This is a genomic window from Pseudomonas sp. D4002, from assembly GCF_013385665.1.
Taxonomy (GTDB): Bacteria; Pseudomonadota; Gammaproteobacteria; order Pseudomonadales; family Pseudomonadaceae; genus Aquipseudomonas.
The window spans coordinates 1-57,190 of the sequence record NZ_JACAPN010000001.1 but is presented as its reverse complement, the minus strand read 5'-3'; the positions used below and the strand labels follow the sequence as shown (position 1 = coordinate 57,190).

At 61.5% G+C, this 57,190-nt stretch carries 53 protein-coding genes (1 of these 53 cut by a window edge); 31 read left to right on the top strand and 22 right to left on the bottom strand.

The features are described 5' to 3' along the window. Positions 1-918, bottom strand: the start of a protein-coding gene (locus tag HX824_RS00265) for an ATP-dependent DNA helicase RecQ (RefSeq protein ID WP_177053991.1). The gene continues 1,020 nt to the left of window position 1, outside the view; only the first 918 of its 1,938 coding nucleotides appear in the window; it begins with the start codon at positions 916-918; its stop codon lies beyond the left edge, outside the window. A gap of 209 nt (positions 919-1,127) precedes the next feature. Between HX824_RS00265 and HX824_RS00260 the strand changes: the two genes are divergently transcribed. The 5 genes from HX824_RS00260 to HX824_RS00240 all read left to right on the top strand — a co-directional run bounded on the left by HX824_RS00260 (position 1,128) and on the right by HX824_RS00240 (position 4,175). Then, positions 1,128-1,298, top strand: a complete 171-nt coding sequence (locus HX824_RS00260) for a YhfG family protein (RefSeq protein ID WP_003213201.1) — start codon at positions 1,128-1,130, stop codon at positions 1,296-1,298. After that, complete coding sequence (locus HX824_RS00255) at positions 1,298-1,891, top strand: putative adenosine monophosphate-protein transferase Fic (protein WP_003213199.1); 594 nt, start codon at positions 1,298-1,300, stop codon at positions 1,889-1,891. Before HX824_RS00260 ends, HX824_RS00255 begins: the two co-directional genes overlap by 1 nt. A gap of 442 nt (positions 1,892-2,333) precedes the next feature. Then, the gene (locus HX824_RS00250) at positions 2,334-2,663 is read left to right on the top strand and encodes a hypothetical protein (protein ID WP_177053990.1); all 330 of its coding nucleotides are present in this window, start codon (positions 2,334-2,336) and stop codon (positions 2,661-2,663) included. A gap of 168 nt (positions 2,664-2,831) precedes the next feature. Further along, complete coding sequence (locus HX824_RS00245) at positions 2,832-3,209, top strand: DUF1493 family protein (protein ID WP_177053989.1); 378 nt, start codon at positions 2,832-2,834, stop codon at positions 3,207-3,209. A 114-nt stretch (positions 3,210-3,323) separates the two neighbouring features. Next, positions 3,324-4,175 (top strand): DMT family transporter, encoded by an 852-nt coding sequence (locus tag HX824_RS00240; protein ID WP_177054020.1) that lies wholly within the window; start codon positions 3,324-3,326, stop codon positions 4,173-4,175. Positions 4,176-4,232: 57 nt separating this feature from the next. Here HX824_RS00240 and HX824_RS00235 read toward each other — a convergent pair whose 3' ends face one another. Together HX824_RS00235 and hslO are read right to left on the bottom strand one after the other, a co-directional pair. Beyond that, positions 4,233-5,774: a phosphoenolpyruvate carboxykinase gene (locus HX824_RS00235; RefSeq protein ID WP_003213191.1), complete on the bottom strand. Its 1,542-nt coding sequence runs from the start codon at positions 5,772-5,774 to the stop codon at positions 4,233-4,235. A gap of 179 nt (positions 5,775-5,953) precedes the next feature. Next, complete coding sequence (gene hslO, locus HX824_RS00230; RefSeq protein WP_102367891.1) at positions 5,954-6,856, bottom strand: Hsp33 family molecular chaperone HslO; 903 nt, start codon at positions 6,854-6,856, stop codon at positions 5,954-5,956. Between the two features lie 125 nt (positions 6,857-6,981). Between hslO and HX824_RS00225 the strand changes: the two genes are divergently transcribed. Next, positions 6,982-7,782 carry a phosphatase PAP2 family protein gene (locus tag HX824_RS00225; protein WP_177053988.1) on the top strand — a complete coding sequence of 267 codons (801 nt, stop codon included), beginning with the start codon at positions 6,982-6,984 and terminating at the stop codon, positions 7,780-7,782. Between the two features lie 42 nt (positions 7,783-7,824). Here HX824_RS00225 and HX824_RS00220 read toward each other — a convergent pair whose 3' ends face one another. Further along, positions 7,825-8,232 carry an RNA-binding S4 domain-containing protein gene (locus HX824_RS00220; RefSeq protein WP_003213184.1) on the bottom strand — a complete coding sequence of 136 codons (408 nt, stop codon included), beginning with the start codon at positions 8,230-8,232 and terminating at the stop codon, positions 7,825-7,827. Between the two features lie 116 nt (positions 8,233-8,348). Here HX824_RS00220 and HX824_RS00215 point away from each other — a divergent pair, with 116 nt between their 5' ends. Genes HX824_RS00215 through rimK form a run of 3 tightly spaced genes read left to right on the top strand, consistent with a single transcriptional unit; the run spans position 8,349 to position 10,529 of the window. Next, positions 8,349-9,128, top strand: coding sequence for an EAL domain-containing protein (locus HX824_RS00215; RefSeq protein WP_003213183.1), 780 nt, complete (start codon positions 8,349-8,351; stop codon positions 9,126-9,128). 34 nt (positions 9,129-9,162) lie between these two features. After that, entirely contained in the window at positions 9,163-9,627 is a 465-nt protein-coding gene (locus HX824_RS00210) for an ATP-dependent zinc protease (protein ID WP_371132397.1), read from the top strand. Beyond that, positions 9,624-10,529 carry a 30S ribosomal protein S6--L-glutamate ligase gene (gene rimK / locus HX824_RS00205; protein WP_003213178.1) on the top strand — a complete coding sequence of 302 codons (906 nt, stop codon included), beginning with the start codon at positions 9,624-9,626 and terminating at the stop codon, positions 10,527-10,529. The genes HX824_RS00210 and rimK overlap by 4 nt, the downstream gene beginning before the upstream one ends. 124 nt (positions 10,530-10,653) lie before the next feature. Here rimK and HX824_RS00200 read toward each other — a convergent pair whose 3' ends face one another. Together HX824_RS00200 and ompR are read right to left on the bottom strand one after the other, a co-directional pair. Next, entirely contained in the window at positions 10,654-11,967 is a 1,314-nt protein-coding gene (locus HX824_RS00200) for an ATP-binding protein (RefSeq protein ID WP_003213176.1), read from the bottom strand. A gap of 116 nt (positions 11,968-12,083) precedes the next feature. Next, positions 12,084-12,824, bottom strand: coding sequence for a two-component system response regulator OmpR (ompR, locus tag HX824_RS00195; protein ID WP_003213175.1), 741 nt, complete (start codon positions 12,822-12,824; stop codon positions 12,084-12,086). A 357-nt stretch (positions 12,825-13,181) separates the two neighbouring features. Between ompR and HX824_RS00190 the strand changes: the two genes are divergently transcribed. The 7 genes from HX824_RS00190 to tauD all read left to right on the top strand — a co-directional run bounded on the left by HX824_RS00190 (position 13,182) and on the right by tauD (position 21,400). Then, entirely contained in the window at positions 13,182-15,506 is a 2,325-nt protein-coding gene (locus HX824_RS00190) for a Tex family protein (RefSeq protein ID WP_177053987.1), read from the top strand. Continuing rightward, positions 15,506-15,889, top strand: a complete 384-nt coding sequence (locus tag HX824_RS00185) for a PaaI family thioesterase (RefSeq protein WP_003213170.1) — start codon at positions 15,506-15,508, stop codon at positions 15,887-15,889. The genes HX824_RS00190 and HX824_RS00185 overlap by 1 nt, the downstream gene beginning before the upstream one ends. A gap of 214 nt (positions 15,890-16,103) precedes the next feature. Next, positions 16,104-17,687 carry a glutamate--cysteine ligase gene (gshA, locus tag HX824_RS00180; protein ID WP_008435798.1) on the top strand — a complete coding sequence of 528 codons (1,584 nt, stop codon included), beginning with the start codon at positions 16,104-16,106 and terminating at the stop codon, positions 17,685-17,687. 246 nt (positions 17,688-17,933) lie between these two features. After that, positions 17,934-18,911 (top strand): taurine ABC transporter substrate-binding protein, encoded by a 978-nt coding sequence (gene tauA / locus HX824_RS00175; RefSeq protein WP_003213167.1) that lies wholly within the window; start codon positions 17,934-17,936, stop codon positions 18,909-18,911. An 18-nt stretch (positions 18,912-18,929) separates the two neighbouring features. Further along, on the top strand, positions 18,930-19,709 hold the full coding sequence (gene tauB, locus HX824_RS00170) for a taurine ABC transporter ATP-binding subunit (RefSeq protein WP_023659332.1): 780 nt from the start codon (positions 18,930-18,932) through the stop codon (positions 19,707-19,709). Further along, on the top strand, positions 19,706-20,542 hold the full coding sequence (gene tauC, locus HX824_RS00165) for a taurine ABC transporter permease TauC (protein ID WP_003213163.1): 837 nt from the start codon (positions 19,706-19,708) through the stop codon (positions 20,540-20,542). Before tauB ends, tauC begins: the two co-directional genes overlap by 4 nt. A 21-nt stretch (positions 20,543-20,563) precedes the next feature. Further along, complete coding sequence (gene tauD, locus HX824_RS00160; RefSeq protein WP_003213162.1) at positions 20,564-21,400, top strand: taurine dioxygenase; 837 nt, start codon at positions 20,564-20,566, stop codon at positions 21,398-21,400. 147 nt (positions 21,401-21,547) lie between these two features. Here the strand turns inward: tauD and mgrA are convergent, their stop codons facing one another. From mgrA to HX824_RS00145, 3 genes are all read right to left on the bottom strand, one after another. Further along, the gene (gene mgrA / locus HX824_RS00155) at positions 21,548-22,585 is read right to left on the bottom strand and encodes an L-glyceraldehyde 3-phosphate reductase (RefSeq protein ID WP_177053986.1); all 1,038 of its coding nucleotides are present in this window, start codon (positions 22,583-22,585) and stop codon (positions 21,548-21,550) included. 109 nt (positions 22,586-22,694) lie between these two features. Next, the gene (locus HX824_RS00150; protein WP_080673292.1) at positions 22,695-24,023 is read right to left on the bottom strand and encodes an OprD family outer membrane porin; all 1,329 of its coding nucleotides are present in this window, start codon (positions 24,021-24,023) and stop codon (positions 22,695-22,697) included. Between the two features lie 161 nt (positions 24,024-24,184). After that, positions 24,185-25,075 carry a LysR family transcriptional regulator gene (locus tag HX824_RS00145; protein WP_087692729.1) on the bottom strand — a complete coding sequence of 297 codons (891 nt, stop codon included), beginning with the start codon at positions 25,073-25,075 and terminating at the stop codon, positions 24,185-24,187. Between the two features lie 119 nt (positions 25,076-25,194). Between HX824_RS00145 and HX824_RS00140 the strand changes: the two genes are divergently transcribed. Together HX824_RS00140 and HX824_RS00135 are read left to right on the top strand one after the other, a co-directional pair. Next, on the top strand, positions 25,195-25,926 hold the full coding sequence (locus HX824_RS00140; RefSeq protein ID WP_003211871.1) for an SDR family oxidoreductase: 732 nt from the start codon (positions 25,195-25,197) through the stop codon (positions 25,924-25,926). A 177-nt stretch (positions 25,927-26,103) separates the two neighbouring features. Continuing rightward, a complete protein-coding gene (locus tag HX824_RS00135) occupies positions 26,104-26,352 on the top strand; it encodes a hypothetical protein (protein WP_003211868.1) in 249 nt (82 codons plus the stop codon). Between the two features lie 3 nt (positions 26,353-26,355). Here HX824_RS00135 and betT read toward each other — a convergent pair whose 3' ends face one another. Beyond that, positions 26,356-28,317 (bottom strand): choline transporter BetT, encoded by a 1,962-nt coding sequence (gene betT / locus HX824_RS00130; protein WP_003211865.1) that lies wholly within the window; start codon positions 28,315-28,317, stop codon positions 26,356-26,358. 449 nt (positions 28,318-28,766) lie between these two features. Further along, a complete protein-coding gene (gene epsC, locus HX824_RS00125; RefSeq protein WP_003211862.1) occupies positions 28,767-29,693 on the bottom strand; it encodes a serine O-acetyltransferase EpsC in 927 nt (308 codons plus the stop codon). 166 nt (positions 29,694-29,859) lie between these two features. On the opposite strand from epsC, the gene HX824_RS00120 reads away from it, so the two are divergent. The 12 genes from HX824_RS00120 (at position 29,860) to HX824_RS00065 (ending at position 41,787) form a co-directional block, all read left to right on the top strand. Then, on the top strand, positions 29,860-30,852 hold the full coding sequence (locus tag HX824_RS00120; RefSeq protein ID WP_008435811.1) for a D-cysteine desulfhydrase: 993 nt from the start codon (positions 29,860-29,862) through the stop codon (positions 30,850-30,852). Between the two features lie 231 nt (positions 30,853-31,083). Beyond that, positions 31,084-31,878: a cystine ABC transporter substrate-binding protein gene (gene tcyJ / locus HX824_RS00115; RefSeq protein ID WP_003211859.1), complete on the top strand. Its 795-nt coding sequence runs from the start codon at positions 31,084-31,086 to the stop codon at positions 31,876-31,878. Further along, positions 31,878-32,543, top strand: coding sequence for a cystine ABC transporter permease (gene tcyL, locus HX824_RS00110; RefSeq protein WP_003211857.1), 666 nt, complete (start codon positions 31,878-31,880; stop codon positions 32,541-32,543). Before tcyJ ends, tcyL begins: the two co-directional genes overlap by 1 nt. A gap of 3 nt (positions 32,544-32,546) precedes the next feature. Further along, complete coding sequence (gene tcyN, locus HX824_RS00105; RefSeq protein WP_134325540.1) at positions 32,547-33,293, top strand: L-cystine ABC transporter ATP-binding protein TcyN; 747 nt, start codon at positions 32,547-32,549, stop codon at positions 33,291-33,293. 337 nt (positions 33,294-33,630) lie between these two features. Beyond that, on the top strand, positions 33,631-34,416 hold the full coding sequence (locus HX824_RS00100; RefSeq protein WP_003211852.1) for a hypothetical protein: 786 nt from the start codon (positions 33,631-33,633) through the stop codon (positions 34,414-34,416). A gap of 184 nt (positions 34,417-34,600) precedes the next feature. Further along, the gene (locus tag HX824_RS00095) at positions 34,601-35,842 is read left to right on the top strand and encodes an SfnB family sulfur acquisition oxidoreductase (RefSeq protein ID WP_008435817.1); all 1,242 of its coding nucleotides are present in this window, start codon (positions 34,601-34,603) and stop codon (positions 35,840-35,842) included. 25 nt (positions 35,843-35,867) lie between these two features. Beyond that, positions 35,868-37,061: an SfnB family sulfur acquisition oxidoreductase gene (locus tag HX824_RS00090; protein WP_177053985.1), complete on the top strand. Its 1,194-nt coding sequence runs from the start codon at positions 35,868-35,870 to the stop codon at positions 37,059-37,061. Further along, positions 37,061-38,413 (top strand): LLM class flavin-dependent oxidoreductase, encoded by a 1,353-nt coding sequence (locus HX824_RS00085; RefSeq protein WP_177053984.1) that lies wholly within the window; start codon positions 37,061-37,063, stop codon positions 38,411-38,413. Before HX824_RS00090 ends, HX824_RS00085 begins: the two co-directional genes overlap by 1 nt. A 143-nt stretch (positions 38,414-38,556) precedes the next feature. Beyond that, complete coding sequence (locus tag HX824_RS00080) at positions 38,557-39,372, top strand: MetQ/NlpA family ABC transporter substrate-binding protein (RefSeq protein ID WP_003211844.1); 816 nt, start codon at positions 38,557-38,559, stop codon at positions 39,370-39,372. Next, a complete protein-coding gene (locus HX824_RS00075) occupies positions 39,369-40,487 on the top strand; it encodes a methionine ABC transporter ATP-binding protein (protein ID WP_003211842.1) in 1,119 nt (372 codons plus the stop codon). The genes HX824_RS00080 and HX824_RS00075 overlap by 4 nt, the downstream gene beginning before the upstream one ends. After that, complete coding sequence (locus HX824_RS00070; protein ID WP_003211840.1) at positions 40,477-41,121, top strand: methionine ABC transporter permease; 645 nt, start codon at positions 40,477-40,479, stop codon at positions 41,119-41,121. The genes HX824_RS00075 and HX824_RS00070 overlap by 11 nt, the downstream gene beginning before the upstream one ends. Before the next feature lie 39 nt (positions 41,122-41,160). Then, the gene (locus HX824_RS00065) at positions 41,161-41,787 is read left to right on the top strand and encodes a bifunctional 2-polyprenyl-6-hydroxyphenol methylase/3-demethylubiquinol 3-O-methyltransferase UbiG (RefSeq protein WP_008435824.1); all 627 of its coding nucleotides are present in this window, start codon (positions 41,161-41,163) and stop codon (positions 41,785-41,787) included. 94 nt (positions 41,788-41,881) lie between these two features. Here the strand turns inward: HX824_RS00065 and HX824_RS00060 are convergent, their stop codons facing one another. The 4 genes from HX824_RS00060 to HX824_RS00045 form a co-directional block, all read right to left on the bottom strand. Then, positions 41,882-44,065 (bottom strand): glycoside hydrolase, encoded by a 2,184-nt coding sequence (locus HX824_RS00060; protein ID WP_177053983.1) that lies wholly within the window; start codon positions 44,063-44,065, stop codon positions 41,882-41,884. Between the two features lie 120 nt (positions 44,066-44,185). Continuing rightward, on the bottom strand, positions 44,186-47,239 hold the full coding sequence (locus tag HX824_RS00055) for an efflux RND transporter permease subunit (protein ID WP_003211834.1): 3,054 nt from the start codon (positions 47,237-47,239) through the stop codon (positions 44,186-44,188). Next, positions 47,236-48,306 (bottom strand): efflux RND transporter periplasmic adaptor subunit, encoded by a 1,071-nt coding sequence (locus HX824_RS00050; protein WP_177053982.1) that lies wholly within the window; start codon positions 48,304-48,306, stop codon positions 47,236-47,238. Before HX824_RS00050 ends, HX824_RS00055 begins: the two co-directional genes overlap by 4 nt. Then, entirely contained in the window at positions 48,303-49,406 is a 1,104-nt protein-coding gene (locus HX824_RS00045; protein WP_003211832.1) for an efflux RND transporter periplasmic adaptor subunit, read from the bottom strand. The genes HX824_RS00050 and HX824_RS00045 overlap by 4 nt, the downstream gene beginning before the upstream one ends. A gap of 165 nt (positions 49,407-49,571) precedes the next feature. On the opposite strand from HX824_RS00045, the gene HX824_RS00040 reads away from it, so the two are divergent. Next, a complete protein-coding gene (locus HX824_RS00040) occupies positions 49,572-50,732 on the top strand; it encodes an AAA family ATPase (protein WP_102606019.1) in 1,161 nt (386 codons plus the stop codon). 134 nt (positions 50,733-50,866) lie between these two features. Here the strand turns inward: HX824_RS00040 and HX824_RS00035 are convergent, their stop codons facing one another. The 7 genes from HX824_RS00035 to HX824_RS00005 all read right to left on the bottom strand — a co-directional run bounded on the left by HX824_RS00035 (position 50,867) and on the right by HX824_RS00005 (position 56,942). Then, positions 50,867-51,742 (bottom strand): transporter substrate-binding domain-containing protein, encoded by an 876-nt coding sequence (locus HX824_RS00035; protein ID WP_008435828.1) that lies wholly within the window; start codon positions 51,740-51,742, stop codon positions 50,867-50,869. Next, positions 51,739-52,515, bottom strand: coding sequence for an amino acid ABC transporter ATP-binding protein (locus HX824_RS00030; protein ID WP_003211829.1), 777 nt, complete (start codon positions 52,513-52,515; stop codon positions 51,739-51,741). Before HX824_RS00030 ends, HX824_RS00035 begins: the two co-directional genes overlap by 4 nt. Then, positions 52,512-53,171, bottom strand: a complete 660-nt coding sequence (locus HX824_RS00025; RefSeq protein WP_177053981.1) for an amino acid ABC transporter permease — start codon at positions 53,169-53,171, stop codon at positions 52,512-52,514. Before HX824_RS00025 ends, HX824_RS00030 begins: the two co-directional genes overlap by 4 nt. Further along, positions 53,152-53,817: an amino acid ABC transporter permease gene (locus tag HX824_RS00020; protein WP_003211825.1), complete on the bottom strand. Its 666-nt coding sequence runs from the start codon at positions 53,815-53,817 to the stop codon at positions 53,152-53,154. Before HX824_RS00020 ends, HX824_RS00025 begins: the two co-directional genes overlap by 20 nt. A gap of 559 nt (positions 53,818-54,376) precedes the next feature. Then, positions 54,377-55,159, bottom strand: coding sequence for a MetQ/NlpA family ABC transporter substrate-binding protein (locus tag HX824_RS00015; protein ID WP_003211822.1), 783 nt, complete (start codon positions 55,157-55,159; stop codon positions 54,377-54,379). Positions 55,160-55,391: 232 nt separating this feature from the next. After that, a complete protein-coding gene (locus tag HX824_RS00010; RefSeq protein WP_003211821.1) occupies positions 55,392-56,312 on the bottom strand; it encodes a sigma 54-interacting transcriptional regulator in 921 nt (306 codons plus the stop codon). A 48-nt stretch (positions 56,313-56,360) separates the two neighbouring features. Next, entirely contained in the window at positions 56,361-56,942 is a 582-nt protein-coding gene (locus HX824_RS00005; protein ID WP_003211820.1) for an alpha/beta hydrolase, read from the bottom strand. Positions 56,943-57,190 lie beyond the last annotated feature (248 nt).

The window sequence follows — 57,190 nt, the reverse complement described above, 5'->3', positions numbered from 1 at the left end:
GGATTTGGGCAGGTCGAAGTGCACCACGTTGCGGATATCGCTTTTGTCGATGCCCATGCCGAAGGCAATGGTGGCGACGATGCAGTTGGACTGCCCGCCCATGAATCGCTTCTGAATGGCTTCCCGCTTATCGTGAGCCAGGCCCGCGTGATAAGCCTCGGCCTGGATTCCATTGCGATTCAAATGCTCGGCAATCTGCTCCGCGGTTTTTTGCAGCGTGACGTAGACGATGCTTGGCTGATTGGCTCGCTCCTGCATCCACGTCACCAGCCGTCGTCGCTTGTCCTGGCCACTGACGGGCTCAACCAGCAGGTTGAGGTTGGAGCGGTAGAAGCCGGTGGTGATCACATCGTCAGGTGCAATGGCGAACTTGGCCTGCATGTCGGCGATCACCTTGGGCGTCGCCGTGGCGGTCAGCAGCAGCGCCTGGGGGATGCGGAACTGGCGTTGGTAATCCGGCAGCTTCAGGTAGTCCGGGCGAAAGTTATGGCCCCATTCGGAAATGCAGTGAGCCTCATCCACCACCAGCAGCGAGATCGGCACGCTTTGCAGGAAGTTGCGAAAGCGCTCGTTCTTCAAGCGCTCCACGGAAACCATCAGGATCTTCAGCTCGCCCGAACGCGCCCGGGCCATGACGTCATTGGCATCATCGCGGCTCTGGGCCGAGTCGATGCTGCCCGCCGAGATACCGTGGCGCTGCAGGAAACCCAACTGGTCCTGCATCAGCGCCAGCAACGGCGACACCACCAGCGTCAGGTGCGGCAGCAACACGGCGGAAAGTTGATAACACAGGGACTTGCCGGAACCGGTGGGAAAAATCGCCGCCGCCGAACGGCCGGCCAGCACGGCACTGACCACCGCCTCCTGACCCAAACGAAACTGTGGATAACCAAAGACCTGTTGGAGGGTGTTGTGCATAAGCTGTCACTCCATTGACCGCTGAACGAGCCCAAAACATAGACCAGCGCATTCAGCGAATCGAGAAAGGTCGCAAGGAAAAAAGAGTCTGGATGATACACAGCCTGGGAAGTGGAGTAGGCACCCGTAAGAATCGTTCCAACCTTACGCGGGACGCATCTCGAAACTCATTGCGCTACAATCAACCTTCGCACCGAGAGGACGCTGTCATGGCCGAACTGACGTTTGAGCAAAAGCAGGATCACTACGACAAGATCCGTCGTTCCAACTACCTGGCCAGCCTGCGCCTGGAAGGGTTCGACACCCAGCCCGCCGACGTCGACAAACCCCTGCCGACCCGCGAAGCCGTCCTCGCCAAGTACCGCAACACCCCACGCTGATGCTCGACAAATATGGCGTGGGCCAGGACCCGTACTGCTACCCCGGTAGCAGCGTCCTGCGTAACCGCCTCGATTTGTTCGACGAAGAACGCCTGCACCAGGCCGAGCGGGAACTGTCTGAAATCGCTGTCGGCAGCCTTCCGCTGTATCCCCCGCCCTACGACCTGGAACGCCTGCAACACATCCACCGCACCCTGTTCGCAGACATTTACGAATGGGCCGGGGAACTGCGTACGGTCAACATCCAGAAAGGCGACACGCTGTTCTGCACACCGGAGCGCATCCCGCCTGAGGCGAGCAAGATCATCCAGCACATGGCGCAGGCGAACTGGTTTGTCGGGGTGACGCAGGCGGAGTTGGTGACGCAAATTGCCGAGGCCTATGGCGACCTCAACGTGATCCACCCGTTTCGCGAAGGGAATGGCCGGGCGCAGCGGATTCTGTTCGAGCAGATCATCGTGAATGCCGGGTTTTCGGTGAATTGGTGGCTGGTGAAGAATGCGGCGTGGATACCGGCGAACATCGATGCGGTGGCGTGTGATTATCGGGGGTTGGAGGCGATTTTCGAGCGGTGTATCAGCACCCCGCGCTAGCCCCGATCGTTCCCTACGCTCCGCGTGGGAATGCCGCCAGGGACGCTCCGCGTCCCGTCATCCGCGCACGACCCAAGCCATGAACACTGGTGACGCGGAGCGTCACGGGATGCATTCCCACGCGGAGCGTGGGAACGATCAGTATCCGTTAAAGCTGGTAACGATCTGTTTATTGCTCTCGCCCCACACTCCCGCCAAGGTTCGCCCCGTCGTTGCAAATTCAGCGACCGGGTTTGGTCACTCGAAAACAGCACACATAAGTGCCATCACTTGTCTGGCGGACGTCTATCGTCCTCTCAGCGCAATGTTATGGCGGCTGTGTGTGGGACGTCCTCGGACGTGCCGGATTGCTGTTTCCGGTTGGCCAACCTGCGCACAGTCCGCCACCCATCGTTTGGCCACGGTGACGACGGTTACTTAACAGCAAACCGAGTACCTTCAAATGCAAACACCTGAAGCGAAAAACCGCTACCTTCCACTTGGCACCAACTTCACCGATACCCACCCCCTGCTCATCGACACCGAAGCCGCCGCCGAAGATATCCAGTCCGCAGCCCACCAACGCATCCGCGCCGCAGCCGATCTCCTGGAAACCTTCTCCTGCCTGACCTTCGAACAGGCCGACCTCAAAGATATTTCGCATATCACCAACGCCCTGTATCTGCTCGTCCAGGACGGTTGCGATCTACTGGAAGTCGCCCAAACCGGCATGATGCGACTCACCACCACCGACGCCGTAAAGCGAACACCACCTGAGCAGCCACACAGCTAAAAATGTGGGAGCTGGCTTGCCTGCGATAGCGGAGTGTCAGACAACACCTTTACCACTGAAACACCGCCATCGCGGGCAAGCCCGGCTCCCACATTTGACCTGTTTCGTTTGAAGGATCACGGTTCGATCGATAAAGTCAGTCGCCCTGCCCACTCACGCGTAACCACCATGAACCTGGCCCCCAACTTTCCTGAAGACTTTGCCATGCAACAGCTCTTGCAACTGCTGCATGAAGAAATTGGCCTGCCTGAACATAAGACGCTGCGCCTTGAAACGGCCATCAACCTGGACCTGGGTTGCGACGGCGCCGAAGCCAATCAATTGATGGAAGCGCTGGAGCAAGGCTTCGCTGTCGACTTGAACGACTACGACGCTTATCGTTACTTCCAACCTCCCGCCTTCGACGTCTTCCTGAAACACCGTGCCAAAGGCCGCGGCGACAAAATCCCGCTGACCATCGGCATGCTATACCTCGCGATCAAGACCCAACGCTGGGACACCCAAACCCTGGAAAACCTGAGCGAACACAAACCCCAAACACGCTGAAGATCAACTGTGGGAGCCGGGCTTGCCCGCGATGAGGCCCGGACAGTCAGCACACCTATAAGCCAATACACCGCAGCCTTCAAAAAATAACAAGGACCTTACATGGACGTACTAATGGGCCTGCTGGCCGCCCTGCTCTGGGGCGGCACGGACTTCCTCGTGGGCCTCAACGCCCGAGCTGTCGGCGTCAAACGCGCGGTGTACTTCGGCCAGGCGCTGGGCTTCCTGATCATGACCCTGCTGCTGGTCATATTCCCGGCCTTCCTCGTCAAATCCCTCGCGGCGCCTTTGAGTGTCTGGCTCCTGGGAGCCGCAGCAGCCCTGCTGACCGTCTCCGGCGCCCTTGCGCTGTCCAAGGCCTTCTCGCTGGGCAAAGCGGCCATTGTCGCGCCGCTGGTGACGTCCTACGGTGTCGTGACCACTTTGCTGTCATGGGCCAGCGGCGAACACATCAGCCTGATCCACCTCGGCTGCATCGCTCTCTGCGTAATTGGCGTGATCCTGTCCAGCATTCACAAGGACAATGGCGTCCCTCACAACAGTTCCAGCCGCTCAATCGCCTACGCGATGCTCGCAGCGTTGCTCTACGGCACAAGCTTTTGGGTGCAGGGCCGCTACACCCTGCCGACGCTTGGCCCGGTCACGATGCTTTGGCTTGGGTATTTGGTTGGCCTGTGCGTCCTGGTGTTGATGGTGCTTAAGATCAAAGACGGCCTGAAAATCCCACCGCTGAAAAACTGCGCAACGCTGACCAGCGCGAGCCTGATGAACCTGGGTGGGTTCTCGGCGTTCTCGTGGGGCGCAATGGCGGGGTCGGTTTCCGTGGTGACGGTGATCAGCACCCTGTCCGGTGGGATCGCCGCGATTCTGGGGTTTGTGTTTTTCAAGGAGCGGCTGTCAGCGGTGCAAGTGACCGGTGTGGTGCTGGTGTTAGTGGGAGCCGTGGTTCTGCACCTCGTCGACTGATCCTTCGCCCACAAAAAAGCCGCCCACTAGGGGCGGCTTTTTCACAACGGCCGAATCTTACAACTTCGGACCCGCAGCCTTGATCGCATCGCTCACTTCAAACTTCTTGAAGTTCTCGATGAACAGACCCGCCAGCGCTTTCGCCGCTTCATCGTAGGCAGCCTTGTCAGCCCAGGTGTTACGTGGGTTCAACAGGCCAGTCTCGACGCCCGGTACGGCCAATGGCACGTCCAGGTTGATGGTATCCAGGTGCTCGGTCTCGGCACCAATCAACGCACCGCTCTGGATCGCTGCAATCACGCCACGGGTGGTCGGGATGTTGAAGCGCTTGCCAACGCCGTAGCCGCCGCCGGTCCAGCCGGTGTTGACCAGGTAGACCTTGGAGCCGAAGCCGCGCACGCGCTTGATCAGCAGTTCTGCGTATTCACCAGCCGGGCGTGGGAAGAATGGCGCGCCGAAGCAGGTGGAGAAGGTCGACTTGATGCCGCCGCCCGAACCCATTTCGGTCGAGCCCACCAGAGCGGTGTAGCCGGACAGGAAGTGGTACGCCGCTTGTTCTTCGCTGAGGATCGACACGGGCGGCAGTACGCCGGTCAGGTCGCAGGTCAGGAAGATCACAGCGTTTGGCTCGCCACCGAGGTTTTTCTCGGAACGCTTGGCCACGTGCTCCAGCGGGTAGGCGGCGCGGCTGTTCTGGGTCAGGCTGACGTTGGTGTAGTCGGCGTGCTTGGCATCGTCGATCACCACGTTTTCGAGCACGGTGCCGTGCTTGATGGCTTTCCAGATCACCGGCTCGTTCTTCTCGGACAGGTCGATGCACTTGGCATAGCAACCGCCTTCGATGTTGAACACCACACCTTCGCCCCAGCCGTGTTCGTCGTCGCCGATCAGGTAGCGGCTTTCGTCGGCGGACAGGGTGGTTTTACCGGTGCCCGACAGACCGAAGAACAGGGTCACGTCGCCGGCTTCGCCGATGTTGGCGGCGCAGTGCATCGGCAGCACGTCGGAGGCCGGCAGCAGGAAGTTCTGCACCGAGAACATGGCTTTTTTCATCTCACCGGCGTAACGCATGCCGGCGATCAGGACTTTTTTCTGGGCGAAGTTGAGGATCACGCAACCGTCGGAGTTGGTGCCGTCACGCTCTGGCACGCATTCGAAGTTGGCCACGTTGAGCACTTGCCACTCTTCACGACCGGCCGGGTTGTACTGGGCCGGGTTGATGAACAGGCAACGACCGAACAGGTTCTGCCAGGCAGTCTGGGTGGTCATTTTCACGGCCAGGTAGTGGTCTTCTGCAGCCCCTACGTGAACGTGGGAAACGAAATGCTCTTGCGCGTTGTTGAATGCCTCAACGCGAGCCCACAGGGCATCGAACTTGTCGGCCGGGAACTTGCGGTTGATCGGGCCCCAGGCAATGGCAGCCTGGGTGGAAGGCTCTTCAACGATGAAGCGGTCGACTGGCGAACGGCCGGTACGGTGACCGGTTTCTACGACCAGCGCACCGGTATCGGCAAGCACGCCTTCACCGCGCTGCAGGGCTTCTTTGACCAGATCGTCAACACTCAGATCGGTGTATACGGCGTTATTGGCTTGCGTCATGAGGTTCCCCGTCGGCCAGTGGCCGAGTGCTCCAAACGTTTTGTAGTAGAAAGTTGCGCACTACTACCGCGAAAAAAGTGGGCCGGATTATGCCAGAAAAGCCCAAAAAGAGTAGGGCCCTCCGGTCAGAACGGCGGAAATCCGGCGTTTGTCAGGTGATTTACCTGTGCTTAAACGTTTTAGTGGCGGGTGCCTGAAGGGGTGTCTACGCCCGCGCCGGCGAATAATTGAGCAATATCGGCGGCGTCGAACAGGTAGCGCTGGTTACAGAACTGGCAGTCGATCTCGATGTTGCCACCGTGTTCCACCACCAGGTCCTGCGCATCTTCCAGGCCCAGGCTGACCAGGGCCGTGGCCGAGCGTTCGCGGGAGCAGCTGCAGTGGAAGCGCAGGGACTGCACGTCGAACAGGCGCACGGCCTCTTCGTGGTAGAGGCGGTGCAGGATGGTTTCGTTATCCAGGCCCAGCAACTCTTCGGCTTTCAGGGTGCCGGCCAGGGCGGTGATGTGGGCCCAGCTGTCGGCGCGGTCTTCTTCGTCCTTGATGCGGTCGGCCGGCAGTTGTTGCAGCAGCAGGCCACGGGCGCGCTTGCCGTCGGCGTTGAGCCAGAAGCGGGTGCCCACTTGCTGGGACATCACGAAATAATTGGTGAAGCAGTCGGACAGGGTTTCGCCGTCGAGGTCGACGATACCCTGGTAACGCTGGCCTACCGTCGGGTCGACGGTCAGGGCCAGCACGCCGTCTGGCATCAGGTCAGCCAGGGTCGCATCGGCGGCGATGCGGTCCGCGTCGTAGCGGGCCAGCCCACGGATTTCGCGCTCGCTGGAGCATTCGATCATCAGCAGCGGGATCGGGCCTTCGGAACGGGCCTGCAGGATCAGCAAGCCATCGAACTTCAGGGTGCCCACCAGCAGCGAGGCAGCCGCCATCAGTTCGCCGAGCAATTGCGCGACCGGCTCCGGATAGGGGTGCTTGGCGAGGACTTCGGCATAGCTGCGCTCCAGGGCGACCAGTTCGCCGCGGGCGTCGCTGTCGTCGAAGATGAAGCGTTGGGTGAAGTCGGTATCCGGTAGATCAGTCATAGGTCTGGGTATCTGAATTGATGACAAAAAGATGACAAGGTTTATAGAATTACACGCTTTAGCACCGTTTTGGTGCGGCCTTCTGCGGGAAAACGAAGCGCTTTAAAGCAAAGAGGAAACAGTTTATGAACAATCCGGGTTTGTTCCAAGCCAGGTGGGACCTCGGGCGATTGGCCCTGTGTAATTTACTCGCTGTGGGGCTGCTGTGTTTTTGGCTCTGGCCGGCGGGCCAGGCGCTCTGCACGGTTTTCGACGAGTGGCTGTTTCATCTGCTCAATGACCCGCTGGCAAGCAGCTCGGCGTGGCTGCATGTGTGGGCGGTGGCCAGTTTGCGGCCGTTTGACGCGGTGGTCGGGGTGATTCTGCTGACGCTGTTGGTCCGTGGCGACTGGGTGTTCAAGGCGATTGAAGTGCGCCAGGCGTTTTTCGGCTTCCTGGGCATTCTGCTGCTGTTGCTGTTTATCCGCATGCTGTTTTCCAAGCTGGCGGCGCAAATGGGCTGGCAACACCATAGCCCGTCGATGGTGATCAGCGGCGCGATTCAGATGAGCGACTATTTCCCAGGCCTGGAGAAGACATGGGAGTTGAAGGACCGCTCCAGCCAGAGCTTCCCGGGGGATCATGCATCGGTATTGTTGATCTGGGGGATGTTCATGACCGTGTTTGCCAAGCGGATCGGGCAGGTGCTGGTGATCTGGGGCTTGGCGCTGCTGTTCATGATGCCGCGGCTGGTAGCCGGTGCGCATTGGGGGCAGGACGATTATATCGGTGGGGTGTTGCTGGCGCTGTTGGCGTTGGGCTGGGGTTACTACACGCCCTTTGCAGCGAAGGTTTCGCGGGGGCTGGTGCGAGTGACGGGCCCGGTGTTTGAGTTGTTTCGGCGAGTACCGCTGGTTAAGCGCTTGAGCGTGATTCGCAGCGTTTGAGTTGAAATAGCAGGAGCCGACCTGGCTCCTGCGGTCTGCCGATTAATCATCATTGCCACTGCCGCGAAACTTGAACAGGTCGCGCCGCTGTTTCTTGCTTGGCTTGCCGTCGGTGGTCATGCCCAGGGACCCCGCCTTGCGCATGGCCGCCGCGTTTTCGCGCTTGGCGATGCTGGCTTCGGTCTCGGTATACAACGCCTGCGCCTCGGGAGCGCCCCTTCGCACAATTGAAAGCGCCTGGACCACGACGGTTCGTTCATCAAACCCGGCACGGATCTGGAACTCATCGCCGATGCGTGGCTCCTTGCCGGGCTTGCAACGCTCGCCGCGCCAATGCACCTTGCCACTCTCGATCGCCGCCTTGGCCAAGGCACGGGTCTTGAAGAAACGCGCCGCCCACAACCACTTGTCCAAACGGACTTTTTCTTCCTCTTCCTGCTTCTGAGCCACTTGAATTCCTCGCTCTGAAAAATGTCGCAACTTTACCGTTGAAACCCTTCAACGCATAAACCCTTGAGCTCACCTAAGATACGCCAGGTAGCATCCTGTTTTCGCGAGGTTAACGTGTGACCGACTTTCCCATTTCACTGACCTCGCCCAAACAAGCCTGTGCGGGCTGCCAGCAAAGTGAGCCGCTGGGCTTTGAGTTCGCCTTTGCGTATCAGCCTATCGTGGACCTGCGTGACCAGTCGGTCTTTGCCCATGAAGCCTTGGTGCGCGGCGTCAACGGTGAGGGCGCGTTGACGGTGCTGGATCAGGTCAACGACAGCAATCGCTACCGTTTCGACCAGCAATGCCGCACCCGCGCGATCGCCACCGCTTCGACACTCAACATGCAGACGCACCTTTCAATCAACTTCATGCCCAACGCGGTCTATCGACCAGAACTGTGCATCCGCAGCACCCTGGAGGCGGCCCGGGCGCATAATTTTCCGTTGGATCGGCTGATTTTCGAGACCCTGGAAAGCGAGCATGTAGATAACTATCGCCATTTGACGAATATTCTGCGTGAATACCGCGAATTCGGCTTCAAGACCGCCATCGACGATTTCGGGGCGGGCTATTCGGGGCTGAATCTGCTGGCCGATTTCCAACCTGACCTGATCAAACTCGACATGGCGCTGATCCGCGATGTCGACCGTGATCGTGTCCGTCAGGTGATCGTCCGGGGGATTGTCACAATCTGTGAGCAGTTGGGCGTTACTGTCATCGCCGAGGGCATCGAAAGTGCCGGCGAGCGGGATTTTCTCGCCGACTGTGGAATATTTCTGATGCAGGGCTACTGGTTCGCCAAGCCTGCATTCAAAGCCCTGGCCGAGGTATCACCCGCCGCCTGGGCGAATTAATTGCCGGTTATTCATATTGAAGACATTTGACCATTTGACCGTTGTGGGTCTGCGTGAGTGGGTGGCACTTCCCGACTTGGGAGTGGCAGGCCTGCGCGCCAAGATCGACACCGGCGCCAGTACCTCAAGCCTGCATGCCACCGAGATCGAGCCATTTGAGCGCGACGGTGCAAAGTGGGTGCGCTTCACCGCGCACCTGGGCAGCGTGGTGCAACTGCGTCACCGGCGCTGCGAAGCACCGCTGGTGGCGATGAAAACCATTAAAAGCTCCAACGGCCAGGCCCAGGTGCGGTATGTGATCAGCACCACCCTGGCCCTGGGCGATCGGGTATGGCGGGTGGAATTCACCCTCGCCTGCCGCAAGGCCATGCGTTACCGCCTGTTGCTGGGCTCCAAGGCCCTGATTGACGGCCAACTGGTGGTCAGTCCCGGCGTCAAATACGTTCAAGACAAGCCGGTGTTCCCGGTCTCTACTACCTCTGCCACAGGTGCTGCATGAAGATCGCTGTGCTGTCGCGTAACCCGCGTCTGTATTCCACCCGTCGCCTGGTCGAGGCCGGCACCGAACGTGGCCATGAGATGGTGGTGATCGATACGTTGCGCGCCTATATGAACATTGCCAGTCATAAGCCGCAGATCCACTACCGGGGCAAACCGCTGGAAGGCTTCGATGCGGTGATCCCGCGTATCGGTGCTTCCGTGACGTTCTATGGCTGCGCGGTACTGCGCCAGTTTGAAATGATGGGGGTGTCTCCCCTCAATGAATCGGTGGCTATCGCCCGTTCGCGGGACAAGCTGCGCTCGCTGCAGTTGCTGTCGCGCCGTGGCATTGGCTTGCCGGTCACCGGCTTTGCGCACTCCCCGGATGACATTCCCGACCTGATCGAGATGGTCAACGGCGCGCCGCTGGTGATCAAGGTGCTGGAAGGCACCCAGGGCATCGGCGTGGTGCTGTGTGAAACCGCGACTGCGGCCGAGTCGGTGATCGAGGCGTTCATGGGCCTCAAGCAGAACATCATGGTGCAGGAGTACATCAAGGAAGCCGGCGGTGCGGATATCCGCTGCTTCGTGGTGGGCGACAAGGTGATTGCCGCGATGAAGCGCCAGGCCAAGCCGGGTGAGTTTCGGTCCAACCTGCACCGTGGCGGCAGTGCCAGCCTGATCAAGATCACCCCGGAAGAACGCATGACCGCACTGCGGGCAGCCAAGGTCATGGGGTTGAGCGTGGCGGGTGTGGATATATTGCGCTCCAACCACGGGCCGCTGGTGATGGAGGTGAACTCGTCACCGGGCCTGGAAGGAATTGAGACCACCACCGGCAAGGATGTGGCGGGGATCATCATTCAGCATCTGGAGAAGAGTGGTGGGCCGAATATGACGCGCACCAAAGGCAAGGGCTGAATACACCCGACCTATAAAGCACCGCAAAACCAGTGTGGGAGCGGGCTTGCTCGCGAAGGCAGTGGATCAGTCGACATTTCTATGGACTGACCCACCGCCTTCGCGAGCAAGCCCGCTCTCACATTTAGACCGCGTCCCTGGGCAACATCAGCCCCAACGGCAAGCGCACTCGCGCTTCCAGGCCGCCATCCGGCCGGTTGCGCAATTCGACATTGCCGCCATGCATTGAAGCAATCCGCCGCACAATCGCCAGCCCCAGGCCCGTGCCTTTGCCACCCCGGGCACGGTCGCCGCGGGTGAACGGGTTGAAGATACCTTCCAGTTCCGCCGGATCGATACCGGCCCCACGGTCCATGACACTCAGCACCACGTAAGGCGCACTGGTATCCCCGGAAACGTAGGCTGCTACTTCCACATCGGAACCAGCGTGATGCAGCGCGTTACCAATCAGGTTATTCAGCAGGCGCTTCATCGAAACCCGACGCAACGCGAACGGCTGGATCGGTTCCAGGCGCATCCGCACCTGCTCGCCGTTCTGGTTGTAGGGCGCCACCACCTCACGTACCAGGTCCGTCAGGTCGACCTCTTCCACCACCTCGTCCCGGCCATCGCGGATAAACGCCAGGAACTGGTCGAGAATCGCGTCCATGTCCTCGATGTCTCGAACCATGTCGTCGGTAAGGTCGGTGTGGTTACCCATCAGTTCCAGGGAAAGCCGCAGACGCGTCAGCGGCGTGCGCAGGTCATGGGACACCCCCGCCAGCATCAGCTCGCGCTCGCGCCCCGCCTGTTCGACATCCTCGGCCATCTGGTTGAACGCGCTGTACACCTCGGTCATTTCACTCGGCGTATCGCTGATGGGCAGGCGCACACTGCGGCCCTGGCCCAGCTGGCGTGCGGCAAACACCAGGCGCTTGAGCGGCTGGTTGAGCTGGCGCACGAAAATCCAGGCAGACGCGGTGGAAAGCAAGCCAATCGCCAGGAACCAGCCCAGCACGTTCCAGATCTTCTGCCCCCGCAAGGGATGCGGATACAGCGGCACTTTCAGCCAGTCCTCCCCCAGGCTCGGCGCTCGTACCCACAGCGCCGGCGACACATGCATGCGCAGCCGCACCTCGGTGTCTTCACCCAGTTCGGCCTGCATCTGGCGCTGGTAGATTTCGCTGTAGGGCCAATGTTGCTCGCCCTCGGGCACGCCCGCGCCCGCGACCCGGACCAGGGTAGCGGCCTTGGCGATCTTCTCGCGGTTCTCGGGGTCTGCGGCCCAATAGGCGCGCAAGGTCAGCGCGACACCGTGGCTGTACTGCCGGTCCACCAGCACGTCTTCGTTCATCAACAGATAAACCAGTGTCAGGGCCTTGGAAAACAGTACGACGATGAGCACCAGCCAAAGGGTGCGTGAGAAGAAACTCTGCGGGAACCACAACGGGGTTTTCATAAAAGACAGCTGGACACCTTGCAGGAGCGAGCCAAGCTCGCAGAATTGCAAACGCCGGGCAACCGGCTGACTCTTATCGAGTCATCACCGGCACGCCCGCCTCTGCAAATCATCGGTCACTTGGTTGCAGTGCCATCCGGCACAAACACGTAACCCACACCCCACACCGTCTGGATATAACGCGGCTTGGATGGATCGGGCTCGATCATCCGGCGCAGACGGGAGATCTGTACGTCGATAGAGCGCTCGAGGGCGTCCCACTCGCGGCCACGGGCCAGGTTCATCAGCTTGTCGCGGGTCAGCGGCTGGCGAGCGTTCATCACCAGTGCCTTGAGCACGGCGAATTCGCCGGTGGTCAGCATGTGCACTTCATCGCCACGCTTGAGCTCACGGGTGGCCAGCGACAACTCGTAGTCGCCGAAGGTCACGCTTTCGTCTTCGCTGCCTGGAGCGCCCGGTACCGGGGCGGCCTGGCGACGCAGTACGGCCTTGACCCGTGCCATCAGCTCGTCCGGGTTGAACGGCTTGGCCAGGTAGTCGTCGGCGCCCAGTTCCAGGCCCTTGATGCGGCTCAGCTCATCGCCCTTGGCGGTCAGCATGATGATCGGGATCTGATTGTTGGCACCGCGCAGGCGTTTGCAGGCGGTCAGGCCGTCTTCGCCGGGCAGCATCAGGTCCAGCACCACCAGGTTGAAGACTTCACGTCCCAACAGGCGGTCCATCTGTTCGGTGTTTGGCACCGCGCGGGCACGGTAGCCCTTGGAGTTGAAGAAACGCTCCAGCAGGCTGCTCAGCCCCGGATCGTCATCAACGATGAGAATTTTTTCGCCTTCAGCAGTTTGTGCAGTGCTGCTCATTAGATGCTCCTCTTATCTCGGCGCGCATTATGGCGTAGCTGCCGTTATACGCACCGTGTGCATTGTTAGCAGATTTTTCCTCTACCGCCAGCGAACCCGCGCCCTACAACCTTGGCGGCAATCCCCCCAAGGGCAGAACGCTGGTTATAATGCGGCGCCTTTGTGCAGGGCAACGTCAGTTCGTTACCGTTTACTGCCAGGGGATTTTTTTCACCCGCTTGTAGTGATTTTTTCGATTTCGAGGGTCAATAGGCTGCCTCTTGACCCAGGCAGCGGCGCCAGACGGGCCGCTCAACCAGCCTCGCGAGCCTTGTTTTCCGGGCCTGCGAGCCTGCTTTCAGAATTTCAGGTGGTTTTATGGACAGCATCAACAGCCGCATCGCCGAGGAACTCGGCGTACGCCCACAACAGGTCGAAGCGGCCGTCGCTCTACTGGATGAAGGCTCCACAGTGCCCTTCATCGCCCGTTACCGTAAAGAAGTCACCGGCAGCCTCGATGATATCCAGTTGCGGCATCTGGAAGAGCGCCTGCGCTACCTGCGAGAACTCGACGAACGGCGTATCAGCATCCTCGCCAGCATTGAAGAGCAAGGCAAGCTGACCCCGCAGCTGGAACGCGACATCAAGCTCGCCGACACCAAGACCCGCCTCGAAGACTTGTACCTGCCGTACAAGCAGAAGCGCCGCACCAAGGGCCAGATCGCCCTGGAAGCCGGCCTCGGCGAGCTGGCCGACGGTCTGTTCAACGACCCGTCCCTGGCCCCGGAAACCGAAGCTGCACGCTTTGTCGATGCCGAAAAAGGCGTGGCCGACGTCAAGGCCGCCCTCGAAGGCGCCAAGTACATCCTCATGGAGCGCTTCGCCGAAGACGCCAACCTGCTGGAAAAACTGCGCAACTACCTGAAGCAGGAAGCCACCCTCAGTGCCCGCGTAATCGCCGGCAAGGAAGAGGAAGGCGCCAAGTTCCGCGATTACTTCGAACACGACGAGCCGCTGAAAAGCATGCCGTCCCACCGTGCACTGGCGATTTTCCGCGGCCGCAACGAAGGCATCCTGAGCTCCGCGCTGAAAGTCGGCGACGAGCTGCCGGGCACCATGCACCCGTGCGAAGGCATGATCGGTCAACAGTTCGGCATCCAGAATCAGAATCGTCCTGCGGACAAGTGGCTCAGTGAGGTCGTGCGCTGGACCTGGAAGGTCAAGCTCTACACCCACCTCGAAACCGACCTGCTGGGCGAGTTGCGCGACGGCGCCGAAACCGAAGCCATCAGCGTATTCGCCCACAACCTGCACGACCTGCTGCTGGCCGCACCCGCCGGCCCACGCGCAACCCTGGGCCTCGACCCGGGCCTGCGCACCGGCTGCAAGGTTGCCGTGGTCGACGCCACCGGCAAGCTGCTGGATCACGCCACGGTTTACCCCCACGTGCCGCACAACAAGTGGGACCAGACCATCGCCATCCTGGCCGCCCTGTGCGCCAAGCACGCGGTGGACCTGATTGCCATCGGCAACGGCACCGCCAGCCGTGAAACCGACAAGCTGGCCGCCGAGCTGATCAAAAAATACCCAGGCATGCAGATGACCAAGGTGATGGTCTCCGAGGCCGGCGCTTCGGTGTACTCCGCGTCTGAACTGGCGTCCAAGGAATTCCCGGACCTCGACGTGTCGATCCGTGGCGCAGTGTCCATCGCTCGCCGCCTGCAGGACCCACTGGCCGAGCTGGTGAAGATCGACCCGAAATCCATCGGCGTCGGCCAGTACCAGCACGACGTGTCGCAGCTGAAACTGGCTCGCGGCCTGGACGCCGTGGTTGAAGACTGCGTGAACGCCGTGGGCGTGGACGTAAACACCGCTTCGGTTGCGCTGCTGGCCCGCATCTCCGGCCTCAACGCCACCCTGGCGCAGAACATCGTGACCCACCGCGACGAAAACGGTGCGTTCAAGACCCGTGCAGCGCTGAAAAAAGTCGCACGCCTTGGCGAAAAAACCTTCGAGCAAGCCGCCGGCTTCCTGCGCGTCATGAACGGTGACAACCCGCTGGATTCCTCGGCTGTCCACCCGGAAGCCTACCCGCTGGTACAACGCATCGCCGCTGAAACCGACCGCGACATCCGCTCGCTGATCGGCGACGCCGCGTTCCTCAAGCGCCTGGACCCGAAGAAGTACACCGACGAAACCTTCGGCGTGCCGACCATCACCGACATCCTGCAAGAGCTGGAAAAACCTGGCCGCGACCCGCGTCCCGAGTTCAAGACCGCCGAATTCCAGGAAGGCGTCGAAGACCTCAAGGACCTGCAACTGGGGATGATCCTCGAAGGCGTGGTGACCAACGTGACCAACTTCGGCGCGTTTGTGGATATCGGCGTGCATCAGGACGGTTTGGTGCACATCTCTGCGCTTTCGGAGAAGTTCATCAAGGACCCGCGTGAAGCGGTGAAAGCCGGTGATGTGGTCAAGGTCAAGGTCATGGAAGTCGACATCCCGCGCAAACGCGTCGGCCTGTCGATGCGCATGAGCGACACCCCGGGCGAGAAAATCGACGGTGCCCGCGGTGCACGCCCAGGCTCGGCGCCTCGCCAGTCCCAAGGCGCCGCCCCCCGCAAGGAAACCGCTGCGCCAGCCCCGGCCAACAACGCCATGGCTTCGCTGTTCGCCAACGCCAAACAACTGAAGAAACGTTAATGGAACTGCCAGCCGGCTTGACCCACAGCGCGTTCAGCGAACTCATTGGCTGCCGCCTGCAGCGCCTGGAAACCGGTGTTGCCGAGGTGGCCTTGACCCTGGAACCGCAGTTGCGCAACCGCGCTGGCAAGCTCCATGGCGGGGCGATCTTCAGCTTGGTGGACATTGCCATGGGGCTGGCGTGTTCCAGCTCCCATGGTTTCGACCAGCAGAGCGCGACCATCGAATGCAAGATCAACTACATCCGCGCCGTTTCCGACGGCGATGTGCTGTGCACCGCCCGGGTGATTCACCCGGGCCGGCGCACGCTGGTGGTCGAGGCGGACGTGTACCAGGACGAAAAACTGGTCGCAAAAGCACAAGGCACCTTCGCTGTCCTATAGCTCCCTGTCATCGATTTGAGTTAATTTCGGCGCTTCGAAAGTTGCGCCGAACTTTTCCTCGTGCGCGATAGCCAGATTCAGGGACGAGGGCGGCTCTTTCAGAGTGGGTCAATCCGGCTCAAAAACCAGGCGATAACGCCAGTTTCCACTTCACCCTTGTAGACCGTCCTGACCACCCCCATATTGGGGCGACTGACGCGTGAAGGAATCCAACTTGAGCGAACTTCTCAACCGCCGCCTGGCCCTGCTCGGCAAGCACGAACACCTCTCTTTGCTCGAGCAATGCCTGCACGGCATCGAGCGCGAATGCCTGCGCGTCACCGGTGAAGGCCGACTGGCACAAACGCCGCATCCCGAGGCCCTGGGCGCTGCACTGACCCACGAACAGATCACCACCGACTATTCCGAGTCGCTGCTTGAGTTCATCACGCCGGCGTTGCCCAACCCGGCCGATACCCTGAGCAGCCTCGACAAGATCCACCGTTTTGCCTACAGCAAGCTCGGCAGCGAGTACCTGTGGAGTCCATCGATGCCGTGCCCGTTGCCGGCCGAGGAAGATATTCCGATTGCCTACTACGGCACCTCCAACATCGGACAGCTCAAGTACGTGTATCGCAAGGGCCTGGCCCTGCGGTACGGCAAGACCATGCAGTGCATCGCCGGGATCCACTACAACTTTTCCCTGCCGGAAGACCTCTGGCCGTTGCTCAAGGAAGCCGAAGGCTTTGTGGGCACCGACCGGGATTACCAGTCCACGGCCTATATCGCGCTGATCCGTAACTTCCGCCGCTACAGCTGGCTGCTGATGTACCTGTTCGGCGCCTCGCCGGCCCTGGACGCGGGTTTCCTGCGCGGTCGTTCGCACCAGCTCGAAGTGCTGGACGCCGACACCCTGTACCTGCCGTACGCCACCAGCCTGCGCATGAGCGACTTGGGTTACCAGAGCAACGCCCAGGCCGGCCTGACGCCGTGCTACAACGACCTGGCGAGCTACACCGACAGCCTGCGCGAAGCTGTGGCAACACCCTACGCACCGTACGTCGAAGTCGGTACCCATAAGGACGGTGAGTGGGTTCAGCTCAACACCAACATCCTGCAGATCGAAAACGAGTACTACTCCAACATCCGGCCCAAGCGCGTGACCTACACCGGCGAACGGCCGATCCAGGCGCTGATGGCCCGTGGCATCCAGTACATTGAAGTGCGTTGCCTGGACATCAACCCGTTCCTGCCGATGGGCATCGACTTGCAAGAGTCGCGCTTCCTCGATGCGTTCCTGCTGTATTGCGCGCTGAATGACAGCCCGCTGTTCGCCGACAATGAGTGCGGCAACGCCACCTCCAACTTCCTCAGCGTGGTCAAGGAAGGCCGCCGTCCGGGCTTGCAATTGCAGCGCCGTGGCGAATCGGTGGACATGAAGGAATGGGCGGCAGAGCTGCTGGAGCAGATTGCTCCGCTGGCGGCGATGCTGGACCAGAGCCAGGGCATCAATGAACACAGCCAGGCGCTGGACGCGCAGCTGGCGAAGGTCAAGGATTCGTCCCTGACCCCGTCGGCCCAGGTGCTGGCGGCGATGAGCGAGCGTAAAGAGAGCTTTGCGCAGTTCTCGCTGCATCAGAGCCAGGTGCATGCGGAGTACTTCCGCAGCGAGCCGTTGAAGGCAGAGGAACAGGCACGTTTTGAGGAGCTGGCGCGCAGTTCGCTGGCGCAGCAGGCGGAGCTTGAGCAGAACGAAGTGGGCGATTTTGACGTGTTTGTCGGGTCGTACCAGGCGAGCATCCTCGCCATCAGCAACTAAAAGCCTGACACAGACCCCTGTGGGAGCGGGCTTGCTCGCGAAAGCGTTGTATCAGTCGATGTATTCGGTGACTGATTCACCGCTTTCGCGAGCAAGCCCGCTCCCACATTTGACCTATGCGCCTTCTAGCCTGGCGCGCGAGTTTCTCCTCATAAGCTAATTCGAAAATGTTATTTATTTTCGGATTCTTAGATCATTTAGTCTTCTCACACGCCGACCTCCGGCCGCCTGATGAGGACTTCCCCCTTGAAACTGCACTTCCCCCTTCGCCTCTTGGCGGCGTTGTCCCTGGCCGGTGCCAGCCTGTTTGCCCAGGCCGCCGACGTGACCATCGCTTACCAGACCACCGTTGACCCGGCGAAAGTCGCTCAGGCCGACGGCGCGTACGAAAAAGCCACCAACGCCAAGATCGACTGGCGCAAATTCGACAACGGTGCCGACATCATCGCCGCCATCGCTTCCGGTGACGTGCAGATCGGCTACCTCGGTTCCAGCCCGCTGACCGCTGCCGTGACCCGCAAGGTTCCGGTGGAAACCTTCCTGATCGCCACCCAGATCGGCGGGGCCGAGGCCCTGGTGGCCCGCAACGGTTCCGGGATCAACAGCCCGCAGGACCTGATCGGCAAGAAAGTCGCCGTGCCGTTCGTTTCCACCGGCCACTACAGCCTGCTGGCCGCGTTGAAGCACTGGAACATCGACCCGTCCAAAGTGACCATCCTCAACCTCGCCCCGCCGGCCATCATCGCCGCCTGGAAACGTGGTGATATCGACGCCACCTACGTGTGGGACCCAGCGCTTGGCGTAGCCAAGGAAAACGGCAAGGTGCTGATCACCTCCGGCGAACTGGCCAAGTTCGGCGCGCCGACCTTCGATGCCTGGATCGTGCGTAAGGATTTCGCCGAGAAGCACCCGGAAATCGTCACGGCTTTTGCCAAGGTCACCCTGGATGCCTATGCCGCTTACCGCAAAGACCCACAAGCCTGGCTGGCTGACAAAGGCAACGTCGACAAACTGGTGAAGCTCTCCGGGGCCAAGGCCAGCGACATTCCGCTGCTGCTGCAAGGCAACGTCTACCCGCTGGCGGCTGACCAGGTCACCCTGCTCGGCGCACCGACCACCAAGGCTGTCACCGATACCGCCGCGTTCCTCAAGGAACAAGGCAAGGTCGACGCCGTACTGCCGGACTACGCCCCGTACGTCAGCCCGAAGTTCATCACTAACTGATACCAGGAGTTAACCGCGATGGCCTTGCTACAACTGGAGCGCATCAGCGCACAGTACCCAGGCAGCCCGGAGCCAGTACTGGCAGATATTTCCCTGAGCCTTGGGCCCCAGCAATTACTGGTGGCCCTCGGCCCTTCCGGCAGTGGCAAGACTTCGCTGTTGAACCTGATTGCCGGCTTTGTCGAACCCAGCGCCGGGCGCATCACCCTTGACGGTGTGCCGGTAAAAGGACCGAGCGCCGAACGCGGCGTCGTGTTCCAGGACGACGCCCTGCTGCCCTGGCAGGACGTGCTGGCCAACGTCGGCTTCGGCCTGGAGTTGGCAGGCGTGCCCAAGGACCAGCGGGAAATCCGCGCCCGGGAAATGCTCGCCCTGGTGGACCTCGCCGGTTTCGACAGCCGTCGTATCTGGCAACTCTCCGGTGGCCAGAAGCAACGTGTCGGCCTGGCCCGTGCATTGGCTGCCGACCCCCGCGTACTGCTGATGGACGAACCCTTCGGCGCCCTTGATGCCTTCACCCGCGAACAGATGCAGGAGCTGTTGCTGCAAGTCTGGCGGCGCACGGCCAAACCGGTATTCCTGATTACCCACGACATCGAAGAAGCGGTGTTCCTCGCCACGGATTTGATTCTGCTGGCGCCCAACCCCGGCCAGATCGTCGAGCGCCTGAGCCTGGACTTCGGCCAGCGCTACGCCGCCGGCGAGTCGGCACGCGCGATCAAGTCCGACCCGCGCTTTATCGAAACCCGCGAACACGTGCTGGGCAAGGTGTTCTCGCAAAGGCAGGTGTCCGCATGAGCAGTTACGAATTACCGGCCACGGCCACCAAGCCGGCGAGCAAACCCGTCGTGCCCGTACGCCGCAGCCTGAGCACCCGCTGGATCAGCGTGCTGACCCTGGTGACCCTGGTTGCCATCTGGTGGGCCGTGACCGCCAGCGGGCTGATCGAGCCGCTGTTCCTGCCACCGCCTTCGGCCGTGCTGCAAAAAGGCTGGCTGCTGGCGACCACCGGCTACATGGATTCCACCCTGTGGCAGCACCTGGGCGCGAGCCTCAAGCGCATCGGCCTGGGCCTCGGCTTTGCCGTGCTGACCGCCGTGCCGGTGGGGATTGCCATCGGTTCCAACCGCATCGCCCGGGGCATTCTCGACCCGCTGATCGAGTTCTACCGGCCGATTCCACCACTGGCCTACCTGCCGCTGATCGTGATCTGGTGCGGCATCGGCGAACTGTCCAAGGTGTTGCTGATCTACCTGGCGATTTTTGCGCCGATCGCCATCGCGACCGCCACCGGCGTACGTACCGTCGACCCGGCCAAACTGCGCGCCGCGCAGTCGTTGGGCGCTACCCGGGCACAACTGATTCGCCATGTGATCCTGCCGAGCGCCCTGCCCGACATCCTCACCGGCGTGCGGATTGGCCTGGGCGTGGGTTGGTCGACCCTGGTAGCCGCAGAATTGATCGCGGCCACCAGCGGCCTGGGCTTCATGGTGCAGTCCGCCGCGCAATTCCTGGTCACCGACGTGGTGGTGCTGGGGATTCTGGTGATCGCGCTGATCGCCTTCGCCATGGAAATGGGCTTGCGTGCCCTGCAGCGCAAATTGGTGCCGTGGCATGGCCAGGCACACTGAAAAATTTTCGACGAGAATCCCATGAGCAGCCTGACCGTAACACCTCTCAGCACCGCCCTTGGCGCCCAGATCAGTGGCGTCGACATCACCCAACCGTTGAACATTGAAGACCGCGACGCCATCGAACAGGCGCTGCTCAAGCATTCGGTGCTGTTCTTCCGCAACCAGCCGATCAACCCGCAGCAACAGGCGCGGTTCGCGGCGAATTTCGGCGACCTGCACATTCACCCGATCTACCCCAACGTGCCGGAGCAGCCTGAAGTGCTGATCCTCGACACCGCCGTGACCGACGTGCGCGACAACGCCATCTGGCACACCGACGTGACCTTCCTGCCCACCCCGGCCCTCGGTGCGGTACTGAGCGCCAAGCTGCTGCCGGAGTTTGGTGGCGATACGTTGTGGGCCAGCGGGATTGCCGCGTATGAGGCGTTGTCCGAGCCGTTCAAGAAGCTGTTGGACGGTTTGACGGCAACCCATGACTTCACCCGCTCCTTCCCGCTGGAGCGTTACGGCAACACGCCGGAAGATTTGGCGCGCTGGGAAGAAGCCCGGCGCAAGAACCCGCCGCTGTCTCACCCGGTGATTCGTACGCACCCGGTGAGCGGGCGTAAGTCGCTGTTCGTCAGCGAGGGGTTCACCAGCAAGATCAACGAACTGGAGCCGGCGGAAAGCGACGTGGTGTTGAAGCTGCTGTTTGCCCATGCAACACGGCCGGAATTCACCATTCGCTGGCGTTGGCAGGAAAATGACGTGGCGTTCTGGGATAACCGCGTGACCCAGCATTACGCGGTGGATGATTACCGGCCGCAGCGGCGGGTGATGCATCGGGCGACGATTCTTGGAGATGTGCCGTTCTAGCAGGCACACCACAAATCAAATGTGGGAGCGGGCTTGCTCGCGAAAGCGGTGAATCAGTCGACATATCCAGTGACTGACACTCCGCTTTCGCGAGCAAGCCCGCTCCCACATTGGGTAGAGGTTGATGCCGGAATCGGGCTCTACCGCTTATTCAGCCGTAGACGGCTTCTCCCACAGGTTAATCCCGCCTTCCTGGGCAAACCGATCAATCTCCGCCAGCTCCTGCGCGCTGAAGCTCAGGTTCTGCAACGCACCGACGTTTTCAATGATCTGCTCCGGCCGGCTCGCGCCGATCAGGGCGCTGGTGACCCGTGGATCACGCAACGTCCACGCCAACGCCATCTGCGCCAGGCTCTGGCCACGGCGCTTGGCAATTTCATTCAGCGCGCGGGCGTGGGCGATGTTGGCCTCGGACAAGTGCTTGGCCTGCAACGAACCACCCCCCGGACGATTGACCCGCGCATCCGCCGGTACGCCGTCGAGGTATTTGTCGGTCAGCAGGCCCTGGGCCAATGGCGTGAACGCGATCACCCCGGCACCGAGTTCTTCGGTGACGTCCAGCAGGTCTTTTTCCACCCAGCGGTTGAGCAGGTTGTAGGCCGGCTGGTGGATCAGCAGCGGGACTTTCCACTCCTGGAGCAGCGCCGCAATTTCCCGGGTTTTCACGCCGGAGTAGGACGAGATCCCGATGTACAACGCCTTGCCCTGTTGCACGGCGGTGGCCAGTGCGCTGGCGGTTTCTTCCAGCGGGGTGTCGGCATCAAAACGGTGGGAGTAGAAGATGTCCACGTAGTCGACGCCCAGGCGTTGCAGGCTCTGGTCGAGGCTCGCCAAGACGTACTTGCGCGAACCGCCGCCCTGGCCATAAGGGCCCGGCCACATGTCCCAGCCCGCCTTGCTGGAGATGATCAGTTCGTCGCGGTAATGCTTGAAGTCTTCCCGCAGCAAACGACCGAAGTTGATCTCGGCGCTGCCGTATGGAGGGCCGTAGTTGTTGGCCAGGTCGAAGTGGTTGATACCCAGGTCGAACGCCGTGCGCAGGAGGGCGCGCTGGGTATCGATCGGGGTGCTGTCGCCAAAGTTGTGCCACAGCCCCAGGGACAGTGCCGGCAGCACCAGTCCGCTGCGACCTACGCGGCGGTAAGGAATAGATTCATAGCGGTTTTCGGCAGCAATGTAAGTCATCGAATCCTCTCTTGGACTTGGGGCAAATAAGGCCCGGGAATAAGCATATTCCCGGGCCTTTTAAGCAGCTGAATCGCTTAAGTCTGCCTATCCCTTTTACAGCAAAGTCCTACCAGAGTGGAACGACGTAGCTTACATAGAAGCGGTTTTCATCTTGCACCGTGGCACCGGTGATATCCGGGCTGGCGTGGGCATTTCGCCAGGTTACGCCGAGGCCTTTGAGGGTGCCGGTGGGCACCTGGTAAGCCACGGTGACGTTACGTTCCCATTCACTGGTAGTGCCTTGGGTGGTGCGGATGTCATCACCGTGGGCGTAGGACGTGGCGAAGGTCAGGCCGTTAAGGCCGAGTTTGCCGAAGTCATATTTGTACTGCGCCAGCCAGGTGCGCTCGCCGGCATGCTGGAATTTGTTCAGTTGCATGTTGGTGAGTGCCGGGGTGTCGGCGCCCGAGCCCGGGCCCTGGTTGCTGGCACCGCTGTTCAGGCCGGAATCCAGGTACGGGAAGTCGCTGTCGCCGCTGTTTTTCTGGATGCCCAGGCCGACGGTATGGCCGTCCAGGCTGTAGCTTTCCAACAGGCTGACGGTGGACTGGTTGATGCGGCCCTTGGAGGTGCCATCGCCGTAGAGACCCGCAGCGGAATAGTCTTTGTCGCCCGCGGCGTTTTCACCCACACCCAGGCTGCGGTACAGGCGCACGTCGGTGTCGATCGCGCCGACAGGCAAGGCGTCATGACGCTTAGCACCGAGGAAGAACTGCTGGTAGTAATCCTCAAGGTTGGAGTACCACAGGCTGACGGTGGTGTCCGGCAAACCTTTGTAGTCCGCACCGCCGTAGAGGAAGCGATCGCTCTCTTTGGTGCCGCCGGCGGTGATCATGCCCTGGTCGCCGGTTTCGTTGCGGATCTTGGTCTTGAGGATGTCACCGGCGGTAAAGGTGAAGTCGGTCAAGTCCTTGGAAACCAACTGCACGCCGGTGTTGGTCTGCTGGTACAGGCGGCCGTCGGTGTTGGCCAGCACCGGGTTGTTGCCGTACAGCGTACCGACGCGCAATTCATCCTGGGCGAAGCGCATCTTGAAGGTCGGGCTGAGCACGCCGAACTGGTCGGCCGACTTGCCGTTATCCAGCGGGAACATGCTGCCGGGGTAGCGGCCCTGGTGATCCTTGTCATTGAGGTCGCCGCCGGAGTCCAGTTTCAAACCGTAGAACGCCTGCAGGTCCAGGCCAAAGCCCACCGGCCCATCGGTGTAGCCGGACTTGAAATTGAACTCAAAACCCTGGCCCCAATCACGGATGCTGTGGGCCTTGTTATTGCTGTTCACCACATCGCGCCCCTGCTGGTTGAGGTAGCGGTTGAGCAGGGTCACGTCGGCGTGGCTGTCATCGATAAAATCGGCGTGGGCGGACAGCATAAAGCTCGCCATGGCGGCACCCACCATGGGGCTTAATAACGTCTTCATTGGTACCGGTCTCCGTCACTGTTCTGAAATGAAAGCGTCAAACGCTTCACACAATTAGGCGATGGCCATGTGACAGTTCGGAGTCAAAACACCCTTTACCCGGATGAAATTAAATTTAAGAAACCCAGTAAAGACGCGGGTTAGCGGGCAGTGGCGAAGATTTCGGCGAGCCAATCGACGAACACCCGCACCCTCGGCGACATGTGTCGGTTTTGCGGGTAGAGCACCGAAACCGGCATGGGCGGCGGTGGTGTATCAATGAGGATTTCCTGCATCACGCCCTGGTTGATCAGCTCGGCGATGCGGTAGTGCGGGCACTGGATAATGCCCAGTCCGGCGACTGCGCTGGCGGAATAAATCTCTGCGCCGAACACCGACAGTGCCCCCTCGATCGTCACTTCCTGCACCTGGCCGTCGACCATGAATTCGAAGGGGAACAGCTTCGCGGTGGTGCGTGAAACATAGTTCACCGCACGGTGCTCGCCCAGGTCGGCGAGGCGCTTCGGCTCGCCGTATTTGCGCAGGTAGGCCGGGCTCGCGCAGGTCACCTGGCGCAGCGTCGCAACCCGGCGACCGATCAATGCCGAATCCCCCAGGGTGCCCGCCCGCAGCACACAATCCACGCCTTCGGCGATCAGGTCGACGAAGCGGTCCGCCTCGCTGATGGACAGCTCGATTTCCGGGTAGCGCGCCATGAATTGCGGCAGCGCCGGAATCACGAAGTACTTGGCCAGGGTGCCGTGCAAATCCACCCGCAGGCGGCCCTTGGGGGCCACCGAACGGAAGGCCAGTTCCGCCTCTTCCAGCTCCGCCAGCAGTTGCACACAGCGCAGGTAATAGGCCTCGCCATCGAGGGTCGGGCGGACGCGGCGGGTGCTGCGTTCCAGCAGGCGCGTGCCGAGCCAGGCCTCGAACTGGTTAAGGGTGTGGGTCAGGGTGGCGCGCGGCAGGTTCAGGTCATCGGCCGCCAGCGTGAAGCTGCTGCGTTCGTAAATCCTCACGAACACTTTCATCGCTTTGACCTGGTCCACGGCGCGTCTCCATTGTTGGCGATTCTTGAACAGTCAAGGCAACTCTGGCGCATTTATCGGCCTGGGTAAACATGTGAATCTGCTTCCACACCCAACCACTGCCCCAAGGAAACCTGATCATGACTACCCAAGTTGCTATCGTTACCGGCGCCTCACGCGGCATCGGCGCCGTGGTTGCCAGACAACTGGCTGCCGACGGTTATGCCGTCGCCATCAACTACGCCAACAGCGCCACCGAAGCGTCAAGGCTGGTAGTGGAGTTGCGCCAGGCCGGCCACCAAGCCATAGCGATCCAGGGCGACGTGGCCAGCGCCGCCGACGTCAAGCGCCTGTTCGACGAGACCGAAGCCCAGCTGGGCAAGGTTGATGTGCTGGTCAACAACGCCGGGATCCTCAAGGTGCTGCCGCTGGCCCAACACAGCGATGAGCTCTACAACCAGAACTTCGACATCCATACCCGCGGCACCTTCAACGCCCTGCGTGAAGCCGCCACCCGCCTGAACGACGGCGGGCGCATCGTCAATTTCTCCAGCAGCACCGTCGGCCTCAACTTCCCCGGTTATGCGGTGTACATCGCCAGCAAGGCGGCGGTGGAATCCCTGACCCAGGTGTTCGCCAAGGAAATGCGCGGCCGGCGCATCACCGTCAACGCCGTTGCCCCGGGGCCGGTGGCGACCGAACTGTTCCTGCATGGCAAAAGCGAAGAGCAGATCCAGGGCCTGGCCAAGATGGCACCCCTGGAACGCCTGGGCCAACCGGAAGATATCGCCCGCGTGGTGGCGTTCCTGGTGAGCCCGGCCGGTGGTTGGGTGAACGGGCAAATCCTGCGGGCCAATGGTGGTTTGGTCTGAAGGCCACGCAGCACTCACTCTACGACGCACTGATATTGTGGCGAGGGAGCTTGCTCCCGCTGGAGTGCGCAGCGCTCCCATCTTTTTTGGGGCCGCTGTGCAGCCCAGCGGGAGCAAGCTCCCTCGCCACAGGTTTGCTGTTCACGGAAAATCAGCGGGTATCAGGAGACTTCAGATATGCACACCGCCCTCGTCATCACCGCCGGCCTGATCCTCCTCGCGCTGATGCTGTTCATCGGCCAAAAGCTGGGCGTCAGCCGGCACATTCTGGCCTACAGCTTTGTCGGGATCTGGCTGGTGGTGTCGGTGGTGAACGGCGCGGTAGGTGTGGTCACTGCCGGCCAGCCCCTGGTCTCGGAGCTGGTGATCGGCAGCGGGGTATTCGGTGCGCCGTTGGTGGCACTGGCCCTGTTTATCAGGGCCTGAGCCTTAACGAACCAGGTGCAGGAACTGCATGTGCCGTTCGTACTGGTCGAGGATGTCGTTGATGATCTGCTCCTTGGTGTAGCCCACCAGATCGTAGTCCTGACTGCCCTCGCTCAAGTGCACTTCCGCCCGGTAGTAGCGGCGGTTGTTGAGCTGCTTGGAACCCATGCCGCCCCGTGCGAATGACGGGGTGAAATAGCCGCGCATCTGCACCTGATACACAAACGGGTGCTGCTCGCCGTGGCCGATCTCCAGGCTGACGCTGTCATTGGCCGGGTCAGGCTGGGTGACCACGTTGAGGCCTTTTTCGACAAATACCGCCGTCACTTCTTCGATGGCCGGACGCACCGTGGTCTCGAGGAAACGGTACACCTCATCCCGTGACGGGAAATGCACCGCCTGGCTCAGGCGCTGGCGCCAACCGCCCGTGCCCTTGCGTGAGCCCGATACCGGCGCGAGGGAATGCATCTGCGCAATCTGCTTCTGCGACTCAAGGTAGAACGCCTTGTGCAGCCCCCACATCATCAGCAGCAGGATCATCGAGAACGGCAGCGAGGTCAGGACCACGGCCGACTTGAGCGAGTCGATGCTGCCGGCAAACAGCAGCGCGCTGGTCACCAACGCGGTCATCGCGCCCCAGAACACCCGCAGCCACTTCGGCCCGTCTTCATCGGCGTTACCGCCTTTGGCCGACAAGGTCGAGAGCACCACCGTGCCGGAGTCGGCCGAGGTGACGAAGAACACGAAGCTGATAAACACCGTGACCGCGATCACCGTCTTGCTCCACGGGTAGGTTTCCAGCAGCAGGTAGAGGCTCATCGACGGGTCATCAATGGCCGACTGTCCCAGCGCCGTAAGGCCGTGGTTGAGCACCTGGTCGATGGCGCTGTTGCCGAAGATCGACATCCACGCCAGGGTGAAGCCCAGCGGGATCAACAGCACGCCGAACACAAATTCACGGATGGTACGACCGCGGGAAATGCGCGCGATAAACAGGCCTACGAACGGCGACCATGCGATCCACCAGGCCCAATAAAACACGGTCCAGCCGCCCAGCCAGTCGCTCGGTTTGTCGTAGGCGTAGAGGTCGAAACTCTTGGTCGGCAAGGCGCCGAGGTAGTCGCCGATGTTCTGGATCAGGGTGTTGAGCAAGTGTTGGGTAGGGCCGGCGAACAACACGAACAGCAGCAGCGCACAGGCCAGCAGCATGTTGATGTCGGACATCACCCGCACGCCTTTATCGACACCGGAGACCGCCACCAGGATCGCCGCGCCCATCATCAAGGTGATGAGGCCGACCTGGATCCACTGGGTGTGGGCCACGCCGAACAGGTAATCGAGCCCGGAGTTGAGGTGCAACACGCCAAAGCCCATGTCGGCGCCGAGGCCGAACACCGTGGCGATGATGCCGAAGCCGTCCACCGCATAACCGATGGGGCCGTTGATGCGCTTGCCGATCAGCGGGTACAGCGCCGAGCGCAACGCCAGCGGCAGGTTATGCCGGTAGGCGAAGTACGCCAGGGCCATGCCGACGAAGGCGAACACGCCCCAGCCATGCAGGCCCCAGTGCAGAAACAGGATCTGCATGGCCTGGCGCGCCGCGTCACCGTTCAGGGCCTCGCCCTGGGGCGGTTGCACCAGGTGAGTCAGGGGTTCGGACACGCAGAAGAAAAACAGCGTGATGCTGATCCCGGCGGCGAACAACATGCCGGCCCAGGACAGGTAACTGAATTCGGGCTCGTCGTGGTCGGCACCGAGTTTGATCTTGCCGTAGCCCGATAACGCGGTGACCACCACGAAGACCAGATACAGGGTCATCGCCAGCATGTAGTACCAGCCGACCGTGTTGGCCGCCCAGTTTTGTGCGGCCAGCAGCCAGGCGCCGGCTTGTTCGGGAATCGCGATGACGGTCAGGCCGAACAGCAGGATGAAGCTCGCGGCGAAGTAAAACACCGGCGGGTTCATGCGGACCAGACCGCTGGAAGGTGTGGACGATGCACTCATGTAGGGCGCACCTCAAGGGTATGGGATGTGGCTGTAAAAAACGGACTCAGCAAAGGTAAGCCTCCTGTTGTGAGCGGGCAGCGAACCACCGATTTAACTTGAACGAACAGTCAAGTTAAACATGGATAGGGGTTTGAGGACTAATCGCAGGGCCGAGTGGTAGGTGTTTCCTACACTAGCTCAAGGAAAGGTATGACGTATGGGGATGACGAAACGTTCAGCGATTGCTGAGTGAAATACGGCTCGAATTTGAGTAGTGCGGCTCAAATTTGGAATGCAGACAAAATGTGGGAGCGGGCTTGCTCGCGAATGCGGCGTGTCAGCCAACACTTCTGGCGACTGATACACCGCATTCGCGAGCAAGCCCGCTCCAACATTGGATCTGTGTGATCGTTAGAGAGGGCGCTGCTCTATTTCTGCGTCCCATCATCATGCTGCAGATTCGCCTGGGTCAGGTTCGCCCCCGCCGGCACACTGCGCGTCAGCCACACATTGCCGCCAATGGTCGAGCCCTTGCCGATGGTAATCCGCCCCAGGATCGTCGCCCCGGCATAGATCACCACGTCATCCTCGACAATCGGATGCCGCGGATGGCCTTTCTGCAATTGCCCATCCTCATCCGCCGGGAAACGCTTGGCGCCCAATGTCACGGCCTGGTAGATCCGTACCCGCTCGCCGATGATCGCCGTCTCGCCAATCACCACACCCGTACCGTGGTCGATAAAGAAGCTCGGGCCGATCTGCGCGCCCGGGTGAATATCAATCCCGGTCGCCGAATGCGCGATTTCCGCGCTGATGCGCGCCAGCAACGGCAAGCCTGCCCGATACAAGTGGTGCGCCAGGCGATGGTGAATCACCGCCAAAATCCCCGGGTAGCACAACAGCACTTCGTCCACGCTGCGCGCCGCCGGGTCGCCGTGGTAGGCGGCGAGCACGTCGGTGTCCAACAGGCTGCGCAAGCCTGGCAACGCCAGGGCGAAATCCTGGATCAGGTGGATGGCATGGGCGTCGACTTCACTGTCATCCTGGCCACCTTGCCGCGCGGCATACCGCAGCTCCAGGCGCGCCTGGGCGAGCAATGCATTCAGCGCCACATCCAGGGTGTGGCCGACGTAGAAGTCTTCACTTTCTTCACGCAGGTCCACCGGCCCCAGACGCATGGGGAACAGCGCACCACACAACGCCTCGAGAATCTGCGCCACGGCTTCCCGTGAAGGCAGCTCGCGCCCGCCCTGCTCGCCGCTGACCCGGCCGTTGCGGGTGCGCCACTGGTCCCGGGCGCTGCGCAGCTGGCTGACGATGGTCTGTAATTGCCAATGACTGGAACGCTCACTCACGGTCTTCACTCCTGACGAAATGCCCATCACTTTACGGCAAGGAACCTGAGCGTCCTTAAGAACCAATAGTGCAATGCTAATAACCCGTCGACATAAGCGATTGGCGGTTGCCGACGCAAAAGTGCCTGCCTATAGTCCCAGCATCTCTGACCACCCGTGCGTAGCCATGATCAAACAACAGCTCGACCGCTTTAACCGTCTGGAACTGCTGGGCGGCGCCACCGCCCTGGAAAAACTCGAGCGGCTGTCGGCCTGGCTGGGGCGTGACGTCTACGTCAAACGCGACGACACCACGCCGCTGGCGATGGGCGGCAACAAGCTGCGCAAACTCGAATACCTCGCCGCCGATGCGCTGGCCCAGGGTGCCGACACCCTGGTGACCGCCGGCGCGATCCAGTCCAACCATGTACGCCAGACCGCTGCGCTGGCCGCCAAGCTGGGCCTGGGCTGCGTTGCCCTGCTGGAAAACCCGACGGGCACCGAAGACCCCAACTACCTGGCCAACGGCAACCGCCTGTTGCTGGAGCTGTTCGACGCCAAGGTCGAGTTGGTGGAGAACCTGGACAACGTGGACGACCAGCTCAATGCCCTCGCCGACCGCCTGCGCAGCAACGGCAAGAAACCGTACCTGGTGCCCATCGGCGGCTCCAACGCCCTCGGCGCCCTGGGTTACGTGCGCGCCGGGCTGGAGCTGGCCGGGCAGATTGAAGACAGCGGCATCCCGTTCTCCACCGTGGTCCTGGCCTCCGGCAGCGCCGGCACCCACAGCGGCCTGGCCCTGGCGCTGGCCGAAGTACTGCCCGAGCTGCAAGTGATTGGCATAACGGTGTCCCGTACCGACGAAGCCCAGCGCCCCAAGGTGCAGGGCCTGGCCGAACGTACCGCCGAATTGCTCGGCGTGCCGCTGCCGGACGCGTTCAAGGTGATCCTGTGGGACGAGTACTTCGCCCCCCGTTATGGCGAGCCGAGTGCCGGCACGCTGGCGGCGATCAAGCTGGTGGCCAGCCAGGAAGGCCTGCTGCTGGACCCGGTCTACACGGGCAAGGCCATGGCCGGGTTGCTGGATGGCATTGGACGCCAGCGCTTTGAAGAGGGGCCGATCATCTTCCTGCACACGGGTGGCGCACCGGCGTTGTTTGCTTATGATTCGAGCTTTTGATATTCCATAAAGAAATATCAATCTGATTTTATATTATTTTCAAGTCTTAAAAACCGGCTTTATAGTCGCGCCGTAGGCGAGCTTGATGGCGATACGCATGACTGGGCAGATCCAAAACACCGAGTTGATGCAATCGCGGGCAAGCCCGGCTCCCACACACCGCGCTTTTAAGGCAGGATACGACTACCGCGTCACCTGCATCGCTCAACATAAAAAACACAGGGGCTCTTCATGACTATTTCCGTATTCCGTCGCACGTTACTGGTTGGCACATTGGGGCTGGCGCTTGGCGCCGGGTGGCTCGGTCAGGCAGTTGCCGGCGAGCAGTTGGACAACATCAAGAAAGCCGGCGAAATCAAGATTGGCCTGGAAGGCACCTACCCGCCGTTCAGCTTCGTCGATGAAAGCGGCAAGCTCAGCGGTTTCGAGGTCGAGTTGTCCGAAGCGCTGGCCAAGAAGCTGGGCGTCAAGGTCAAGCTGCAAGCCACGCCGTGGGATGGCATCCTCGCCGCCCTGGAATCCAAGCGCCTGGACGCGGTCGTCAACCAGGTGACCATCTCCGATGCGCGCAAGGAAAAGTATGACTTCTCCAAGCCTTACACCGTCTCCGGGATCCAGGCGCTGACCCTGGCGAAGAACGTCGACACCATCAAGACCGCCGACGACCTGGCCGGCAAGAAAATCGGTGTGGGCCTGGGCACCAACTACGAACAATGGCTCAAGGAAAACCAACCGAAAGCCATCGTCAAAACCTACAACGATGACCCAACCAAGTTCCAGGACCTGCGCATCGGCCGTGTCGACGCCATCCTGATCGACCGCCTCGCCGCGCTGGAATACGCCAAGAAAGCCAAGGACACCGCCGCTGCAGGTGCTGCGTTCTCCCGTCAGGAAGCCGGTATTGCCCTGCGCAAAGGCGAGCCTGAACTGCTGGCCGCGGTGAACAAGGCTCTGGACGAACTGCGCGCCGACGGTACCTTGAAGAAGCTGTCCGAGAAGTACTTCAACGCTGACGTTACTCAATAATGGAAGCAGGTTTCCAACTCGCGCTGGACTCCGCGCCCTTTCTGCTCAAGGGCGCGTACTTCACGGTCATCCTTAGCCTCGGCGGGATGTTTTTCGGCTTGCTGCTGGGCTTCGGCCTGGCCTTGATGCGCCTCTCGCGCTTCAAGCTGTTGAGCTGGACCGCCCGCGTCTACGTGTCGTTCTTTCGCGGCACGCCCTTGCTGGTACAGCTGTTCCTGATCTACTACGGCTTGCCGCAAGTGGGCATCGAGCTGGATCCGATCCCGGCGGCCATGATCGGCTTTTCGCTGAACATGGCTGCTTACGCCTGTGAAATCCTGCGTGCCGCCATCGGTTCCATCGAGCGCGGCCAGTGGGAAGCTGCGGCCAGTATCGGCATGACCCGTGCGCAGACCCTGCGCCGGGCCATCCTGCCGCAGGCCATGCGCACGGCCTTGCCGCCGCTGGGCAACAGCTTTATTTCCCTGGTCAAGGACACTGCCCTGGCCGCCACCATCCAGGTGCCGGAGCTGTTCCGCCAGGCGCAATTGGTCTCGGCCCGTACCTTCGAAATTTTCACCATGTATCTGTCCGCCGCCTTGATCTACTGGATTCTTGCCAGCGTCCTGGCGCACGTGCAAAACCGCCTGGAAGCACGAGTCAACCGGCATGACCTGGAGTCTTGAAGCATGATCGTGGTTGAAAAACTGACCAAACAATTCAAGGGTCAGGTGGTGCTTAACGGGATCGACCTTGAGGTCAAGGAAGGCGAAGTCGTCGCCATCATCGGCCCCAGCGGTTCCGGCAAGACCACCTTGCTGCGCTGCCTGAATTTCCTCGAAGAACCCACCAGTGGCCGAATCAAGGTCGGTGACATCGAGATCGACAGCAGCCGCCCGCTCAACCAACAGCAAAGCCTGGTGCGGCGCCTGCGCCAGCACGTGGGTTTTGTGTTCCAGAACTTCAACCTGTTCCCGCACCGCACGGCCCTGGAGAACGTCATCGAAGGCCCGATCGTGGTCAAGAAGATGCCCCGGGCCGCCGCAGATGCCCTGGGCCGCAAGCTATTGGCCCGGGTCGGCCTGGCAGGCAAGGAAGACGCCTACCCACGCCGCCTCTCCGGTGGGCAGCAGCAACGGGTGGCCATTGCCCGGGCCCTGGCGATGGAGCCGGAGGTGATCCTGTTCGATGAGCCGACTTCGGCCCTGGACCCGGAGCTGGTAGGCGAAGTGCTGGCGACCATTCGCAGCCTCGCGGAAGAAAACCGCACCATGGTCATCGTGACCCACGAAATGAGTTTCGCCCGGGATGTGGCCAACCGGGTGATCTTCTTCGACAAGGGCGTCATTGTTGAACAAGGCGAAGCCAAGGCGCTGTTTGCCAACCCGAAAGAAGAACGTACCCGGCAGTTTCTCAGCAAGTTCATCAACAACTAACTTGCGCCGATTCATTGTAAGAAGCTTCGCTTTATAGAGTTGCCGAAAGGCAACTCGCCTCTTTAGTGTTTTTGGGGAAACACCCTTTATTCATTGGGTAAAAGTCACCCTGAAGCACGCACTTGCAGCGCCCTCCCAGTAAGACCCTTCTGAATATTCCATAACCCCCTGTTTGCCCCGCCCAGCCTCTTGACGCCAACTAACCAAGCCTCTTATCTAACGCCAAGAGGATTGGATCCATTCTGGTTTTTTATTAAATCGTTTCTTTCGGACTACGTCGCCTGCCCGCGCCTGATGTCCGGAACGATTGCTGCTGGCTGCACCAAGGAGATTATTTATGAAGCGTATTTCCACCCAGGCGCTGCTCACTGCCCCGACCTTGCCCCAGGCCCATCGAGAAGGCATCAATGCCCTCGCTGCGACAAACCTGCAGGTCGATATCGCGCCTTACTGCGGCATGGACGAGGGCGACCTGATCGAGTTGTTCTGGAACAACTGCTTTGCCGCCTCCCGGCGCATCACCGCCGGCAAGATCGGCATGCCCACCAGCCTGCGAGTGCCGGAGAGCTTTGTGCAAAATGGCCCGGCACGGATTCATTACCGGGTCATGCAGGTCGGCCACGGCCCGGCACGCTCGGCCATCACCCGGGTGCAGGTCAAGACCGACTACCCCGGCGGCATGCCCTCGGCACTGAGCCTTGATGAAAACCAGAACCTGGCCGCCGTCAGCCTACCCGAGACCATCCGTCGCCATGGCGTCAACAGCAGCCAGATCCGCCGTGGCGTGCCCCTGACCATCGAGCCGTACCTGAACATGGCGACCGATGACGAGATCACCCTGCGCTGGGGTGACGTGCGCCTGGACCTGCCGAGCATCCAGGCTGGCGATGTGGGCAAGGCGGTGCAGGTGTGGGTGCCGTCGGCCATCATTGTCGAGGCCGGGGACGACCATCGCCTCGAAGTGACCTACTGCATTCTCGACCGGGTCGGCAACAATTCAAGCTGGGCGCCAGCCCGCATCCTGCGCATCGCCGCGCTCGCTCCCCAGGCCCCGACCAGCCCCGCCAGGGCCCCGCTGGCCTACCAACCCCGTCGCCCCGGCTCGCCCTGTGAACCGGGGTGACAGACCTTCTATGCATATTCCTAAAAGTTAGTTTATTAAAAAATTTAACACGCTTAGGGTATATGCACCGGACCACCGGACATTCCTGATTTTTTTATCTTTTCAACGGATGTGAGGTAGGTATGGTCAAAATTACCCCGGTGCGTAACGCCAGGGCATTGCGTGCAGCCAAGGAGCGGCGCTGATGTCTAACTTGGCACAAACACCCCCCCAGAGTGATCTGGACGTTGCCCCGCTGTTGTTGCCCGCCAAAGTGCTGCGCAACGACGCCGAGGCCCTGAGCGCCGCCCACGAGCTGGCACAGGCCGCGCGCCTGCAAGCGGCCAGGCGCGATCAGCAACGCAAACTGCCCTGGGCTGAAATCGAACACTTCACCCGCAGCGGCCTGGGCAGTATTTCCATTCCCCGTGAGTACGGCGGCCCGCAGGTGTCCTTCGTGACCCTGGCCGAGGTGTTCGCGATCATCAGCGCGGCCGACCCGGCGCTGGGGCAAATCCCGCAGAACCATTTCGGCATCCTGCACGTGCTGCAAGGTGCGGCCAGCGAGCGCCAGAAAAAGCAGCTGTTCCAGAGCGTGCTGGACGGCTGGCGCATCGGCAACGGCGGCCCGGAACGCGGTACCAAAAACACCCTGGACCTCAAGTCACGCATCACCGCCGAAGGTGACGGCTACGTCGTCAGTGGCCAGAAGTTCTACTCCACTGGCGCGCTGTTCGCCCATTGGGTGGCGGTCAAGGCCTTGAACGATGACGGCAAAGTCGTCATGGCGTTCGTGCGCCGTGGCACCGAAGGCCTGCGCATCGTCGATGACTGGTCCGGCTTTGGCCAACGCACCACCGCCAGCGGCACAGTGCTGCTGGATCAAGTGGCGGTGGACGCCGAACTGGTGGTGGAAACCTGGCGACTCGGCGAAACACCGGGCATCCAGGGTGCAGTCTCGCAATTGATCCAGGCGGCCATCGACGCCGGCATCGCCCGTGGCGCGATCGACGACACCATCAGCTTTGTACGCGAACGCTCGCGGCCATGGATCGACGCCAAGGTCGAACGGGCCAGCGATGACCTGTATGTGATCGCCGATATCGGCAAGCTGAAGATCGAACTGCACGCCGCTGAAGCCCTGCTGCGCAAGGCCGGCCAGGTACTGGACCAAGTCAGCGCCGCGCCGATCACCGCGCAGTCCGCCGCACGCGCCTCGATTGCCGTGGCCGAAGCCAAGGTGCTGACCACCGAGATTTCCCTGCTCGCCAGCGAAAAGCTGTTCGAGCTGGCCGGCAGCCGCGCGACCCTCGCCGAATTCAACCTCGACCGCCACTGGCGCAACGCCCGGGTGCACACCCTGCACGACCCGGTCCGCTGGAAGTACCACGCGGTGGGCGCTTACCACCTCAACGGCACTTTGCCTGCCCGACATTCCTGGATTTAACCGACCAGACCTCTGGAGAATACGCATGACCCTTTCTCATCACGTCGCGGTTATTACCAGCGATGAACAAGCCCTCATTGTCGCCAGCGACCTGGCCGAAGACTTCCGCCGCGACAGCGCCTTGCGTGACCGTGAACGCCGCCTGCCCTTGCCTGAGCTGGACGTGTTTTCCCGCTCCGGCCTGTGGGGCATCAGCGTACCCAAGGAGTTCGGTGGTGCCGGCGTTTCCAACGTCACCCTGGCCAAGGTCACGGCACTGATTGCCCAGGCGGATGCGTCCCTGGGGCAGATCCCGCAAAACCATTTTTATGCCCTCGAAGTGCTGCGGGTGAACGGCAGCCCGGCGCAGCAAAAACGCCTGTACGCCGAAGTGCTCGCCGGCCAGCGCTTCGGCAATGCCCTGGCAGAACTGGGCACCAGGACCGCCCACGACCGCATCACCAAGATCACCCGCGACGGTGACGGTTTCCGTATCACCGGCCGCAAGTTCTACTCGACCGGCGCGATCTACGCCCAACGTATTCCCACGTCCGTGGTGGACGAAAACGGTGTGCAGCAACTGGCCTTTGTCACCCGTGACAGCGAGGGCCTGAGTGTGATCGACGACTGGAGCGGCTTCGGCCAGCGCACCACTGGCAGCGGTTCGGTGGTGTTCGATAACGTGTGGGTCGCGGCCCAGGACGTGATCCCGTTCCAGAGTGCCTTCGAGCGCCCGACCACTGTCGGCCCGCTGGCGCAGATCCTTCACGCCGCCATCGACACCGGCATTGCCCGCGCAGCCTATGAAGATGCCCTGCACTTCGTGCGCACCAAGACCCGGCCGTGGATCGATGCCACCAGCGACAAGGCCACCGAAGATCCGCTGACCCTGAAAAGCTTCGGCCACTTGAGCATCCGCCTGCACGCCACCGAAGCCCTGCTGGAACGCTCAGGCGAATTCCTCGACCGCGCCCAGGCCGACAGCAATGCCGACACCGTCGCGGCCGCATCCATCGCGGTCGCCGAAGTGCGCGCCCTCAGCACCGAGATTTCCCTGGCGGCCGGCAGCACCCTGTTCGAACTCGCCGGCAGCCAGGCGACCCTCGCCGAACACGGCCTGGACCGCCACTGGCGCAACGCCCGGGTGCACACCCTGCACGACCCGGTGCGCTGGAAGTACTTTGCTGTGGGCAATTACTACCTCAACGATGAAAACCCGCCACTGCGGGGGACTATCTGATGGCGAAGAAAAAGATCCTGCTCAATGCCTTCAACATGAACTGCATCGGGCACATCAACCACGGCCTGTGGACCCATCCACGGGACAACTCGACCCAGTACAAAACCATCGAGTACTGGACCGAACTGGCGCAGTTGCTGGAACGCGGACTGTTCGACGGGCTGTTCATCGCCGACATCGTCGGCGTGTATGACGTCTACCAGAACTCGGTGGACGTGCCGCTCAAGGAGGCGATCCAGCTGCCGGTCAACGACCCGTTGCTGCTGGTCTCGGCCATGGCGGCGGTGACCAAAAACCTTGGCTTCGGCCTGACCGCCAACCTCACCTACGAACCGCCGTATCTGTTCGCCCGGCGCATGTCGACCCTCGACCACCTGAGCCGTGGCCGGGTGGGCTGGAACATCGTCACCGGCTACCTCGACAGCGCCGCCAAGGCCATGGGCCTCACCGAGCAGATCGAGCACGACCGGCGCTACGACCAGGCCGACGAATACCTGGAAGTGCTCTACAAACTCTGGGAAGGCAGCTGGGAAAACGACGCGGTGATCAACGATCCGCAGGCGCGGGTGTATGCCCAGCCGGAGAAGGTGCACAAGGTCGAGCACAAGGGCGAGTTCTATCAGGTGGAGGGTTATCACCTGTGCGAGCCGTCGCCGCAACGCACGCCGGTGCTGTTCCAGGCGGGCAGCTCCGACCGTGGACTGCTGTTTGCCGGGCGCCACGCCGAGTGCGTGTTCATCAGCGGGCAGAACAAGGCCTCGACCAAGATCCAGGTGGACAAGGTGCGCGCCAGCGCCGTGGAAGCCGGGCGCAACCCGGACGATATCAAGGTGTTCATGGGCCTGAACGTGATTGTCGGCGCCACCGAAGAAGCTGCGTGGGCCAAGCACGCCGAGTACCTGAGCTACGCCAGTGCGGAAGCCGGCGTGGCGCATTTCTCGGCATCCACGGCGATCGATTTTTCACAGTACGAAATCGACGAACCGATCCAGTACGTGAAGAGCAACGCCATCCAGTCCGCGACCAAGAACCTGCAAAACAATGACTGGACCCGGCGCAAGTTGCTTGAGCAACACGCTCTTGGCGGGCGCTACATCACCCTGGTGGGTTCGCCGGCACAGGTGGCGGATGAACTTGAATCATGGATCAGCGAAACCGGCCTGGATGGCTTCAACCTGACGCGCATCGTCACCCCGGAAAGCTACGTCGACTTCATCGAACTGGTGGTGCCGGAGCTGCAGCGCCGGGGCTCGTACAAGACCGCGTATGAGACCGGGACGTTGCGGGAGAAAGTCTTCCACCACTCGGCGCACTTACCTGAACAACACACCGGCTCCACCTACCGCCACTGAACCAAAATGTGGGAGCGGGCTTGCTCGCGAAAGCGCTGTATCAGTCGCCGGATGCATTCACTGACACACCGCTTTCGCGAGCAAGCCCGCTCCCACAGTTGACCGAGTTGTTTGCACTCATACCTTATGACTGGAAATCCACTATGAAAAAAACACTGCTCAGCCACCCAGTCAAAGCACTGGCGCTCGCCCTCGGATTGTTCAGCTCGGCGGTATTCGCCGCTGACGCACCGTTGAAAGTCGGCACCACCGCCGCCTTCGCCATTCCCCTGGAAGCCGCCGTCGAAGAGGCCGGCAAACAGGGTTTGAAAGTCGAACTGGTGGAATTCACCGACTGGATCGCACCCAACGTCAGCCTGGCAGCCGGCGATATCGACGTGAACTACTTCCAGCACATCCCGTTTTTGGAAAACGCCAAGGCCGCCGCCGGCTTTGACCTGGTGCCGTACGCGCCGGGCATCATCAACAACGTCGGCCTGTATTCGAAGAAGTACAAGAGCATCAACGACCTGCCCCAGGGCGCCAGCGTGGCGATTGCCAACGACCCGATCAACAGTGGTCGCGGCCTGCAACTGCTGGCCAAGGCCGGCTTGATCACGCTCAAGCCGGGCGTGGGCTACAAGGCCACTGAAGAAGACATCGTCACCAACCCGAAGAAGATCAAGATCCTGCAAGTCGAAGCCGTGCAACTGGTGCGCGCTTATGACGACGCCGACCTGGTGCAGGGCTACCCGGCGTATATCCGCCTGTCCAAGACCTTCGATGCCGAGTCGGCGCTGCTGTTCGACGGCCTCGACCACCCGGAATACGTGATCCAGTTCGTGGTCCAGCCCAAGAGCAAAACCGACCCGCGGGTGATCAAGTTCGTCGACATCTACCAGCACTCGCCGGTGGTGCGCGCCGCGTTGGATAAATCCCTTGGCAAGCTCTACCAAGTCGGCTGGGAAGATAAAAAATGACCGCCGCCCACTCTCAACTGCGCGACCTGGGCTTGCCGCCCAGGGACGCCGAGCAGACAGAACTGCACCCGGACCTGAACCGCGCGCACGTGCGCTTTATCAACCTGGGCAAGACCTATGACGGCCAATCCGTGCCCGCCCTGCAAGGCATCGACCTGGCGATCCAGCGCGGCGAAGTCTTCGGCATCATCGGCCGCAGCGGCGCCGGCAAGTCGTCGCTGATCCGCACCATCAACCGCCTGGAACAACCGAGCAGCGGCCGGGTATTGATTGACCAGGTGGACATCGGCGACTTCGACGAAGACCGCCTGGTCGCCCTGCGCCGACGCATCGGCATGATCTTCCAGCACTTCAACCTGATGTCGGCCAAGACTGTGTGGCAGAACGTCGAACTGCCGTTGAAAGTCGCAGGCGTGCCCAAGGAGCAGCGCGAGAAGAAGGTGCGTGAACTGCTGGAATTGGTCGGTTTGCAGGATAAGCACAAGGCTTACCCGGCCCAGCTGTCCGGCGGGCAGAAACAGCGGGTGGGCATCGCCCGCTCACTGGTGCATGACCCACAGATTCTGTTGTGCGACGAAGCCACTTCAGCGCTCGACCCTGAGACCACGCAATCCATCCTCGGTCTGCTGCGGGAGATCAACAAACGCCTGGGCTTGACCATCGTGCTGATCACCCACGAAATGGCCGTGATTCGCGAAATCTGCGACCGCGTGGTGGTGCTGGAACACGGCCATGTGGTCGAGCAAGGTCCGGTGTGGGAAGTGTTCGGCAACCCGCAGCATGAGGTCAGTAAAACCCTGCTGGCGCCGCTGCAACATGGCCTGCCTGAAGAGTTGCAAAGCCGCCTGCAGGCCAATCCGACCTCAAAGGACGCCGCCGTGGTGCTGCGCTTGCAACTGACTGGCAGTGCCGAAGACGAACCCGATCTTGCTGCGTTGTTCAGCGCCCTCGGCGGGCGCGTGCGCTTGCTGCAAGGCGGTGTGGAACGCATCCAGGGCCACGCCTTGGGGCAATTGCTGCTGGCGGTGAGCGGCTCGTCCCTGACCGCCGAAGAACTGCGCAGCCGCGCCGGGCGCTGGGCACAACAGGTGGAGGTGCTGGGCTATGTGGTTTGATCGTTTATTGCAGGGCGCCATCGACACACTGTTGATGGTCGGAGTGTCGTCGTTGATTGCATTGCTGGTGGGGATTCCGCTGGCGGTGTTTCTGGTGACCAGCGACAAGGGCGGCATCTATCAGGCGCCTGCCTTGAATCGGGTGCTGGGGGCGTTCGTTAACCTGTTCCGCTCGATCCCGTTTTTGATTTTGATGGTGGCGCTGATTCCGTTCACCCGGTTGATCGTCGGCACCACCTATGGCGTGTGGGCGGCGGTGGTGCCGTTGACCATCGCGGCCACGCCGTTCTTTGCGCGGATCGCCGAAGTCAGCTTGCGCGAAGTCGATCACGGATTGATCGAAGCGGCGCAAGCCATGGGTTGCCGGCGCTGGCATATCGTCTGGCATGTGCTGCTGCCGGAGGCGCTGCCGGGGATTGTCGGCGGGTTCACGATTACCCTGGTGACGATGATCAACTCCTCGGCCATGGCCGGCGCAATTGGCGCCGGTGGGCTGGGGGATATTGCCTATCGCTATGGCTATCAGCGTTTTGACACGCAGATCATGCTCACCGTGATTGTGCTGCTGGTGATCCTGGTAGCCGTGATTCAGTTGGGCGGCGATCGGTTGGCCAGGGTTCTGAACAAGAGGTGAGGTATAGTCGGGCCATCTCAGCGCCCGGTATAACCTGCCATGAAACTCGCCCCCGACGACCTCGACCAGATCACCTCCACCACCCTTGGCCACTACAACAAAGTGGCCGAGGATTTTCGTGAAGGCACCCGCGATCACGATGTGAGCCAGAACATTGATGCGTTGCTGCGGCATATCCAGGGCGACGCACCGTTTACCGTGCTGGATTTCGGCTGCGGGCCGGGGCGGGATTTGCAGACGTTTACCCGCATGGGCCACATCGCGGTGGGGCTCGATGGTTCGGAGCGCTTTGCACAGATGGCCCGGGAAGACAGCGGCTGTGAAGTGCTGCAACAGGACTTCCTGAAGCTGGATTTGCCGGCCGGCCGTTTCGACGGGATCTTCGCCAATGCGGTGCTGTTTCATATTCCCAAGCAGGAACTGCCGCGCATTCTTGGGCAGTTGCATGGGGCGTTGAAGGTCGGTGGAGTGTTGTTCAGCTCAAACCCTCGAGGTGAAAACCAGGAGGGCTGGAATGGGCCGCGGTATGGCTCGTATCACGACTTGCAGGCGTGGCAGGAATTGCTGACGGCTGCGGGGTTTATGGAGTTGGAGCATTACTACCGGCCAGCGGGATTGCCTCGGGAACAACAGCCGTGGCTGGCGAGTGTGTGGCGCAAGCTGTAGGTCTTTGTTGTTTGGGCTTACGCCTTCGCGAGCAAGCCCGCTCCCACATTTTGGAATGCATTCCCCTGTGGGAGCGGGCTTGCTCGCGAAGGACTCACAGCCGCCACTCATCCACCTGATACACCACAGCCTGGGCGCCAGGTACAAAAGCCGTAATACGCCCCTCAGCAAAATTCGCCACCAACCGCGTCCCATCGGCAAACGTGGTCTGCTGCACCTGTTTATCTTCGGTCAGCCAGCGAAAATCGGTCATCGCCTGAGTCGCCAACCGCTCATGCAGCGGCCGGAAGAACGCGTCCTGGCGCTGAATAACCGGCAAGCGCTGCTTCACCGTCGCCGCACTCAGGTGATACAGCGGCGGCACGTTGTAGAGCAGTTGCGTCAGCTCGTTTTCGGCCCGCACGTTGCTCAGTTTCAGGCTGTCGAACAGCCAATGGTGGGTGGTGATCACCGAGCCATGGAACACCGCCTGATACAGCGGCAGGCGCATCGTCGGGTCAAAGTAGACCGTGCGAAACGGCTCTTTCAACGGCACCGACTTGAAGAACACCGCCGGCTGTTCCGGCGGGTACCAAGCCCCGACGTAATACGGCGACTGCTTGTCCTTGGTCATCTCCCGATCACCCCAGCCCAGCACCGGCGTTTGCATGCCGTGGGCAAACAGGATGCCTCGGGCGGTGATCGCGTTGCCGTCCTCGGAACCTGCCGGCAACTTCAGCGCCGTATTGATCCAGCGGGCCGCATCGATATTGCCTTCGGCATTTTGTGCCTGGGTCATGCTCGCACCCGTGCGATAGCTGTCGAACAACATACTGGTGGCATAGGCGTCGAGGAACCAGGCGTTGAACCCGGACTTGGCCTGCACCGCCTTGATCCGCGCCTCCAGCAACGGCCGCACGCAGCGCGGGTCGGTGTAGTGGCCGGACTTCTGGAAGCCTGTCTTGAGCTGGCCGCCCTTCAACACGATCGCGCACTCGCCATAGGCCTTGCTGCCCAGGTGCGCGGTGGTCCAGTCGGGATTTTCGGTGGCAGACAGTGCCGTTTCATAAGAGTCGTAGGGCGCCATCAGGTAACCGGCGTCGACCCCGGTCTTCACCGCCTCAGGATGCCAGAGCCCGCCTTCCCAGCCTTCGCCCTGGGTCACCAGCAGGCGCTTGAGACCGGCGCCTTTCAGCGCGTTGGTGACGGACAAGGTGTTGCCCCAAGTCTTAGGCGTGGCGCTCAAGGCACCCGCAAAAGCCACGGCCAACTCGCGACGCAGCGCACCATAGCCATCAGCGAGTTGGGTCATATTCGGCTCGGTGGAGGGCTGCCAGCTTTGCCGGGCCTTTGTGTTGATCGCCGCGTTCAGGCCGCGCAGCAGGACAGCCTGCTCATACGGTTGCTTGACCTGCCGAACCTGCGCAGCCTCTTTGTCCAGCAAGCCATTCAATTCAGCCGCCAAGCCTTTACCGCTGCGCAGCAGCTTGAGCAGTTGCGGCCAGTCGCGCACATCCCCCGGAGCCAGCAGATCATTGCCCCACAGGTAGATATGGCTGGCGCCCAGCAGCTTTTCCGCTTCCGGGGTTTGCCGCAACTTGTCCGCCAACGGTTCAAACAGCCCCTGCTCCACCAGCCACTGGTGATAACGCTTGGCGCCGGCCAGCGGGTCGCTTTCGCCCAGGTGCAACAGAACGGTCATCGGTGCCGCGGGGTCCAGCGTGGTGAATTCATGGAAGGCGGACAACGCCAGTCCTTTGCCGTCGGCCTGCCAGTGCAGACGGTTGTTGTAAGGATTGGTCATCAGCCAGTTGAGGGTAAACGCGCCGTGATCCACGCCCCACAGCGGCAAGCTGAGGTCCTGGGTGGTGTTGACGTCGCCCTGTTCCAGCAGGAAGTCCTGCCACACACCATTGCCCGCCGGCACGTAATGCCCTTCGGCCAGGGGCCAGATCAGGCCCTTGCCCATGGCGCTGGCGGGTTGGCGCAGGATCGCCAACTCACCGGCATCACGGGCGGTAATCGTCAGGGCAAGATCCCGTTGCTCGAGGGTGGCGCTCAGGCGATAGGCGCCATCGTCCCATTGCCAACTGGCCTGACGGGTGCTTTGGGAGAGCTGGTTGACCCTGTGCGCAGGGCCTCCGCTTGAAGCCTGCACGGCGGTCTTGTCGCTGGGGAAAACGTGGATCGCAAGGGTCGCCGGGTCGATCTCAACCCGCCACAGGGCGTTCTCCAGCACCGTGCCGGCAAGGGCCACGGGCGACAGTAACAAGCTACAAACCAGCAGGAAACAACGCATGGGGCAGGCCTTGGCAAAGGATCAGGCCCGGAGGGTAAAACAATTGATCGGGTGCGAAGGGCAAAAAAATGTTTCAGGGAACATTCCCACGTCCGTGTAGGAATGTCACCGCTGTGACCGTCAGGCTTGTTCTTTCTTCGGCTCGCGAATCTTGTACCAGGCCACGTACAGCGCCGGCAGGAACAGCAGCGTCAGCAAGGTGGCGATGATGATCCCGCCGATCATCGCGTAGGCCATCGGGCCCCAGAACACTTCACGGGCGATAGGGATCATGCCCAGGCTGGCCGCTGCTGCGGTCAGCAGGATCGGCCGGCGCCGGTGTTCGGTAGCTTCCACCACCGCGTCCCACGGCGTGTAGCCGTCGCGCTCGTAGGCGTCGATCTGCGTCACCAGGATCACCGAGTTACGGATAATGATGCCGATCAGCGCAAGGATCCCGAGAATCGCCACAAAGCCCATGGGCGTGCCCGTGGGAATCAGCGCCAACACCACGCCAATCAGCCCCAGCGGCGCCACGCTGGCCACCAGGAACATCTTCTGCACGCTGTGCAGCTGGATCATCAGGAAGGTCGCCATCAGGAACAACATCAACGGTACTACCCTGGCAATCGGGCCCTGGGCCTTGCCGCTTTCTTCCACGGTGCCGCCGGTGGCGACCTTGTAGCCCACCGGCAACCCAGCACTGAACTTGTCGATGTCCGGCTTGAGCTGTTTCACCAGGTCGGTCGGCTGCATGTCGTCGCGCACCGCCGCCTTGATGGTGATGGTCGGCTTGCGGTCGCGACGCCATACCAACGGCTGTTCCAGCTCATAACGCACGGTGGCGAACGCCAGCAGCGGAATCGAGGTGCCGTTGGGCGTGACGATCTGCAGGTTCTGCAAGGTTTCCGGCGTACCGCGTTCGGCATCTTCGGCGCGACCGACCACGTTGATCAGGTAGATATCGTCATGCACCTGGGTCACCGACGCACCGCTGACCACGCTGTTCATCAACTGCGCCACGTCTTCCGACGACAGCCCCAATTGCCGCGCCTTGTCCTGGGCGATGTCCACCCGCAGGACTTTGCCCGGCTCGTTCCAGTCGTAGATGATCTCGCCCATGTGGGTATTTTTATCGAGCATGGTCGCCAGTTCGATCGCGTGTTTGCGCACCTGGTCGATGTCCTTGCCAGACACCCGATACTGGATCGGACGCCCCACCGGCGGCCCCATTTCCAGTGGCTGCACGAAACTGCCCACGCCGACAAAATCTTCCCGCAGGCGTTTTTGCAGGCGCGCAATCAAGGCGCCGCGCTCTTCCAGGCCCTTGCTGACGATCACCAGTTGCGCGTAGTACGGGTTCTCCAGTTGCTGGTCCAGCGGCAGGTAGAAGCGGATCGCGCCCTGGCCGATATAGGTGCTCCAGCGGGCGATGTCCGGGTCGTCCTTGATGATCGCCTCAAGACGGTCGACGGCCTTGCGGGTCTCGTTGATCGAGGCGTTTTGCGGCAGGTTGAGGTCGACGAGAATTTCCGGACGGTCCGAGGACGGGAAAAACTGGTTCTGCACAAACTGCATGGAAAACACCGACGCCACAAACAACAGCACGGTGATGCCGATGGCCCACCAGCGATTGCGCATGGCCCACAGCATGCCGCCATTGAACGCCCGGCCCACACGGCCGGGCTCGGCGTTATGGGGTTTTACCTTGCTGCTGAGGATATGCACCCCGAGCACCGGCGCGAACAATACCGCGACCACCCACGACACCAGCATCGCCACGGCAATCACCGCGAACAGCGTGAAGGTGTACTCCCCCGCCGAACTGGCGTTGAGGCCAATCGGCACAAACCCGGCGACGGTCACCAGCGTGCCGGTCAACATCGGGAACGCGGTGGAGGTGTAGGCGAACGTCGCCGCCTGCTCCTTGGTCTCGCCTTTTTCCAGGCGCGTGATCATCATCTCCACGGTGATCATCGCGTCGTCCACCAACAGGCCGAGGGCGATGATCAACGCGCCCAGCGACACCCGCTGCATGGTGATGCCGCTGTACTCCATGAACACGAACACCAGCGCCAGCACCAGCGGGATCGAGCACGCCACCACCAACCCGGCACGCACGCCGAGGCTGATAAAGCTCACCACCAGCACGATGATCACCGCCTCGAACAACGCGCTGGTAAAGCCGCCAACGGCCTCCTCCACCACTTCGGCCTGGTCGGAAACCTTGTGCACGCCCACACCCACCGGCAGGTCGGCGGTCAGGTCGTCCATGCGTTTGTGCAGGGCCTTGCCGAAATCCTGGATGTTGCCGCCCTTCTGCATGGCGATGGCCAAGCCGATGGCGGGTTTGCCGTTGAAGCGGAACATCGGCGTCGACGGGTCGACATAGCCACGGGTGATTTCCGCCACGTCGGCCAGCCGATAGAAACGGTCATTGAGCCGCAGGTTGACGTTGGCCAGGTCCTTCTCCGAGGCGAACTGCCCGGAGGTGCGCACCGAAATCCGCTCCGGCCCGGCCTCGATCACCCCAGCCGGGGTCACGGCGTTCTGCGATTGCAGGCTCTGCACCACCTGGCGCTGATCGATCCCCAGCGCTGCGAGTTTGCGGGTGGAGAAATTCAGGTAAATCACTTCGTCCTGCTGGCCGATCATCTCGACCTTGCCCAGCCCCGGTACCGAACGAATTTCGGCGCGCACCTGCTCCACGTAATCGCGCAGCTGGCGCATCGACAGGCCGTCGGCGGTAAACGCGTACACCGAGCCGAACACATCCCCGAACTCGTCGTTGAACGCCGGCCCCTGCAAGCCTTGGGGGAAGCTGCCGCGAATATCGTCGATCTTCTTGCGGACCTGGTACCAGATCTGCGGGATGTCCTTGGCGCTGGTGGTGTCCCGCAGGAACACGAACACCGTGGACTCGCCGGGCCGGGTGTAGCTCTTCACGTAGTCGAGGGAGTCCAGCTCTTCGAGTTTTTTCTCGATGCGGTCGGTGACCTGCTTCAGGGTCTCTTCCTGGGTCGCACCCGGCCAGCGGGTCTGGATCACCATGGTCTTGATGGTGAACGACGGGTCTTCCTCGCGACCGAGGTTCATGTACGAGAACACGCCCATCAGCAGCGCGACGAACATCAGGTACCAGACGAAGGACTGATGCTTGAGGGCCCAGTCGGATAAGTTGAAGCTCCCTTTCATCGCGGGCTGTCCTCGTCGATTTTGACTTTTTGCCCGGGCTTCAGGCTGTTCACGCCGGCACTCACCACCCGCTCGCCGGGTTTGACGCCGGCGTTGAGCAAGGCGCTGTCGGCGTCGCGGCTGACGATGCTGACGTCACGGGGCTGTACGGTCTGGCTTTGGGTGTCGATGACCCAGATGCGGGTCTTGCCGTCGGCTTCCTGCAAGGCGCTGAGGGGCAGTTCGATACGCGGAGCGATGGCTGAGCTCAAGGTCACGCTGATAGCGGTGCCGAGGCGAAACGCGGGCGGCGTTTCGGCCAGGGTCAGGCGGGCGCGACGGGTGCGGGTGGCGCTTTGGGCCTGGGGTTCGATCTCGCGCACGGTGGCAGTCGTGCTGATGTTCGGGTCCATTTGCCCGGCGACCAGGAACACCACATCCGGCGGCAGGCGCTCGGCGAGGCCGGCGGGCAAGTCGATGACGGCTTCCTTGATGTCCGGTCGTGCCAGGGTCACCACTTGCTGCCCGGCGCTGACCACCTGGCCGGCCTCGGCATTCCAGGCGGTGACGATGCCTGCATGGTCGGTGCGCAGTTCGGCGTAGTTGAGCTGGTCCTTGGCCTGGTTGACCGAGGCCCTGGCCTGATCCAGGGAAGCCTGGGTGGTTTTCAAGTCGGTCTGGGCGATGTCCAGTTGGGCCTGGGCGCCGACGCCACGGCTGAACAGTTCCTGCTGGCGGCGGGCATTGGCCTGGGCGTTGATCCACTGTGCCTGGACCCGGGCCAGGTCGCCCTGGGCGGCGCGCAACTGGTTCTGTTGATCGGTGGGGTCGAGCACGGCCAACAACGCGCCCTGCTGCACTTCAGCGCCCACGTCGACCGCGCGCCGGGCGATACGGCCTGGCACACGGAAACCGAGATTGCTTTCGTAGCGGGCCTGGATCGTTCCGGCGAAGCGGCCGAGGTTTTCCTGGTCTTCGGCTTTCACTTCAATCGACAGCACCGGGCGCACCGGTTCCGGCGCCGGTTCTTCCTTGGAACATGCCATCAACAGCAGGCTGGCGGCGAGAACACACGTCAACTGCTTCATGGCTGCACTCCCTGGGCCTGGGCCTGATCCGGCGGCTGGGCGATTTCCACGATCATGCCGGGATGCAGCAGTTGCCCGCCGGCCACCACGACTTTTTCGCCGCCCTTGAGGCCGTCGCTGATGATCACCTTGCCGGTCAGGTAACGCGCGACCGTGACCTTGTGCAGTTGCGCCTTGCCGTCGTCGTCCACCAGCCAGACAGCAGGCGCGCTGATGTCTTTGGTCAAGGCTGCCCACGGCAATTCGATGCTGGCCTTAGCCGGCCCGTTGGCCGTGGCGCTGACCACCGAGCCCAGTTGCATGCCCTTGGGCAGCGCGTCGAGGGCGATTTTGACTTGCACCGTGCCGGTATTGGCGGCAACGGCCGGGGTGACTTCGCGCACCTTGCCCACGGCGGTGATCTGCGGGTTTTCCAGCAGGCTGACGGTAATCGGTTTGTCCGGCGGCGGCTCCACCAGCAGCGATTCATAGACGTTGAACACCGCGTCGCGCTCGCCATCCCGGGCCAGGCTGAAAATCGGCACGGTGGCCTGCACCACCTGGCCCACCTCGGCCTGGCGGGCGGTGATGATGCCCGGCGCGTCGGCGACCAGCGAGGTGTAGCCCAACTGCTCGCGGGCATTGGCCAACTGCGCCTGGGCGGCGGTCAGCGCGCTCTGGCTGCTGCGCAACGCGGCCTGGGCAGAGTCGTATTCGCTGCGGCTGGTGTAGCCCTTGGGCAAGAGTTTTTCCTGGCGCACAAACGCGGCGGCGGTCTGTTTGACCCGCGCCTGCTCGGCGACCACCTGGGCCTGGGCGGAGTCGACGTTGGTCTGCAAATCTTTCGGATCGAGCTTGGCCAGCACCTGCTTGGCGCTGACGCGGTCGCCGACATCCACCATGCGCTGGATGATCTTGCCGCCGACGCGGAACGACAGATCGGTCTGCACCCGGGCCTGGATATCGCCGGTCAAAGTCACGGCGGCGGCAAAGTCGGTGGACTTCACCGTCTGCACAAACACCCGGGAATGTTCCTTGGGTTCGGCTTTTTCCTGGCCGCAACCGCTCAGCAGCGCCAGCAAGCCAAGGCCGAGGATAAATGTGAGTTTGGGACCGCCCATGCAGGCTCCTTGCTTGATTGACGCGTCGGTGATTATGCGACTGTTAGCGTAGTTCAGGGTTCCGCGTCGTAGGCATTGACTTACAGGAAATCAGGACGCCCGCGACACATCTCCGCCAGCCGACGCAGGTAACATGCGGATCCACATAATCGCGAACATCCTCTCATGCTCAAAACCCTCGCGGTGGCCAATTACCGCTCGATCAACAAATTGGTGGTGCCGCTGGATCGGTTGAACCTGATTACCGGCCCCAATGGCAGCGGCAAGTCCAACCTGTACCGCGCCCTTCGGCTGCTGGCGGAGACGGCCCAGGGCGGCGTGATCAACGCACTGGCCCGTGAAGGCGGGCTGGATTCGACCTTCTGGGCCGGGCCGGAAAGCATCAGTCGGCGCATGCTCAGTGGTGAAGTGGCGGTGGAGCCCATCGTGCGCCAGGGCGCCAAGCGGCTGCGCCTGGGGTTTGCCGCAGAGGATTTCAGCTATGCGATTTCCCTGGGGTTGCCCGAGAAAACCTTGTCCTATTTTTCCCTGGACCCGGAGATCAAGAAAGAATGCATCTGGGCCGGGCATGTATTTCGCCCGGCGAGCCTGCTGGTGCAGCGCTCCGGCCCGATGGTACGTGCCCGCGATGGCCGCGCCTGGGATGTACTGGCCCAGCACACGCCGAACTACCACAGCCTGTTCGATCAGGTCGGCAGCCTGCGGGGTTCGCCGGAGGTATTGCTGCTGCGCGAAAGCATTCGCGGCTGGCGCTTTTATGACCACTTTCGCAGCGACGTCGACGCCCCGGTGCGCCAGCCGCAACTGGGCACGCGTACGCCGGTGCTGCATCACGATGGGCGGGACTTGGCGGCGGCGTTGCAGACCATCCGCGAGATTGGCGACCCGGACGCCTTGCAGCGGGCGATCAGCGATGCGTTTCCGGGCGCGCGGTTGAATATCGAGCCGTTGCAGGGCGGACGCTTTGCCATCGAGTTTTATCAGGAAGGATTGCTGCGGCCCTTGTCGGCAGCAGAGTTGTCGGACGGGACCTTGCGCTACTTGCTGCTGGTGGCGGCGCTGCTGACGCCGAGGCCACCGACGATGATGGTATTGAACGAACCGGAAACCAGCTTGCACCCGGATCTTTTGCCGGCGTTGGCGCGGCTGATCATCCAGGTGTCGCAGCAGTGTCAGGTGTGGGTGGTGTCCCATGCCAGCCGCTTGATTGCGGCGTTGCAGCAGGATGAAGGGTGTAATTCGATCGTGCTGGAGAAGGTGATGGGGCAGACGCAGGTGGTGGGGCAGCGGGTGCTGGATGAGCCGGCGTGGCATTGGCCCAGTTAGGCGGCGCCTGTGAGGGCCTCTTCGCGAGCAAGCCCGCTCCCACATTTGTCCGCATTCCAAAGGTGGAACTCGGTCGAATGTGGGAGCGGGCTTGCTCGCGAAGACGGTAGATCAGTCACCCAACAGCTAACTGATCAACCCTGCCACTTCCCGCCTTCAACAATCACACTCTCAGGCTTGGTGTCATCGCTCAGTTCCTTGCGAACATACTGGTCATACAGCTTGAGCAGATACTTCTCTTCGCCCAACTTCGCCAGCTCGGCATTCACCCAATCCCGCAGTTCGATGTTGCCCTTCTTCACCGCCGGCGCAATCGGCGCTTCATCCCCCAGTTTCTGCTCCAGCACGCGATAGCCCGGGTTCTGCTTGGCCCAGCTGAACAGCACCAGGTTGTCCTGGGCATAGGCATCACCACGGCCCGCTGACAACGCTTGCAGCGACTCGGAATTTTTCTCGAACTTCAGCAGTTTCCAGTCCGGGTGGTTCTTGGTCAGCCAGATATCCGCGGTGGTGCCGGTGGTGACGATGGTGGTGCGGGTCGCCAGGTCGTCCAGGCTCTTCACCGAGCTGTCCTGCGGCACCAGGGCCTGCACCGCGACTTTCAGGTTCGGGTTGGTGAAGTCCACCGCTTCCTTGCGCTCCGGCGTCACCGTCATGTTGGCGAGGATCAGGTCGACCTTGTCGCTTTGCAGGAACGGAATGCGGCTCGCCGGCTCTACGGCGACGAATTCAACCTTGTTCTCGTCCCCCAGCAGGTCCTTGGCGAAACGGCGGCCGATGTCGGTATCGAAGCCGACATAGCGGCCGGACTCATCCACGAAACCAAACGGCGGCTTGTCGGTGAATACGCCGACGATCAGCTTGTCCCGCGCCTTGATCTTGTCGATGTAGCTCACCGCAGCGGGTGCCGGGGTGGCAGCGGCAGCCGTCTTGGCGGGCTCTTCGGATTTATTGCAGCCGGCCAGCAAAGCGAGGCCGAACAGGGGGAATAACAACTTGGCAGTTTTCATGACAGCTCCAGTTCCTTGGTTCTTTTGGGCAGTGTTGAAACGAAGGAGAACTTCTCCAGGAACTGCTGCGCGCGTGCGGTTTGCGGGTTCGTAAAGAATGCCTCGGGGGTGTTTTGTTCGAGGATGCGGCCGGCCTCCATGAACACCACGCGGTCGGCGACGGCGCGGGCGAAGGCCATTTCATGGGTGACGATCAGCAGCGTCATGCCGTCCCGGGCCAGGCCCTGGATCACTTCCAGTACTTCCTTGACCATCTCCGGGTCGAGGGCCGCGGTGACTTCGTCAAACAGCATGACCTGCGGGTTCATGCACAGCGAGCGGACGATGGCGATGCGTTGCTGCTGGCCGCCCGACAGCTGGCGCGGGTAGGCGTCGCGTTTGTCGGAGAGGCCCACCCGTTCCAGCAGTTTTTCTGCCTGGGCCCGGGCTTCGCGGGGCTCGCGTTTTTGCACTTTCAGCGGGCCGAGCAGGAGGTTGTCGAGCACGCTCATGTGCGGGAACAGGTGATAACTCTGGAACACCATGCCCACGTCCTGGCGCACCTGGCGCCAGTCGGTGGCCTTGTCCAGCAGCTCCTTGCCCGCAAAACGCAGGCTGCCGCTGTGGGCCACTTCCAGGCCATTGAGGCACCGCAGCAATGTGCTTTTGCCGCAACCGCTGGGGCCGAGGATCACCACCACTTCGCCGCTTTGCACACTCAGGTCGATGCCGTCGAGCACCTGCTGGTCGCCGAAAAACTTGTTGAAACCCTGGAACTCGATCAATGCGCTCATGCTTGGGCCCAGCGCCGTTCCAGCACCTTGGAGGCGGCCGACAACGGGTAGCAGATAAAGAAGAAAAACAGGAACAGCGCGCCGTAGATCAACACCGACTCGTAGGTGCGCTCGATGATTTGCTGGCCGACCTTGATCACGTCCACCACACCGATCAGCACCGCCAGGGAGCTGGTCTTGATGATGCGGGTGTAGACGTTGATGGTCGGCGGCGTCATGCGTTTCAGGGCCTGGGGCAACAGCACGTAGCCGTACAGTTGCGGGTCCGACAGGCCAATCGACAGGCCGGCTTCACGCTGGCCTCGGGGCAACGAATGCAACGCACCGCGCACCACTTCGCCGACTTCACTGGCACCCCACAGCGACAACACCAGCACGGCGCACCAGAAGCTCGGAATGCTCAGGCCAAAGAAAATCGGCAGGCCGAAGAACAGCAAGTACAACCACACCAACACCGGAATGGCACGGAACAGCTCCAGGTAAATCCGCAGCACCAGGTTGATCGTTTTCGAATTCAACGTGCGCAGCACGCCATACACCACGCCGCCGACGGTGCTGAAGGCGATGCTCAAGAACGAAATCGACAGGGTTTGCGCCGCGCCCTTGCCCAGTTGCGGCAAGGACACCCAGAGTAATTCAAGACCCGAACTGGCCATGCTGGAGCCTCCTTTCAAGGCGGCTGAGCAGCAGCGACAGTGGCAGGAATAACAGCACGCAGATCAACGTGAGCACCGCGAGCATTTCGTAGGTTTTGTAGTAGAGGGCGATATAGCTTTTGGTGGTGTAGAGAATCTCCGGCACCGCCACCGCCGACACGATCGTGGTTTCCTTGAGCAGGAAAATAAAGTTCGCAAACAGCGCCGGCAGGCTGAGGATCCCGGCCTGGGGCAGGATCACATGGCGCAGCAGTTGCCAGTGGGACAGCCCGATGGACTTGCCCGATTCGATCTGTGCCAGCGGCACCGCCTCGACACCGGCGCGCAACACTTCCGTGAGGTAGGCGCCGCCGAGAAAGGTCATGGTGATGATTGCAGCCCAGAACCCGGAGATATTCAGCCCCAGGGCCGGCAACGCGAAATAGACGAAAAACAGTTGGATCAGCAGCGGTGTGTTGCGCGCCAACTCCACGTACAGCGCCACCAGGCGCCACACGTAGGGCGTGCGAAACACCAGCAGCGCGGCGTTGATCAAGGCCACCAGCATGGAGGTGCCAATGGCGATCAGGCCGACTTGCAGGGTAACGCCCACGGCCTTGAGAAACGCTGGCAGCGTGCTGAGGATAAATGCGTAATCGAAGGTCATCTGAAATCCCTGACGCCGCAGGGGTAAAGCGGCGTTGGTGCGGTCCGGTCCAGCGTGGGTAACGCCGGGTAGCGCCGACTTTAAAGGTATAAAAAGCAAAATTTAAATACCGAAATAGAATATTGATATCACCCAAATAGATAACCTGCGGATTCGCGGTGCAGATGGATGACAGCTACTGTTCCCGGGGAAGTAGGACGGGTCTTTTTATCGGAGCTGCACTTCAGGGATAGGCAGCGCGTGGCCAGACTGACGGCCAATCAACAGCGAGGGAGTGAACGATGAACGAGGCAAAACCGATTGATCCGCAGGAACTGGTGAAGTGGCTGGTGGCACTGCGCAGGGCCATTAACAGTCGAAATATCTGAGCTGACACAGTCCCAAATGTGGGAGCGGGCTTGCTCGCGAATGCGGTGTATCAGTCAGCAGATGTGTTGGCTGACCCACCGCATTCGCGAGCAAGCCCGCTCCCACATTTCGATTGTGTTCCAGCCATAAAAAACGCCGACGCTGTAGAAGCCGTCGGCGTTTAAACCTTGAAGGAGGTTTTTGGGTTCGATCAGAACGCCGGCACGACCGCGCCGTTGTATTTCTTCTCGATGAAAGCTTTCACTTCAGGGCTGGTCAGGGCTTTGGCCAGCTTCTGGATCGCGTCGCTGTCCTTGTTGTCCGGGCGGGCAACCAGGAAGTTCACGTACGGCGACTTGGCGTCTTCGATGATCAACGCGTCCTTGGCCGGGTTCAGGCCGGCTTCCAGGGCGTAGTTGGTGTTGATCAGGTCCAGGTCAACCTGGTCCAGGACGCGTGGCAGCAGCGCCGATTCCAGCTCTTTGAATTTCAGGTGTTTCGGGTTGCTGGCGATGTCTTTCGGCGTGGCCAGGGCGTTGGTCGGGTCTTTCAGAGTGATCACGCCAGCCTTTTGCAGCAGCAGCAGGGCACGGCCGGAGTTGCTGCCTTCGTTCGGGATCGCCACGGTGGCGCCATCTTTGAGCTCAGAGATGTTTTTGATCTTTTTCGAGTAGCCGCCGAAGGGTTCAACGTGCACACCCACTACGGTGACCAGGTTGGTGCCTTTACCCTTGTTGAAGTTTTCCAGGTACGGCAGGGTCTGGAAGTAGTTGGCGTCCAGACGCTTCTCGGCCACCTGTACGTTCGGTTGTACGTAGTCGGTGAAGACTTTGATTTCCAGGTCCACGCCTTCTTTGGCCAGGGTCGGCTTGACCAGCTCAAGGATCTCGGCGTGCGGGATCGGGGTAGCGGCTACCACCAGTTTCTCGTTGGCCTGGGCGAAGCTTGCGGTCAGGGCAGCCGCCAGTGCGGTAAACAACAGAACCTTTTTCATGCAGTGTCCTTATCGAAAATCCGGGTCGTCTGGGACGGCCGCTTTTTTAGTGGATGCCAGCGAAGTGCTATCGCGGCGTGGAGCGGACAATACCGAGGTTTTTTATTCCAGAACAATACTTTTTATTCACTTTGATATTCCATTTTGTTCATGCAGGAGCCCGTCTTGCCGGCGATGGCGGTCTTGAGCCTTGCGATGCTCCTGAGGACGCCATCGCCGGCAAGCCGGGCTCCTACAAAACAGCGTGTTCTTTCAGATAGCTTTTCAGGGCTTCAACCTCGGCGGCGCTGGCGTGGCCAAGAATTCGCCGCACCTGCTCCACAGGTGAACCCGCCACGGGCAGGTTCAAATGCTCAGGCAAAATCTCGTCGCCACTGCTGACCAGCAAGGCAAAGTGAATCACGTTCTCCAACTCCCGGGTGTTGCCCGGCCAGCTGTGATGCTCCAGCACGCGCTGGGCTTCGTCGCTGATCAGCGGCACCGGCAGGTCGAGGCGCTGGCTGTAGATGCCGAGGAAATATTCGGCCAGTGACAGGATGTCGCCCACCCGCTCGCGCAGTGCGGGCAGCTCCAGTTGGCCTTCGCTGAGGTAATGGAACAGGCGCTCATGAAACTTGCCGGCCGCCACGGCCTGGGCGAGGTCGATGCTGGTGGCCGCCACCAGCCGCACATCCACCGGGCTTGGCTGATGGGCGCCGACGCGGGTGACTTCGTGGTTTTCCAGCGCCGCCAGCAGCTTGACCTGGATTGGCAGCGGCAAGTCGCCGATTTCATCCAGGTACAACGTGCCGCCGTTGGCTGAGCCAAACCAGCCGGCGCGGCTGCTGGCTGCGCCGCTGTGGCTGCCTGCGGCGTAGCCGAACAGTTCGGCGTCGGCGTATGTCGGGCTGATGGCGCCGCAATTCACCGAGACAAACAGGCCGGTGCGGTCGCTGCCACGGTGGATATGCCGGGCGAGCAACTCCTTGCCGCTGCCGGTTTCGCCGCGGATCAACACGGGCAAGGCACGGGGGGCGAGGTTTTCGAGGTCTTCGCGCAGTTGCCGCGAACGCGGGTCGACAAACACCAGCGCCTTGGCACGAATGCTCAGGGGGCTTTTTTCGGCGTCGGGGAAGGTCAGCAGGGGCTGACCGAAGGTTTCATGCAGGCTCATGGCAGGCTCCCGCCCCATCCACGAAGGGGAAGGGGCGTTTAAAAAATTTTATGCACGGCGCCGGGAGTGATGTTCCAGGCGATTTTGCAGGCGATAGAGGTAGGCGAAACCCTGTTCCCAGCGTTGATGGCCGGACTTCACGTTGATGTGCCCGGCGCCCGCGAGAATTCCCGCTTCGGCGCCCCAGTTACGTGCCAGTTCCAAGGCGCGGGTGGCGCTGACGGCGCTGTCGTTGTCGGAGCTGACGACCTGGCTTGGGAAGGGCAACAGGTGGCTGGGGATTGGCGCAAAGTTACGCAGGGCGGGTGCGCAGGCAGGGCGTTCGACATCGGCCGGGGCCACCAGCAGGGCGCCGCGTACCTGACGCAGGAACTGCACCGGTGCGGTGGCCGCCCAATGGGCGACGGTGATGCAGCCCAGGCTGTGGGCGATCAAAATCACCGGGGTGCTGTCGGCGGCGATGGCTTCGGCCAGGGCTGCCACCCAGTCTTCGCGGCGTGGGGTGAGCCAGTCGGCCTGCTCCACGCGCGCGCTGTTGGGCAGGCTGTTCTGCCAATGACTTTGCCAATGATCTTCTGGCGATCCTTGCCAGCCCGGCACGATCAGATAACGAATCGACTCGCTGTGCATGGGTGTGCCCTCCTGCAGCGTTTAACGTTGTGGGTCAGTATAAGCACGGGGTATATATTCGTTAAGGAATAAGAAGCTATTTATTAATAACCAAAATGCTTGTTGAGAGTGATGGGGGGTTTAGGGGGATGGGGGTACATATCCGTTTCTTCGGTTATGGCCGCTATTGGTTCCGCTCTTACAGCGGCTCACTTTTGAAGAGCGCAAAAGTAAGCAAAACGCTCTTGCCCCACCACTCGGCACCTCGC

Excerpts from the sequence above, each read along its gene's own strand:
- HX824_RS00235 (WP_003213191.1), bottom strand. The coding sequence starts at position 5,774 with ATGACGCAAGCCAATAACGCCGTATACACCGATCTGAGTGTTGACGAT.
- HX824_RS00200 (WP_003213176.1), bottom strand. The coding sequence starts at position 11,967 with ATGAAAACCCCGTTGTGGTTCCCGCAGAGTTTCTTCTCACGCACCCTT.
- HX824_RS00045 (WP_003211832.1), bottom strand. The coding sequence starts at position 49,406 with ATGGGCGGTCCCAAACTCACATTTATCCTCGGCCTTGGCTTGCTGGCG.
- HX824_RS00140 (WP_003211871.1), top strand. The coding sequence starts at position 25,195 with ATGACTACCCAAGTTGCTATCGTTACCGGCGCCTCACGCGGCATCGGC.
- HX824_RS00225 (WP_177053988.1), top strand. The coding sequence starts at position 6,982 with ATGAACAATCCGGGTTTGTTCCAAGCCAGGTGGGACCTCGGGCGATTG.
- HX824_RS00245 (WP_177053989.1), top strand. The coding sequence starts at position 2,832 with ATGAACCTGGCCCCCAACTTTCCTGAAGACTTTGCCATGCAACAGCTC.
- HX824_RS00100 (WP_003211852.1), top strand. The coding sequence starts at position 33,631 with ATGAAGCGTATTTCCACCCAGGCGCTGCTCACTGCCCCGACCTTGCCC.
- HX824_RS00070 (WP_003211840.1), top strand. The coding sequence starts at position 40,477 with ATGTGGTTTGATCGTTTATTGCAGGGCGCCATCGACACACTGTTGATG.
- HX824_RS00095 (WP_008435817.1), top strand. The coding sequence starts at position 34,601 with ATGTCTAACTTGGCACAAACACCCCCCCAGAGTGATCTGGACGTTGCC.
- HX824_RS00020 (WP_003211825.1), bottom strand. The coding sequence starts at position 53,817 with ATGACCTTCGATTACGCATTTATCCTCAGCACGCTGCCAGCGTTTCTC.
- rimK (WP_003213178.1), top strand. The coding sequence starts at position 9,624 with ATGAAGATCGCTGTGCTGTCGCGTAACCCGCGTCTGTATTCCACCCGT.
- mgrA (WP_177053986.1), bottom strand. The coding sequence starts at position 22,585 with ATGACTTACATTGCTGCCGAAAACCGCTATGAATCTATTCCTTACCGC.
- tauC (WP_003213163.1), top strand. The coding sequence starts at position 19,706 with ATGAGCAGTTACGAATTACCGGCCACGGCCACCAAGCCGGCGAGCAAA.
- HX824_RS00015 (WP_003211822.1), bottom strand. The coding sequence starts at position 55,159 with ATGAAAAAGGTTCTGTTGTTTACCGCACTGGCGGCTGCCCTGACCGCA.
- HX824_RS00255 (WP_003213199.1), top strand. The coding sequence starts at position 1,298 with ATGCTCGACAAATATGGCGTGGGCCAGGACCCGTACTGCTACCCCGGT.
- HX824_RS00035 (WP_008435828.1), bottom strand. The coding sequence starts at position 51,742 with ATGAAAACTGCCAAGTTGTTATTCCCCCTGTTCGGCCTCGCTTTGCTG.
- HX824_RS00050 (WP_177053982.1), bottom strand. The coding sequence starts at position 48,306 with ATGAAGCAGTTGACGTGTGTTCTCGCCGCCAGCCTGCTGTTGATGGCA.
- HX824_RS00040 (WP_102606019.1), top strand. The coding sequence starts at position 49,572 with ATGCTCAAAACCCTCGCGGTGGCCAATTACCGCTCGATCAACAAATTG.
- HX824_RS00085 (WP_177053984.1), top strand. The coding sequence starts at position 37,061 with ATGGCGAAGAAAAAGATCCTGCTCAATGCCTTCAACATGAACTGCATC.
- HX824_RS00080 (WP_003211844.1), top strand. The coding sequence starts at position 38,557 with ATGAAAAAAACACTGCTCAGCCACCCAGTCAAAGCACTGGCGCTCGCC.
- tauB (WP_023659332.1), top strand. The coding sequence starts at position 18,930 with ATGGCCTTGCTACAACTGGAGCGCATCAGCGCACAGTACCCAGGCAGC.
- HX824_RS00135 (WP_003211868.1), top strand. The coding sequence starts at position 26,104 with ATGCACACCGCCCTCGTCATCACCGCCGGCCTGATCCTCCTCGCGCTG.
- HX824_RS00240 (WP_177054020.1), top strand. The coding sequence starts at position 3,324 with ATGGGCCTGCTGGCCGCCCTGCTCTGGGGCGGCACGGACTTCCTCGTG.
- HX824_RS00150 (WP_080673292.1), bottom strand. The coding sequence starts at position 24,023 with ATGGTGGGTGCCGCCATGGCGAGCTTTATGCTGTCCGCCCACGCCGAT.
- HX824_RS00075 (WP_003211842.1), top strand. The coding sequence starts at position 39,369 with ATGACCGCCGCCCACTCTCAACTGCGCGACCTGGGCTTGCCGCCCAGG.
- HX824_RS00025 (WP_177053981.1), bottom strand. The coding sequence starts at position 53,171 with ATGGCCAGTTCGGGTCTTGAATTACTCTGGGTGTCCTTGCCGCAACTG.
- HX824_RS00090 (WP_177053985.1), top strand. The coding sequence starts at position 35,868 with ATGACCCTTTCTCATCACGTCGCGGTTATTACCAGCGATGAACAAGCC.
- HX824_RS00060 (WP_177053983.1), bottom strand. The coding sequence starts at position 44,065 with ATGCGTTGTTTCCTGCTGGTTTGTAGCTTGTTACTGTCGCCCGTGGCC.
- tauD (WP_003213162.1), top strand. The coding sequence starts at position 20,564 with ATGAGCAGCCTGACCGTAACACCTCTCAGCACCGCCCTTGGCGCCCAG.
- HX824_RS00250 (WP_177053990.1), top strand. The coding sequence starts at position 2,334 with ATGCAAACACCTGAAGCGAAAAACCGCTACCTTCCACTTGGCACCAAC.
- ompR (WP_003213175.1), bottom strand. The coding sequence starts at position 12,824 with ATGAGCAGCACTGCACAAACTGCTGAAGGCGAAAAAATTCTCATCGTT.
- tcyL (WP_003211857.1), top strand. The coding sequence starts at position 31,878 with ATGGAAGCAGGTTTCCAACTCGCGCTGGACTCCGCGCCCTTTCTGCTC.
- HX824_RS00190 (WP_177053987.1), top strand. The coding sequence starts at position 13,182 with ATGGACAGCATCAACAGCCGCATCGCCGAGGAACTCGGCGTACGCCCA.
- HX824_RS00185 (WP_003213170.1), top strand. The coding sequence starts at position 15,506 with ATGGAACTGCCAGCCGGCTTGACCCACAGCGCGTTCAGCGAACTCATT.
- HX824_RS00055 (WP_003211834.1), bottom strand. The coding sequence starts at position 47,239 with ATGAAAGGGAGCTTCAACTTATCCGACTGGGCCCTCAAGCATCAGTCC.
- HX824_RS00260 (WP_003213201.1), top strand. The coding sequence starts at position 1,128 with ATGGCCGAACTGACGTTTGAGCAAAAGCAGGATCACTACGACAAGATC.
- HX824_RS00030 (WP_003211829.1), bottom strand. The coding sequence starts at position 52,515 with ATGAGCGCATTGATCGAGTTCCAGGGTTTCAACAAGTTTTTCGGCGAC.
- HX824_RS00005 (WP_003211820.1), bottom strand. The coding sequence starts at position 56,942 with ATGCACAGCGAGTCGATTCGTTATCTGATCGTGCCGGGCTGGCAAGGA.
- hslO (WP_102367891.1), bottom strand. The coding sequence starts at position 6,856 with ATGACTGATCTACCGGATACCGACTTCACCCAACGCTTCATCTTCGAC.
- HX824_RS00120 (WP_008435811.1), top strand. The coding sequence starts at position 29,860 with ATGATCAAACAACAGCTCGACCGCTTTAACCGTCTGGAACTGCTGGGC.
- HX824_RS00010 (WP_003211821.1), bottom strand. The coding sequence starts at position 56,312 with ATGAGCCTGCATGAAACCTTCGGTCAGCCCCTGCTGACCTTCCCCGAC.
- tcyJ (WP_003211859.1), top strand. The coding sequence starts at position 31,084 with ATGACTATTTCCGTATTCCGTCGCACGTTACTGGTTGGCACATTGGGG.
- HX824_RS00065 (WP_008435824.1), top strand. The coding sequence starts at position 41,161 with ATGAAACTCGCCCCCGACGACCTCGACCAGATCACCTCCACCACCCTT.
- betT (WP_003211865.1), bottom strand. The coding sequence starts at position 28,317 with ATGAACCCGCCGGTGTTTTACTTCGCCGCGAGCTTCATCCTGCTGTTC.
- tcyN (WP_134325540.1), top strand. The coding sequence starts at position 32,547 with ATGATCGTGGTTGAAAAACTGACCAAACAATTCAAGGGTCAGGTGGTG.